62 protein-coding genes (2 of these 62 running past the window's edge) are annotated in these 54,317 nt (G+C 67.3%); 24 read left to right on the top strand and 38 right to left on the bottom strand.

What is annotated here, in order from left to right:
- From cbiB to Q0316_RS19130, 6 genes are all read left to right on the top strand, one after another.
- A protein-coding gene (gene cbiB, locus Q0316_RS19105) for an adenosylcobinamide-phosphate synthase CbiB (RefSeq protein WP_298675499.1) crosses the window boundary here: on the top strand, nt 1-232 show its 3' portion. Its footprint begins 680 nt before the window's first position; only the last 232 of its 912 coding nucleotides appear in the window; its start codon lies beyond the left edge, outside the window; its stop codon occupies nt 230-232.
- A complete protein-coding gene (locus Q0316_RS19110; protein WP_298675501.1) occupies nt 220-1,680 on the top strand; it encodes a cobyric acid synthase in 1,461 nt (486 codons plus the stop codon). Before cbiB ends, Q0316_RS19110 begins: the two co-directional genes overlap by 13 nt.
- Nucleotides 1,677-2,696, top strand: a complete 1,020-nt coding sequence (gene cobT / locus Q0316_RS19115; protein WP_298675503.1) for a nicotinate-nucleotide--dimethylbenzimidazole phosphoribosyltransferase — start codon at nt 1,677-1,679, stop codon at nt 2,694-2,696. The genes Q0316_RS19110 and cobT overlap by 4 nt, the downstream gene beginning before the upstream one ends.
- Nucleotides 2,689-3,480 carry an adenosylcobinamide-GDP ribazoletransferase gene (locus Q0316_RS19120; RefSeq protein ID WP_298675505.1) on the top strand — a complete coding sequence of 264 codons (792 nt, stop codon included), beginning with the start codon at nt 2,689-2,691 and terminating at the stop codon, nt 3,478-3,480. The genes cobT and Q0316_RS19120 overlap by 8 nt, the downstream gene beginning before the upstream one ends.
- The gene (locus tag Q0316_RS19125) at nt 3,477-4,073 is read left to right on the top strand and encodes a histidine phosphatase family protein (protein ID WP_298675507.1); all 597 of its coding nucleotides are present in this window, start codon (nt 3,477-3,479) and stop codon (nt 4,071-4,073) included. The genes Q0316_RS19120 and Q0316_RS19125 overlap by 4 nt, the downstream gene beginning before the upstream one ends.
- Before the next feature lie 132 nt (nt 4,074-4,205).
- On the top strand, nt 4,206-6,014 hold the full coding sequence (locus Q0316_RS19130; RefSeq protein ID WP_298675509.1) for an EAL domain-containing protein: 1,809 nt from the start codon (nt 4,206-4,208) through the stop codon (nt 6,012-6,014).
- 26 nt (nt 6,015-6,040) lie between these two features.
- Here the strand turns inward: Q0316_RS19130 and Q0316_RS19135 are convergent, their stop codons facing one another.
- From Q0316_RS19135 to Q0316_RS19160, 6 genes are all read right to left on the bottom strand, one after another.
- The gene (locus tag Q0316_RS19135) at nt 6,041-6,562 is read right to left on the bottom strand and encodes a hypothetical protein (protein WP_298675511.1); all 522 of its coding nucleotides are present in this window, start codon (nt 6,560-6,562) and stop codon (nt 6,041-6,043) included.
- 41 nt (nt 6,563-6,603) lie between these two features.
- Nucleotides 6,604-7,641 (bottom strand): sigma-70 family RNA polymerase sigma factor, encoded by a 1,038-nt coding sequence (locus Q0316_RS19140; RefSeq protein WP_298675513.1) that lies wholly within the window; start codon nt 7,639-7,641, stop codon nt 6,604-6,606.
- 204 nt (nt 7,642-7,845) lie between these two features.
- A complete protein-coding gene (locus Q0316_RS19145; protein WP_298675515.1) occupies nt 7,846-8,835 on the bottom strand; it encodes a peptidoglycan-binding protein in 990 nt (329 codons plus the stop codon).
- 2 nt (nt 8,836-8,837) lie between these two features.
- On the bottom strand, nt 8,838-9,260 hold the full coding sequence (locus Q0316_RS19150; RefSeq protein WP_298675517.1) for a hypothetical protein: 423 nt from the start codon (nt 9,258-9,260) through the stop codon (nt 8,838-8,840).
- Nucleotides 9,257-10,633, bottom strand: coding sequence for a flagellar protein export ATPase FliI (gene fliI / locus Q0316_RS19155; RefSeq protein ID WP_298675519.1), 1,377 nt, complete (start codon nt 10,631-10,633; stop codon nt 9,257-9,259). The genes Q0316_RS19150 and fliI overlap by 4 nt, the downstream gene beginning before the upstream one ends.
- A gap of 10 nt (nt 10,634-10,643) precedes the next feature.
- Nucleotides 10,644-11,033 (bottom strand): flagellar biosynthesis repressor FlbT, encoded by a 390-nt coding sequence (locus Q0316_RS19160; RefSeq protein ID WP_298675522.1) that lies wholly within the window; start codon nt 11,031-11,033, stop codon nt 10,644-10,646.
- A 166-nt stretch (nt 11,034-11,199) separates the two neighbouring features.
- On the opposite strand from Q0316_RS19160, the gene Q0316_RS19165 reads away from it, so the two are divergent.
- Genes Q0316_RS19165 through Q0316_RS19175 form a run of 3 tightly spaced genes read left to right on the top strand, consistent with a single transcriptional unit; the run spans nt 11,200 to nt 15,535 of the window.
- A complete protein-coding gene (locus tag Q0316_RS19165) occupies nt 11,200-12,501 on the top strand; it encodes a flagellar hook protein FlgE (protein WP_298675525.1) in 1,302 nt (433 codons plus the stop codon).
- A 13-nt stretch (nt 12,502-12,514) separates the two neighbouring features.
- Complete coding sequence (locus Q0316_RS19170) at nt 12,515-14,611, top strand: flagellar basal body rod C-terminal domain-containing protein (RefSeq protein ID WP_298675528.1); 2,097 nt, start codon at nt 12,515-12,517, stop codon at nt 14,609-14,611.
- A gap of 15 nt (nt 14,612-14,626) precedes the next feature.
- Nucleotides 14,627-15,535 (top strand): flagellin, encoded by a 909-nt coding sequence (locus Q0316_RS19175; protein ID WP_298675531.1) that lies wholly within the window; start codon nt 14,627-14,629, stop codon nt 15,533-15,535.
- 89 nt (nt 15,536-15,624) lie between these two features.
- Here Q0316_RS19175 and Q0316_RS19180 read toward each other — a convergent pair whose 3' ends face one another.
- Nucleotides 15,625-17,388: a hypothetical protein gene (locus Q0316_RS19180; RefSeq protein ID WP_298675534.1), complete on the bottom strand. Its 1,764-nt coding sequence runs from the start codon at nt 17,386-17,388 to the stop codon at nt 15,625-15,627.
- Nucleotides 17,385-17,627, bottom strand: coding sequence for a hypothetical protein (locus Q0316_RS19185; RefSeq protein ID WP_298675538.1), 243 nt, complete (start codon nt 17,625-17,627; stop codon nt 17,385-17,387). Before Q0316_RS19185 ends, Q0316_RS19180 begins: the two co-directional genes overlap by 4 nt.
- A gap of 124 nt (nt 17,628-17,751) precedes the next feature.
- On the opposite strand from Q0316_RS19185, the gene Q0316_RS19190 reads away from it, so the two are divergent.
- Nucleotides 17,752-18,168 (top strand): hypothetical protein, encoded by a 417-nt coding sequence (locus Q0316_RS19190; protein WP_298675541.1) that lies wholly within the window; start codon nt 17,752-17,754, stop codon nt 18,166-18,168.
- Between the two features lie 22 nt (nt 18,169-18,190).
- Here the strand turns inward: Q0316_RS19190 and Q0316_RS19195 are convergent, their stop codons facing one another.
- The 4 genes from Q0316_RS19195 to Q0316_RS19210 are packed head-to-tail and all read right to left on the bottom strand — an operon-like array spanning nt 18,191 to nt 20,722.
- Nucleotides 18,191-18,757, bottom strand: a complete 567-nt coding sequence (locus Q0316_RS19195; protein ID WP_298675543.1) for a hypothetical protein — start codon at nt 18,755-18,757, stop codon at nt 18,191-18,193.
- Nucleotides 18,757-19,206 (bottom strand): DUF6468 domain-containing protein, encoded by a 450-nt coding sequence (locus tag Q0316_RS19200; RefSeq protein ID WP_298675546.1) that lies wholly within the window; start codon nt 19,204-19,206, stop codon nt 18,757-18,759. Before Q0316_RS19200 ends, Q0316_RS19195 begins: the two co-directional genes overlap by 1 nt.
- Entirely contained in the window at nt 19,203-20,225 is a 1,023-nt protein-coding gene (gene fliM / locus Q0316_RS19205) for a flagellar motor switch protein FliM (protein WP_298675548.1), read from the bottom strand. Before fliM ends, Q0316_RS19200 begins: the two co-directional genes overlap by 4 nt.
- A complete protein-coding gene (locus Q0316_RS19210; protein ID WP_298675551.1) occupies nt 20,222-20,722 on the bottom strand; it encodes a flagellar basal body-associated FliL family protein in 501 nt (166 codons plus the stop codon). The genes fliM and Q0316_RS19210 overlap by 4 nt, the downstream gene beginning before the upstream one ends.
- Before the next feature lie 115 nt (nt 20,723-20,837).
- Between Q0316_RS19210 and Q0316_RS19215 the strand changes: the two genes are divergently transcribed.
- The 7 genes from Q0316_RS19215 (at nt 20,838) to Q0316_RS19245 (ending at nt 25,591) form a co-directional block, all read left to right on the top strand.
- Nucleotides 20,838-21,575, top strand: coding sequence for a flagellar hook-basal body complex protein (locus tag Q0316_RS19215; RefSeq protein ID WP_298675555.1), 738 nt, complete (start codon nt 20,838-20,840; stop codon nt 21,573-21,575).
- A gap of 22 nt (nt 21,576-21,597) precedes the next feature.
- Nucleotides 21,598-22,380 carry a flagellar basal-body rod protein FlgG gene (flgG, locus tag Q0316_RS19220; RefSeq protein WP_298675558.1) on the top strand — a complete coding sequence of 261 codons (783 nt, stop codon included), beginning with the start codon at nt 21,598-21,600 and terminating at the stop codon, nt 22,378-22,380.
- Nucleotides 22,380-22,814 (top strand): flagellar basal body P-ring formation chaperone FlgA, encoded by a 435-nt coding sequence (gene flgA / locus Q0316_RS19225; RefSeq protein WP_298675561.1) that lies wholly within the window; start codon nt 22,380-22,382, stop codon nt 22,812-22,814. The genes flgG and flgA overlap by 1 nt, the downstream gene beginning before the upstream one ends.
- Before the next feature lie 11 nt (nt 22,815-22,825).
- Nucleotides 22,826-23,575 (top strand): flagellar basal body L-ring protein FlgH, encoded by a 750-nt coding sequence (gene flgH, locus Q0316_RS19230; protein WP_298675564.1) that lies wholly within the window; start codon nt 22,826-22,828, stop codon nt 23,573-23,575.
- A gap of 235 nt (nt 23,576-23,810) precedes the next feature.
- Nucleotides 23,811-24,635: a flagellin gene (locus Q0316_RS19235; protein ID WP_298675567.1), complete on the top strand. Its 825-nt coding sequence runs from the start codon at nt 23,811-23,813 to the stop codon at nt 24,633-24,635.
- Nucleotides 24,636-24,772: 137 nt separating this feature from the next.
- Nucleotides 24,773-25,180 (top strand): hypothetical protein, encoded by a 408-nt coding sequence (locus Q0316_RS19240; RefSeq protein ID WP_298675569.1) that lies wholly within the window; start codon nt 24,773-24,775, stop codon nt 25,178-25,180.
- Between the two features lie 108 nt (nt 25,181-25,288).
- Nucleotides 25,289-25,591: a hypothetical protein gene (locus tag Q0316_RS19245; protein ID WP_298675572.1), complete on the top strand. Its 303-nt coding sequence runs from the start codon at nt 25,289-25,291 to the stop codon at nt 25,589-25,591.
- Nucleotides 25,592-25,810: 219 nt separating this feature from the next.
- On the opposite strand, the gene Q0316_RS19250 is transcribed toward Q0316_RS19245, so the two are convergent.
- The gene (locus Q0316_RS19250) at nt 25,811-26,461 is read right to left on the bottom strand and encodes a flagellar hook assembly protein FlgD (protein WP_298675574.1); all 651 of its coding nucleotides are present in this window, start codon (nt 26,459-26,461) and stop codon (nt 25,811-25,813) included.
- Between the two features lie 12 nt (nt 26,462-26,473).
- Entirely contained in the window at nt 26,474-27,799 is a 1,326-nt protein-coding gene (locus tag Q0316_RS19255; protein WP_298675578.1) for a flagellar hook-length control protein FliK, read from the bottom strand.
- Nucleotides 27,800-27,848: 49 nt separating this feature from the next.
- Between Q0316_RS19255 and Q0316_RS19260 the strand changes: the two genes are divergently transcribed.
- Nucleotides 27,849-28,877, top strand: a complete 1,029-nt coding sequence (locus Q0316_RS19260; protein WP_298675581.1) for an IS110 family transposase — start codon at nt 27,849-27,851, stop codon at nt 28,875-28,877.
- Between the two features lie 369 nt (nt 28,878-29,246).
- Here the strand turns inward: Q0316_RS19260 and flhA are convergent, their stop codons facing one another.
- The 6 genes from flhA to Q0316_RS19290 all read right to left on the bottom strand — a co-directional run bounded on the left by flhA (nt 29,247) and on the right by Q0316_RS19290 (nt 36,593).
- On the bottom strand, nt 29,247-31,340 hold the full coding sequence (flhA, locus tag Q0316_RS19265) for a flagellar biosynthesis protein FlhA (protein WP_298675583.1): 2,094 nt from the start codon (nt 31,338-31,340) through the stop codon (nt 29,247-29,249).
- Between the two features lie 52 nt (nt 31,341-31,392).
- A complete protein-coding gene (locus Q0316_RS19270) occupies nt 31,393-32,715 on the bottom strand; it encodes a sigma 54-interacting transcriptional regulator (protein ID WP_298675585.1) in 1,323 nt (440 codons plus the stop codon).
- Nucleotides 32,715-33,083 carry a flagellar motor switch protein FliN gene (fliN, locus tag Q0316_RS19275; RefSeq protein WP_298675588.1) on the bottom strand — a complete coding sequence of 123 codons (369 nt, stop codon included), beginning with the start codon at nt 33,081-33,083 and terminating at the stop codon, nt 32,715-32,717. Before fliN ends, Q0316_RS19270 begins: the two co-directional genes overlap by 1 nt.
- Nucleotides 33,084-33,108: 25 nt before the next feature.
- Nucleotides 33,109-34,659, bottom strand: coding sequence for a flagellar basal-body MS-ring/collar protein FliF (fliF, locus tag Q0316_RS19280; protein WP_298675796.1), 1,551 nt, complete (start codon nt 34,657-34,659; stop codon nt 33,109-33,111).
- A gap of 238 nt (nt 34,660-34,897) precedes the next feature.
- Entirely contained in the window at nt 34,898-35,548 is a 651-nt protein-coding gene (locus tag Q0316_RS19285) for a FliH/SctL family protein (RefSeq protein WP_298675591.1), read from the bottom strand.
- A gap of 10 nt (nt 35,549-35,558) precedes the next feature.
- Nucleotides 35,559-36,593, bottom strand: coding sequence for a flagellar motor switch protein FliG (locus Q0316_RS19290; protein WP_298675594.1), 1,035 nt, complete (start codon nt 36,591-36,593; stop codon nt 35,559-35,561).
- 132 nt (nt 36,594-36,725) lie between these two features.
- On the opposite strand from Q0316_RS19290, the gene Q0316_RS19295 reads away from it, so the two are divergent.
- Together Q0316_RS19295 and Q0316_RS19300 are read left to right on the top strand one after the other, a co-directional pair.
- Complete coding sequence (locus Q0316_RS19295) at nt 36,726-39,509, top strand: hypothetical protein (protein WP_298675596.1); 2,784 nt, start codon at nt 36,726-36,728, stop codon at nt 39,507-39,509.
- A gap of 12 nt (nt 39,510-39,521) precedes the next feature.
- Entirely contained in the window at nt 39,522-39,938 is a 417-nt protein-coding gene (locus Q0316_RS19300; RefSeq protein WP_298675599.1) for a flagellar basal body protein, read from the top strand.
- 146 nt (nt 39,939-40,084) lie between these two features.
- Here Q0316_RS19300 and Q0316_RS19305 read toward each other — a convergent pair whose 3' ends face one another.
- From Q0316_RS19305 to Q0316_RS19315, 3 genes are read right to left on the bottom strand one after another with little or no spacing between them, the layout of a single operon-like run.
- Nucleotides 40,085-40,510: a flagellar protein FlgN gene (locus Q0316_RS19305; protein WP_298675601.1), complete on the bottom strand. Its 426-nt coding sequence runs from the start codon at nt 40,508-40,510 to the stop codon at nt 40,085-40,087.
- On the bottom strand, nt 40,507-40,800 hold the full coding sequence (locus tag Q0316_RS19310) for a rod-binding protein (RefSeq protein WP_298675603.1): 294 nt from the start codon (nt 40,798-40,800) through the stop codon (nt 40,507-40,509). The genes Q0316_RS19305 and Q0316_RS19310 overlap by 4 nt, the downstream gene beginning before the upstream one ends.
- Nucleotides 40,800-41,903, bottom strand: a complete 1,104-nt coding sequence (locus Q0316_RS19315; RefSeq protein WP_298675605.1) for a flagellar basal body P-ring protein FlgI — start codon at nt 41,901-41,903, stop codon at nt 40,800-40,802. Before Q0316_RS19315 ends, Q0316_RS19310 begins: the two co-directional genes overlap by 1 nt.
- Before the next feature lie 79 nt (nt 41,904-41,982).
- Between Q0316_RS19315 and Q0316_RS19320 the strand changes: the two genes are divergently transcribed.
- Nucleotides 41,983-42,399: a flagellar assembly protein FliX gene (locus Q0316_RS19320; RefSeq protein ID WP_298675606.1), complete on the top strand. Its 417-nt coding sequence runs from the start codon at nt 41,983-41,985 to the stop codon at nt 42,397-42,399.
- Between the two features lie 189 nt (nt 42,400-42,588).
- Here Q0316_RS19320 and flhB read toward each other — a convergent pair whose 3' ends face one another.
- From flhB to flgC, 5 genes are read right to left on the bottom strand one after another with little or no spacing between them, the layout of a single operon-like run.
- Nucleotides 42,589-43,659: a flagellar biosynthesis protein FlhB gene (gene flhB, locus Q0316_RS19325; protein ID WP_298675609.1), complete on the bottom strand. Its 1,071-nt coding sequence runs from the start codon at nt 43,657-43,659 to the stop codon at nt 42,589-42,591.
- Nucleotides 43,659-44,417: a flagellar biosynthetic protein FliR gene (gene fliR / locus Q0316_RS19330; protein ID WP_298675611.1), complete on the bottom strand. Its 759-nt coding sequence runs from the start codon at nt 44,415-44,417 to the stop codon at nt 43,659-43,661. Before fliR ends, flhB begins: the two co-directional genes overlap by 1 nt.
- Entirely contained in the window at nt 44,414-44,680 is a 267-nt protein-coding gene (locus Q0316_RS19335; protein WP_298675614.1) for a flagellar biosynthetic protein FliQ, read from the bottom strand. The genes fliR and Q0316_RS19335 overlap by 4 nt, the downstream gene beginning before the upstream one ends.
- Complete coding sequence (locus tag Q0316_RS19340) at nt 44,680-45,000, bottom strand: flagellar hook-basal body complex protein FliE (protein ID WP_298675616.1); 321 nt, start codon at nt 44,998-45,000, stop codon at nt 44,680-44,682. The genes Q0316_RS19335 and Q0316_RS19340 overlap by 1 nt, the downstream gene beginning before the upstream one ends.
- 21 nt (nt 45,001-45,021) lie before the next feature.
- Entirely contained in the window at nt 45,022-45,429 is a 408-nt protein-coding gene (gene flgC, locus Q0316_RS19345; protein ID WP_298675619.1) for a flagellar basal body rod protein FlgC, read from the bottom strand.
- A 120-nt stretch (nt 45,430-45,549) separates the two neighbouring features.
- On the opposite strand from flgC, the gene Q0316_RS19350 reads away from it, so the two are divergent.
- From Q0316_RS19350 to fliP, 3 genes are read left to right on the top strand one after another with little or no spacing between them, the layout of a single operon-like run.
- The gene (locus Q0316_RS19350; protein ID WP_298675622.1) at nt 45,550-45,786 is read left to right on the top strand and encodes a FliM/FliN family flagellar motor switch protein; all 237 of its coding nucleotides are present in this window, start codon (nt 45,550-45,552) and stop codon (nt 45,784-45,786) included.
- Nucleotides 45,786-46,295: a flagellar biosynthetic protein FliO gene (locus Q0316_RS19355; protein ID WP_298675624.1), complete on the top strand. Its 510-nt coding sequence runs from the start codon at nt 45,786-45,788 to the stop codon at nt 46,293-46,295. Before Q0316_RS19350 ends, Q0316_RS19355 begins: the two co-directional genes overlap by 1 nt.
- Complete coding sequence (fliP, locus tag Q0316_RS19360; RefSeq protein ID WP_298675627.1) at nt 46,288-47,037, top strand: flagellar type III secretion system pore protein FliP; 750 nt, start codon at nt 46,288-46,290, stop codon at nt 47,035-47,037. Before Q0316_RS19355 ends, fliP begins: the two co-directional genes overlap by 8 nt.
- 5 nt (nt 47,038-47,042) lie before the next feature.
- Here fliP and Q0316_RS19365 read toward each other — a convergent pair whose 3' ends face one another.
- The 10 genes from Q0316_RS19365 to Q0316_RS19410 all read right to left on the bottom strand — a co-directional run.
- Complete coding sequence (locus tag Q0316_RS19365; protein WP_298675630.1) at nt 47,043-47,633, bottom strand: PilZ domain-containing protein; 591 nt, start codon at nt 47,631-47,633, stop codon at nt 47,043-47,045.
- Between the two features lie 40 nt (nt 47,634-47,673).
- Complete coding sequence (locus Q0316_RS19370; RefSeq protein WP_298675633.1) at nt 47,674-48,093, bottom strand: hypothetical protein; 420 nt, start codon at nt 48,091-48,093, stop codon at nt 47,674-47,676.
- Between the two features lie 16 nt (nt 48,094-48,109).
- Nucleotides 48,110-48,961 (bottom strand): flagellar motor protein MotB, encoded by an 852-nt coding sequence (locus Q0316_RS19375; protein WP_298675636.1) that lies wholly within the window; start codon nt 48,959-48,961, stop codon nt 48,110-48,112.
- A 1-nt stretch (nt 48,962) separates the two neighbouring features.
- Nucleotides 48,963-49,265 carry a hypothetical protein gene (locus Q0316_RS19380; RefSeq protein ID WP_298675639.1) on the bottom strand — a complete coding sequence of 101 codons (303 nt, stop codon included), beginning with the start codon at nt 49,263-49,265 and terminating at the stop codon, nt 48,963-48,965.
- Complete coding sequence (locus Q0316_RS19385) at nt 49,265-49,795, bottom strand: chemotaxis protein CheD (protein ID WP_298675642.1); 531 nt, start codon at nt 49,793-49,795, stop codon at nt 49,265-49,267. Before Q0316_RS19385 ends, Q0316_RS19380 begins: the two co-directional genes overlap by 1 nt.
- Entirely contained in the window at nt 49,795-50,184 is a 390-nt protein-coding gene (locus Q0316_RS19390) for a response regulator (RefSeq protein WP_298675644.1), read from the bottom strand. The genes Q0316_RS19385 and Q0316_RS19390 overlap by 1 nt, the downstream gene beginning before the upstream one ends.
- Complete coding sequence (locus Q0316_RS19395) at nt 50,184-51,218, bottom strand: chemotaxis response regulator protein-glutamate methylesterase (RefSeq protein ID WP_298675647.1); 1,035 nt, start codon at nt 51,216-51,218, stop codon at nt 50,184-50,186. Before Q0316_RS19395 ends, Q0316_RS19390 begins: the two co-directional genes overlap by 1 nt.
- Nucleotides 51,218-52,039: a protein-glutamate O-methyltransferase CheR gene (locus tag Q0316_RS19400; protein ID WP_298675799.1), complete on the bottom strand. Its 822-nt coding sequence runs from the start codon at nt 52,037-52,039 to the stop codon at nt 51,218-51,220. The genes Q0316_RS19395 and Q0316_RS19400 overlap by 1 nt, the downstream gene beginning before the upstream one ends.
- 71 nt (nt 52,040-52,110) lie before the next feature.
- Nucleotides 52,111-52,608 (bottom strand): chemotaxis protein CheW, encoded by a 498-nt coding sequence (locus Q0316_RS19405; RefSeq protein WP_298675650.1) that lies wholly within the window; start codon nt 52,606-52,608, stop codon nt 52,111-52,113.
- Nucleotides 52,605-54,317, bottom strand: the 3' portion of a protein-coding gene (locus Q0316_RS19410) for a chemotaxis protein CheA (protein ID WP_298675653.1). Its footprint extends 426 nt past the window's final position; the window shows 1,713 of its 2,139 coding nt (coding positions 427-2,139); its start codon lies beyond the right edge, outside the window; its stop codon occupies nt 52,605-52,607. Before Q0316_RS19410 ends, Q0316_RS19405 begins: the two co-directional genes overlap by 4 nt.

The following is a 54,317-nucleotide window of genomic DNA, read 5'->3' on the forward strand; positions in this document are numbered from 1 at the left end:
CGCGCCGCGCCACGCATCGCCGAACGGCGGCTGGCCGGAAGCGGCAATGGCCGGTGCGCTCCATCGCCAGCTCGGCGGCCCGGTGTGCTATGATGGCGAGCCTGCGATGCGCGCCACGCTCGGCGCGGGGCCGGCGCCGACGATGGCGGATCTGGCGCGCGCGATCGCGATCTATCGTGTCGCCTGTGCGCTGTTGTGGTTCGCTGTGGGGGCGCTCGCATGGGCGCTTTGATGTTGCAGGGCACAGGGTCCGACGTGGGCAAATCGGTGCTGGTCGCCGGACTGTGCCGGGCGCTCGCCAATCGCGGGATGATCGTTCGCCCGTTCAAGCCGCAGAATATGTCGAACAACGCCGCCGTCACGGCTGAGGGTGGAGAGATCGGCCGTGCCCAGGCGCTTCAGGCGATCGCCTGCCGCGCCGCGCCCGTCGCCGACATGAATCCGGTATTGCTCAAGCCGCAGAGTGATCGCGATGCGCAACTCGTGGTCAACGGACGGGTACGTGGCACGACCAGCGCAAGCGACTATTGGGGGCGGAACACCAATCTGCTGGGCGAGGTGCTTGCCGCCTATCACCGGCTCGCCGCGACGGCGGATTTCGTCGTCGTGGAAGGCGCCGGTTCGCCAGCGGAAATCAACCTGCGCAGCCGCGACATCGCCAATATGGGCTTTGCCCGCGCGGCGGGCGTGCCGGTGGTGCTGGTGGGCGATATAGACCGCGGCGGGGTGATCGCATCGCTGGTCGGCACGCAAACGGTGATTGACCCCGCCGATGCGGCGATGATCCACGGGTTCATCGTCAACAAGTTCCGCGGAGACCCTAAGCTGTTCGACGATGGCTTGCGCGCGATCGCGGCGGCCACCGGCTGGGCGACGATCGGCGTGGTTCCCTGGCTGCCGGCGGCGGCGCGGCTGCCGGCGGAGGATGCGGTGGCGCTGGGGCGTGATACGGATGCCGGAACCGGCCCGCTGATCGTCGTTCCGATGCTCTCGCGCATCGCCAATTTCGACGATTTCGACGCGCTGGCGCATGAACCCGGCGTCCGACTGGCGCTGATCCCGCCGGGCCGCGCGCTGCCGGGCGACGCCGCGCTGATCGTCCTGCCCGGAACGAAGGCGACGATCGCCGATCTCGCCTTCTGCCGGGCGCAGGGGTGGGATGTGGATATCGCCGCGCATGTGCGTCGCGGCGGGCAGGTGCTGGGTATTTGCGGCGGATATCAGATACTTGGGTGCACGGTGGCCGATCCAGATGGCGTGGAAGGTTTTGCCGGCACGGTGGCAGGCATGGGGTTTTTGCCGATCGACACGATCATCGCCTCCGAAAAGCGGACACGCGGCATCTCCGGCACGTTCGTCGGCACGGACGCCGCCTTTTCCGGCTACGAAATCCATGCCGGGCAAACGCGGGTCGATCCCGGCGCCACGCCGTTCCTGCGCTTCGCCGATGGAACGCATGATGGCGCGATCGCCCGCAACGGGCAGATCGCCGGCTGCTATGTCCACGGCATCTTCGATCGCCCCACCGCGCGCGCGCACCTGCTGCGCCGGTTGGGCGCGGCGTCGGACGGGCTCGATCGCCACGACGTGATAGACGCCGCGCTCGATGAAATCGCCGCTACGCTGGAACGCGTGCTCGACATAGACGCATTGATCGCACTTGGAACGAAGGCCGCATGATCGACGAAGACCGCATCTGGATGCACCTCGACGCGCTCGCCAAGCCCCGACGCAGCCTCGGTCGGCTCGAAACGATCGCGGTGCGGCTGGCGCAGACGCAGGGGCGGATCGCGCCTCGCACGCGGCCGAGGGAGATCGTGCTGTTCGCCGGCGATCATGGCTGCGTGGCCGATGGCGTATCGGCCTGGCCGTCATCAGTCACCGGCCTGATGGTATCGGCCATCCTGAACGGCAGCGCGACCAGCAACGCGCTGGCCGCCACCAATGATTGCGCGCTCCGGCTCGTCGATGTCGGCGTGGCGGCGCCCCGCCCCGCCGAGGCGCCCGCATTCTTTCGCGATGCGCGCATCGCCGATGGTACGGCAAGTCTCGCGCACGGCGCTGCGATGGAGGTCACACAGTTCGACGCGGCGTGGAAGGTCGGCGAGGAGGAGGCAGATCGTGCGGCGGATATGGGCGCGGTGGTGTTGCTCGCGGGTGAAATGGGCATAGGCAACACCACGCCCGCCGCCGCGCTGACCGCGTTGCTGACGGGCATTTCCCCAGTCGACGCGGTGGGGAGCGGCGCGGGCGCCGACGCCAATACCGTCACGATCAAGCAGCGGATCGTCGCCCGTGCCGTGGAGCGCGCGCGCGCGCTGCCGGGCGATGCCCCCCGCGCCGCGATCGCGTCCGTCGCGGGATATGAGATCGCCGCCATGGCGGGTTTCTACGCGCAGGGCGCACGGCGCGGCGCCACCTTGCTGCTCGACGGATATGTCGCAACCGCCGCCGCGCTGATCGCCGAGCGGCTCGCCCCCGGCACCGTTCAGTCGATGATCGCCGGGCATCGCTCCGCCGAGCCGGGCCATGCCGCATCGCTCGCGCATCTCGGGCTGGAAGCCATTCTCGATTGGGGTATGCGGCTGGGTGAAGGAAGCGGTGCGCTCGTCGCGCTACCGTTGCTCGATGCCGCCGCCGCGCTGCTCGGGGATGTCGCGCGGCTCGATGCGATTGGCGCCGTCCGCAATGATTGAGGTGCAACCGCAGGATCGGGCGCCGTTTTGGGCGCCGCCGCTTCTGGCGCTCCAGTTCCTCACGCGGATTCCCGTGCCGATGCTCGCGCGGCTCTCGCCGGAGCAGGCCGGCGCCGGGCTGGCGCGCGCCATGGCGTGGCTGCCACTTGTCGGCACCTTCATCGGGTGCGTTACGGCGAGCACATTCGTGATCGCGAGCCATCTGTGGCCGCCGGTGATCGCGGCGCTGCTCGCGCTGGCGGTCGAGGCGCTGCTCACCGGCTTCTTTCACGAGGATGCCGTTGCCGATTTCTTCGATGCGTTCGGCGGCACCGCGCAAGGCGAGGCCGCGCTTCGGATCATGCGCGATAGCCGCATCGGCAGCTACGGCACCGTCGGCCTCAGCCTCTCGATGGCGCTCAGGCTGGCGGCGATGGTCGCCCTGCCGGTGGAGATCGCGCCCGCCGCTATCATCGCCGCCGCGACGACGGGCCGGCTATGGGCGGTTCTGCTCGCCACTTTGTTGCCACCCCCCGCCGAAGGTGTCGGCATCGCGAAGCGCATGGGGAGCGGTATGCCATTGACCCGGACGGGAGGGGCCGTGCTTTCGAGCTTGGCGGGCGTGATGCCGCTGGCGTTGCTCCAGCCGTCCGCGCTTGTCGCCAGCGCCCTGCTGGCGGTGCCGTTCCTGTGGTGGCTCGCGCGTTTTCTCCGCGCGCGGATCGGGGGGAGCACCGGGGATTGCCTCGGCTTTGCGGCCTATATGGGCCAGTTGTCGCTATTGCTCGCGGCGGCGGCGGCGTGAGCGCCCGCGTGCTCCTCGTCCGTCATCCGCCCGTTGCCAGGGCATGGGCGGGAAGATGCTATGGCCGGTCGGACATGGGGTGGAGCCGCGAAGGCGCGACAATGGCGCGCCTGCTCGCCCCGCAACTGGCGGCCAATGATCTTGCCGGCATCGTCCATTCGGGCGTGGTCCGAACCCGGCGGCTCGCGGAAATGGTCGCGGAAATCGCGGGGCTGACGGCGCGATGCGACCCGCGCTGGCTGGAGCGGGACTTCGGAAGCTGGGAAGGCCGGCGCTGGAACGCGATCTGGCGCGAGAGCGGCGATCTGATGAACCGGATGATGACCGATCCGGAAAGCTTTCGCCCCGGCGGCGGCGAAACCGGGCGCGAACTGGCCGATCGGGTGGAGGCCGCGTGGCGCGATCTGCCCCCCGGCGGCGACATTCTTGTCGTGGCGCATGGCGGGCCGATCGCCGCGATACGCACCGCGATGGAGCGCCAGCCGATCGACCGCACGGTGAGCTATATTCCCCCGCACGGCGCGGTGATCGCGATGACGAGATTCCGATCCTTTGCGTGCCCAGCGGCGCCCTGCGCGCAAATTCGTCTATGATAGACTGTAACATGGTGCGGCTACACACGGATTGAGATGCGACATCCCACAGCGCGAATATCAGCGCGCGGCAACATGAATATCCTCGACGATGCCGGTTCCGGCAGCCGGTCGATCGCGCGCTGAAACAATATGTCCGGGCCGCAGCATCTGGCGCCACAACGCGACCCGCACGACGATTTCATCAGCCGTGCGCTGGATAGCGCCGCGATCGTCATCGTGACCGACGCCAGCGGGACGATCACCGAGATCAATCGCAAATTCTGCGAATTGACCGGCCATGCCGCGACGGACCTGATCGGCAAGAGCCATCGCAAGCTCGGCACCGGCGCGCACGACGCGGCCTTCCTTCGCACCATATATCGGGATATCCGCCGCGGGCGCACCTGGCACGGCGAAATCTGCAACCACCGCGCCGATGGCTCGCCCTATTGGGTCGATGCGACGATCGTTCCGCATATGTCGGCGCGCCACACGGTCGATCGCTGCATCGCGATCTGTTTCGACATCACCGAGCGCAAGCGGCTTGAAAAGGAATTGCGCGAGAGCAGGCATCAGCAGCGGCGCATCGCCAATCTCGATCCGCTCACCAATCTGCCGAACCGCTGCGGGCTGCAGGAATATATCGAATCGTGCATCGCGGCGTGTCGACAACCCGAGCAGGAATTCTCGCTGGCGCTCCTCGATGTGGATGCGTTCAAGGAGATCAACGATTCCTTCGGCCATCCGGCGGGAGACGCATTCCTGCGCGAACTGGCGCTGCGCCTCCATTCCGCCGGGGAAGACCGGCTGTTCCTCGCGCGTCTCGGCGGGGACGAATTCGGCTTGATCCACGTCGGCCCGGCGAGCGAGGTCAAGGCGCTGTTCGAGCGGGTTCTCGAACGCGTCCGCTCACCGATCCGCATCGGCGGCACGTTGCGGCGCTGTTCGGCGAGCCTGGGGATCGCTGTTTTCCGGCGTGACGGCACCGATTGGGAAAGCCTGTTCAAGGCGGCCGATCTCGCGCTTTATCAGGCAAAGGCGCTTGGCCGCGATCGCGCCGAAATGTTCGAGCCGCGGCTGAAGGAGCTTGCCGATCGCAAGGCGGAAATGCTGGCGGAGATCGAGAAAGGGCTGCAACTCGATGCGTTCGAGATGCACTATCAGCCGATCGTGCCGCTCGATCCGAACCGGCCGATCGCGCTGGAGGCGCTGCTCAGATGGCAGCATCCGCAACGCGGCATCCTCTCCCCCTCGAAATTTCAGGCCGCCTTCACCGATTCCTCGATGCTCGCCGCGCTCGGGCTGTTCATGCTCGATCGCGTGTTCCGCGATCTGACCCGTTTTCGCGAGATGGGGATTCCGCTCGGGCGCGTCGGCATCAACCTGACCAATTCGGATTTCCGCTCGGACGTGTTCGTCGATCGCTTCTTCGATCTGGTCGACGAAACCGGGACGGGGCCGGAACATTTCTGCATCGAGGTTACCGAAGGGAGCTTCCTCGGCACCGATCAGAAGCGCGTAGAACATGGGCTGCGCCGCCTGCACGCCGCCGGGGCGGAGGTCGCGCTGGATGATTTCGGGACGGGATATGCCTCGCTCACCCATTTGCAGCGCCTGCCGATAGACCGTTTGAAGATCGACCGCAGCTTCGTTGCGAATATCACCACCTCGGCGGAGGATCAGGCGATCGTTCGCGGCATCATCGAAATCGCGCACAGCCTGGGCAAGACGGTGACGGCGGAGGGCGTGGAAACCGCCGAACAGGCGCGCACGCTTTCGCACATGGGATGCGACATGCTGCAAGGCTGGCATTTCGGCAAGGCGTGCGCGGCGGACAGGTTTGTCGATCTGGTCGCTTCCCTGCGCGATATGTGGCGGCCGATGCGCCCGGTCGCGACGCCGGCGGCGGTGATCCGCCGGCTCCCGCTCCCGGTATTGCGAGGGATCGCGGCTTCCTGATCGGTGCCCTCGCCCGCCGCCTGCGTTCAGTGAAGCGCGCGTTGCGCCGCCGATTCCGCGATGAACAGGGCGCACGGCCCCACCGCCGAAAAGGGCACGATCATCGTCGGCACGGCCACGCCCGCGGCGACCCGATCGAGCCAACCCGGCGCCGACGGGGCCGGGTGATCGGGCACAAAGGCGACGCCGGCGCCATCGGTTATCACCCCAAGCGCCGCCGGTGGCGCCGGCCAGCGCCCGGCAAGATAATCGAGCAGCGCCGCCCCCGCGTCATGCAGCGCGCTTTCCGCGCAATCCTCGGGCCATGAGCCGCCGGGCGGCATGGTGATCTCCGCCACTGGCCGCAGATCGCGACCACGCCACCACAACAGGCGAAACCCGCGCTGCGCGCATTGCTCGATCCCCATGAACAGCCCGGCGCCTTCGGGCAGCAATGGCCGCGCCGCCTCAGCGAGTTGCATGGCAAGCGCGGTCAGCGTGCGATTGGGGCGCGGCAGCGTCCCGCGCCCGCGCTCCGCGCCGGCAAGGTCAGCAAATCGGCCGGGCATGGCGATTTCTCCGTAAGACAGGATTGGATGAGCGCGGGCGATCAGTGCCGGGAATCATTTGCCGGATCGGCCAGTTGCGCCGCCAGCAATTGCAATTCCCGCCCAGCGCGCGCGACCTGTTCGGCGCGGAGCGCATCCTCATCCGCCGCGACGGCGCGGATGCTGGAAAGCTGGTTATGCAGGCTGTTCGGATCGGGCAGCAGCGATGGCGGCGTCACTGGCGCCGGCTGCGCCTTCACGCCGCGCGCACCCATCACCGCGAAACGCGGATCGCTGGCGGCGATTTCCGCGATCGCCTTTGCCGCGCGTTTGGTGATCTGGCGGACGCGCTCCTTGGTCACGCCGGGTTCGAGCGCCATGTCGTCCAGCCGCGTGGTCTGAAACAGGCGCTGTTCGACGATTTCGCGATCCCGCGCGAGCTTCGCCTCAAGCCGGTCGAACTCAACCGGGTCGATCCCGCCGGTCGCGTTGTACAGCGGCAGGCCCTGCCGGCGCAGCGCGGCTTCCTGCCGCTTCGGGCGCGGGCGGCGGCGCAGCGCCTCGATGCCCACGGTGCGCAATTGCTCGATATAGGCGTCGATCAGCGTCCCCATCGCCCGCTGCGCCAGATAATCGGATGCCCCGCATTCGACGCGGGATAGCGCGCCGTCATCCTCCACCAGCAGCTCGGGCGACATTTCCTCGCCGTCCTGCGACGCGGTCAGCGCGTGCAGCGAAACCGTGGTCGCCGCGACCTTCTTCGCCGATGGCCGCTGATCGGTCATCAGGCGGAAGCGCAGGCTCTGCAATTCGCCACGGATCTGCCAGTTCACGAATGTCGTGAACTGCGCCTTCTCCGGCTCATAGGCCTCGATCGCGCGGTGAACCGCGATCGCGCAGCATTGTTCGGCATCGTCCCAATGCGCGGTAAGACCATATTGGCGAATGAAGTGCCGGATGCGCGGCGCGATCAGCTTCAGGATCTGGACGAATGCGCGGTCCACCGCGGCGCGCTGGCGCGCGGTCTGGCATCCGTCAGCCGGTTTGTTGCTCAACACGACAGCGACCGCGCTTTCCAGCGCGCGCGTGGTCTTTGACATGATTACCCCCCAATTGCCGGGCGGCGACGTGCCTCACGCCGCTCGTCCTGAACGGGACATCAACCATATCCTTTAAAAATTTCTTTATATGGGATTGCGCTTAAGGTCGCACACCGGAGGTGAGCAGCACCATATTGCTGTTTTATAGCAATTATATTGGGCAACGTCGCAAACGGATCGAAAAAATATCCGTAAATTTTTCCGCTATCCGAGCAGCCGGCGATCTATGAAGCCGAGCAGCCAGCGGCGATGCGCCTGCACCGCGTCGCCAGCCTCCGCGATTCGCTGCCCCGCCGCGCGCGCGCCGACCTGCGCGATCAGCAGCGAACGGGCGCGATCCTCGCCCAGCCCGCCGGAAAGAAACCGTTTCGCATCGGCCAGCCCCAGATGGTGCCCGAGATAGGCGACCTTCATCTGGCTCTCCGCATCGCCGTCGACGCGGAACCCCGCCGATCGCAACTGCCCCAGATTGTGGCTTACCAGATCGGCCACGCCGCTGATCGAGGCTTCCGGCTCATAGCGCAGCGCGAGCAGCACCGGGCGCGCCTCCGGGCGTATGCCGCCGCTATTGTCCAGCCAGCCGCGCTCCGCCGCCTGTTCGTTGAGCCATGTCCCCGGCATGGTCGCGAGCCGCTGCCATGTGCCCGCCAGGAACTGCCCCAGCCCCGCCGCGCTGGAGCGCGGATTGCGTGAATAGGGATTCCAGGTGCCGTCCGCGCCCTTTGCCGCCTCGGCATCGACGATCGCGGCGACCACGCGCGCCGGCACGCCCGATCGCGCCGCCGCCGCGCTGAAATAGGCGGCATATTGCGTATTGCCCGCCAGCGGCGGCGTTTCCGGATTCGCCGTCCCCAGTCCGGGCGTGTAACTCGTGCCCCGGCGGCCACTGCCGACGCTGGTGTCGATCGCGGCGACATATCCCTTGCCCTGGTCCCCGCGCCCGTGCCCGTGTGGCGCGACGGGAATGTCCTGTCGGAGCATTTTGCCCGGCGAAGGCGGCGTGCCGGTCCCCAGCAATTCCAGCAGCGCGTCGCCGGAAAGCCCGCCCCGCCCGGTCCACGATGCCCTGTCGCTTTTCGTGTCCGCATCGCCCAGCGCGGCGCGCCACAGCCGCGTCGAAAGCTCCGATCTCGCCTCGGCGTAGATCAGCGCTGCGCGTTGTGCCGGGGCGAGTGCTGCAAGTTCCGCCCGCATCGTCACGCCAGCCTGCCGCGCGGTTCGTAGCGCGCGGCGCGCGCAGCGGAAAGATCGTCGATCCCCGCCTGTTCGGCCAGCGCCGCCGTCCGCGTCGCGTCATCCTGCCAGCGTTCGGCGGCGGTCTCGATCGAGCGCATCGTGCCATAAGCGGCGGATGCGTCGCGGCGCAGTTGCTCCAGCCGGGTCTGCGCCTCGCTCCGCGCCGCGTCGATCCGGCTGCGCTCCTGCCGCATCCGCGCCGCCCATGCGTCGGAAGCAAACGGCAGCGCGCGCGCGGCGGCTTGTTCTTCGCGCCAAACCACCTCATGCGCCTCTGTGCGGGCGGTGAGGGTGGAAATCCGCTCCATCTCCACGGTTATCGACACCTTGATCGCGTCGATCTGGCGCCGATAGAGCCGCAGCGCGGTATCAAAAGGTGTCATTCGCTCGCTCCGGCCTCAACCGCGCCGGCCTCGATTCCGTCAGACTCGGGCGGACCGTCGGCAAGAATTTCCGCCAGCGCGGCGAACGCGCCATCGGCATGGGCACGATCGCTTTTGCCCTGCCCGAGCAATGTTTCGATGCGCGGCGAAAGCGCGATCGCGCGATCCACGTCGGGCGAGGCGCCTGCACGATACGCGCCGAGCCGCACCATTTCCTCCATGTCGGCATAGGTCGACAGCACGGCACGCGCGGCGAGGCGCACCTCGTTCTGCCCCTGATCCAGACAATGCGGCAGGGTGCGCGATACCGATTTGAGCACGTCGATCGCCGGATAACGCCCGCGTTCGGCGATCGCGCGCCGCATCACCACGTGCCCGTCCAGGATACCGCGCACCGCATCCGCCACCGGCTCGTTATGATCGTCGCCATCGACCAGCACGGTGAAGACGCCGGTTATCATCCCCGCTCCCGCAGTGCCCGGCCCGGCGCGCTCCAGCAGGCGCGGCAGCTCGGCGAAGACGGTGGGGGTATAGCCCTTGGTCGCCGGCGGCTCGCCGCTCGCCAGCCCGATCTCGCGCTGGGCCATGGCGAAGCGCGTCACCGAATCCATGAGACACAACACGTTGAGCCCCTGATCGCGGAAATGCTCCGCCACCGCGAGCGTGGTCCACGCCGCCTGCCGCCGCATCAGCGCCGGTTCGTCGGAGGTGGCGACCACCACCACGGAACGCGCCAGCCCCTCCGGCCCGAGATCATCCTCGACGAACTCCTGCACCTCGCGGCCACGCTCGCCGATCAATCCGATCACCGCCACGTCGCAATTGGTCCAGCGCGCCAGCATCGACAGCAGCACCGATTTGCCGACCCCCGACCCCGCGAACAGCCCCAGGCGCTGCCCGCGACACAAAGGCGCGAACAGATCGAGCGCGCGAACCCCGGTAACGAGCCGTTCGGCGACACGCCCGCGATGCGCCGCCGCTGGCGCCTGCGCCTTGATCGCGCGCGGCTCCCCGCCAAGCGGCAATGCGCCCAGCCCGTCCACCGGGCGCCCGAGCCCGTCGATCATCCGCCCGAGCCAGCCGTCGGACGGGCGAATGCTGAACTGCCCCGCCGCAAGCTCGACGCGCGTGCCAAGCCCCACCCCCTGCGGATCGGTGAACGGCAGGCACAAGGCGACATCGCGATCGAGCGCCGTCACCTCCGCCTGAACCATCCCGCCGGGCGAGGTGATCGAAAGCCGGCTGCCGATCTGCGCCGCGCCGGCCAGCCCCTCCACCTCGATCAGCGCGCCGCGCACCGCGACGACCCTGCCGAAGCGGCGATCCGGCGCCATATCGCGGATCGCGCGCGCCGCGCTGGCTAGCGTCTGCACGATATGTTCCTCAGGCCGCCTCGGCGCACGCGCCGTCTTCGAGCGCGATCAGCTCACGCGCGGCGCTTAGCGCGCGATAGAAATCCCCTCGACCGATATCATTGGCGTAACGAACGCACGCGGCATGGGCCTGTGCGCCGGAAAGCGTGGCGACAAGGTATGAAATCAGGTCGATCACGACATTCTGATGCGCCTCGCGACCGTCCGGATCTATGTATGCGAGCATCGTCGCGAAATAGAGTTTCCTCGCCGGTGTCACCGCGTCTTCGGGCTTCATGATCTCGCGCCCGCGTAGCACCGTCACGCGGTTCTCGATCGCGAGCTGGACACGCCCGGACGCACAGATAACCGCACCGTTGACGATCGCCTTTTCGCCGTCGCGAAGCGTGATGCGCAGCATGTTCCGAACCCCCAGCCAGATTTCATCATAATTATAGGATCAACATGGCGGCTTGCGTGCGGCACCCGGCAATTTTTGCCCATTATTGGGCCTGCCCCGCGCTCATCCTACAATTAGGACTATCGCCCGCCCGCTGTGACCGCCGGGCCTAACCGGAGTATTCCCCTTGAGCCTCTATTCTGCCCTTTACGCCGGCGTTTCCGGCCTCGGCGCACATGCCAATGCGATGGCGGCGGTCGCGGACAACATCTCGAACATCAACACCGTCGGCTACAAGGGTGTCGACACGCAGTTCAGCACGATGGTGACGGACGGAAGCGGCAAATCGAGCTACAGTGCCGGTGGCGTCTCCTCGGTATCGGTTTCCACCATTTCCAAACAGGGGATGATCCAGGCATCCGGCAACGCCACCGATCTGGCGATCGACGGCGACGGCTTCTTCGTCACCCGCACCAGCCCCAATGCGGGCGGCGAGGTCGCCTTCACCCGCGCCGGCTCGTTCCGCTCCGACGAGGGCGGCTATCTGCGCAACGCTTCGGGGCTGTATCTCTATGGCTGGCGGCTCGACGCGACGGGCAATTTCGTCAACTCCGGCAACGTCAACGGGCTGGAGCCGATACGGCTCAACGATCTGATCGGCACCGCCGCGCCCACCACCCATATCGACGCGCGGATGAACCTTCAGTCCACCACGCCTGATTACACCGGCCCCTATGCCGCGGGCGATCTGGCATCGGGCGCGGTCGACCCCGCGTTCACCCGCTCGTTCGACGTGTATGATTCGCAGGGCGGCGCGCACCGCGTCACGATGGGCTTTCTGAAGACCGGCCCGAACGCATGGCAGGGCGAGATCTATTCCGATCCGGCAAACGCCGTGACCGCGCCCGGCGGGCTGCTCGCCAGCGGGGCGATCCGCTTCAACCCGGACGGCAGCCTTGACCTCGCCGGATCGGACGCGTCCTTCTTCTCGCCGCTCACCGTCAACTGGACGAACAACGCCGGCTCGGAGCCGATCCGCCTCAAGCTCGGCAGCAACGGCGGGCTGGACGGCATCACCCAGTTCGGCGGGGTAAGCTCGCTCATCTCCTCGAACGTCGATGGCGGGATGCTCGGCAACATCTCCTCGATCGAGATCAGCAAGACCGGCGTGGTCAGCGCGATCTTCGACGACGGGACGACGCGTGCGGTGTTCCAGCTTCCGATCGCCACGTTCGAGAATGTCAACGGCCTCACCCGCCAGTCCGGCAACACTTATGCCGCCAGCCGCGCCTCGGGCGGCTATACGCTCAACACGCCCGGCACGCTCGGTGCGGGGCGGCTCTCGGCCAACTCGCTCGAAGCCTCGACCGTCGATCTCGCGACCGAGTTCACCAACATGATCCGCTTTCAACGCGCCTATAGCGCCTCGTCCAAGATCATCACGACGGTGGACGACATGCTGCGCGAAGTCAGTGATCTGAAGCGCTAAGCGGAATCGGATCATGTCGCTGAACGACATTCTCGGCTCCGCCGTTTCCGGGCTTGCCGCCGCGCAGGCCGGCCTTCGGACGGTTTCGAACAACATCGCCAATGTCGGCGTCTCGGGCTATGCGCGCGAGCGGGTCAATCTATCGACCGGCGTTGTCACCGGGCAGGTGTCCGGTGTGGTCGTCGGCGAGCCGACGCGGGTGGCGGATCGTTTCCTGGAGGGGACGGTCTATCGCCGCGCGGGCGATTATGGCCGTACCGACGTTGCCGCCGCCTATCTCGATCGGCTTCAGGCGCTGCTCGGCCGGCCCGGCAGCAATGTCGGCCTGTCATCGCGGCTGGATGCGATAAGCGCCTCCGCCGTCGCGATGACCGGCGCGCTCGGCACACAGCAGACCGCCGCGCAATTCACCGCGAACGTCGCCGACGCGATCGATTCGATGCGCCAGCTCGAAAGCGATGTCGCCAGCTTGCGTACCGATGTCGAATCCGAGGTCGGCTACACCGTCGCCAAGGTCAACACGCTGCTCCAGCGCATCAACGAACTGAACGCCACCGTAGCGCAGCAGACCGGCCTCGGGCGCAGCGCGAGCGGCGCGGCGGACCAGCGGATGAACGCGATCGAGGAACTGAGCGGGCTGATCGGCATCAACGTGCGCGATCAGCCCGATGGCCGCGTCTCGATCGAAACCACCTCGGGCGCGGTATTGCTCGACAAGCGGCTGAGGCAGCTATCCTATCCCACCGCCGGGCAAGGCAGCGCGCAGCCGGTTTACCCCACGATCGAAATCCGTTTCGCAGAGGCGAATGGCGCGATGGGGCCGTCCACGGGCGAGAAACTCGATACCGCGGCTGTCGGCGGGAAGCTTGGCGGGCTGCTCGATCTGCGCGATCGCGCGCTGCCCGATTTCGATGACAAGCTGGGCATATTGTTCGGCGGGCTGGCGGAGGCGCTGAACAGCGTGTCCAACGCCGGCTCGTCCGTGCCGCCACCCGATATGCTCACCGGGCGGCAGACCGGGATGAGCGGCGGCGACCGGCTCGGCTTCACCGGCGCCGCGACCTTCGCGGTGGTGAAGAAGGACGGCACCATGCTCGCCTCCACCCGTGTTGATTTCGACGCGCTCGGCGCAGGCGCAACGATCGACGACATGGTCGCCGCGATCAACGCCGGGCTGGGCGGCGCCGGCACCGCCACCTTCGCCGGGGGCAAGCTTTCGATCACCGCGAGCACGCCGGGCACGGGCGTCGCCATCGGGCAGGATGCCGCGAAGCCCAGCGCGCGCGCCGGAATCGGCGTGTCGCAATTCTTCGGGCTGAACGATCTCGTCCGCAGCGACAGCGGCTCGCTCGTTCCATCGGGCTTCACCACCAGCGATCCGCATGGCTTCGCCGCCGGGCAGACCACGCAATTCGTGCTGCGCGATGCAAGCGGACGGACGATCGCCAATTACACGCTTTCGCCCGCGCCCGGCGGCACGATCGGCGATCTCGTCGATGATCTAAACGCCGGTGCGGTCGGCGATTTCGGCACCTTCTCGCTCGACGATCGCGGTCGGCTGCGTTTCGATCCGCACGCCAATCTGATCGGCGCGAGCCTCTCGGCGCCGTCCGATTCCACCGATCGCAACGGTCTGGGCCGGTCCTTCTCCTCGATGATGGGGGTTTCCGGCGGGGCGAGCGGGCTGGCCACGGCGGAGGTTTCCCCGGCGATGCTTGCGGAATCGTCGCGATTGCCGCTCGCCATCCTCAACCAGGTCGCGCCCGGCGAAAAGGCGCTCGGCGCGGGTGATACGCGCGGCGCGACCGCGTTCGTTTCCCGGTTGGCAGGCGTGGTCGATCTCGGCCGCGAGGGCGTCTCGACGATGGAAAACTATGCGGCCAAGGTGCTTGGCCGCGCCGGTCTCGAGGCCAGCCAGGCGCGCGGGCGGCTGGAAGATGCCACCGCCCGGCGCGATGACGCGATCAACCGTCGCGACAGCTTCTCCGGCGTCAACATCGACGAGGAACTGTCGCAGATGGTGGTGCTTCAGAACAGCTATTCCGCCGCAGCGCGCGTGCTGACCTCGGCGCAGGACATGTACGACGCCCTGCTCGGCATGGTGCGATAAGAAAGGGAATTAACGATGCCGCGTGTTGCCACTCTCCCCCTGCAACGGGTCATGTCCGGCGCGATGCAACGCGCGCAGGCCGATCTTGCCGCCACCCAATCCCGGCTTGATACCGGCAAGAGCGCCACGACCTACGCCGATCTCGGCACCGAGACCGTCCGCAATCTTTCCGTGCACAGCATGTTGGCGCGGCAGGATGCGCAATCGACGGTCGCCAAGCGCGTCGGCACCACGCTGTCGCTCTATCAGGGCAATCTCGAATCGATCGACACCACGATCGGCGGCCTTCAGACTGATCTGTTGACCGCGATCGGCACCGGCGACAGCAGCGCGCTTTCCGCCGCCATCTCAACCGCCTTCGATCTGTTCAGCCATGCCCTCAACGCATCGGACGGCGGCGCTCCGCTGTTCGGCGGTGGTCAGGTGGACAAACCGCCCTTCGCGGTCGGCTCGCTGGCGGATGCGCTGACGATCGACGCCGACAGCGCCTTTCTGGACGATGGCGTGCGCGTCAGCGCGCGCGTCGCCGATGGCGTGGACATGAAATACGGCATCGGCGCATCCGAGATGGGCAAGGGCATCTACGAGGCGTTTCGCACGCTCGCCCAGCTCGGCACGCTCGGCGAAAAGCCGACCGACGCTCAGGTCGACATCATGAAGCAGGCGCTCGGCCAGATCGGCACCGGCCTGTCCGACCTGCGCACCGTCAATGCCGCGAACGGGCGGCGCCAGGGCCAGCTCGAAACGCTCATCGAGCGTGGCGAGCAGCGCGAATTGCTGTTCCAGGGCGTGATCCAGCATCACGAGGATGCCGATCTCGGGCAGGTGGCGATCGACCTCGCCAATCAGATGACCGTGCTGCAGGCGAGCTATTCCGCCTTTTCCAAGCTTGGCGGCCTCAGCCTGGTTTCATTCCTGCGCTGACGCTTCAGCCGGTAGCCGGCTTCCCCCCGCGCCCCGCTTCCCTTGTGGATGCGGGGCGTTTCCTTTTTGCGCGGATTTGAACGAGCGGCTCAGTCGCCCGCGTCGAGCAGATCGGCGATCGGCCCCGCCGGGCTGGCGCCGGGGATCGCGCTCATCGCCGCCGCCAGCCGCTCCGGCGCGACAGCGGACGCGCTGGCCGTAAGCGCGTCAAAGGCGTGCTCGGTCTTCAGCCCCCTGAACGCGGCGGCATAACGCGTTCGCAGCGCCTGCAACCGATCCTCCCGCCCGAGCATCGCCAGCGCGACCGCGAGACGCAGCACCTGCGCCTGTTGCGGCGCATCGAGCGCATCGGCGCGCGGCAGGCCGCTCCCCGCATCGGCGACGAACGCGTCCCATTTGCGCGCGCGCCAGTTCATCTCCGCACGGATCATCATCGCATCGGGCACCCCGTCGAGCGCCGCGAGCGCCGCCGAACCGCGCCCCAGCCGATAGAGCGCCACCGCCTCGATGCGCTTGCGGTTCGCGCGCATCTCGTCGGTGTAATCGCGCTGATCGGTGGTTCGCAGCGCGGTCAACGCCAGATCGGGTCGGCCCGCCAGGATGTGGAGCGATGCGACGCGGACTGAAAGCGGCCCCTGCGCCACGTCGCGCGCGCGCCGGGTGAGCTGATATTGCAGCAATTCCGCCGCGCGCGCGTATAGCCCCGCCCCCTGCAGGCGATCGGCGAAGCGCAGCGCCAGCAGATCACCCTCCGCGCCGATCGGCGCCAGTTCGCGATAATCCCAATACAGGCCGGCGGCCTGGGGCAGCGGCACGCGGCTATCCGGCGCGAGCAGCCCGGCGAGCCGGTCCTGAAGCTCGATCAGCATCGGCCCCGCCGCCGCGCCGGGCCGGAAATAACGCAGCAACGCCGCGCCCGCCCGAAGCTGCGCGGGCACATCGCCCGCCTCGGCGCCCAGCGCCAGCGAAACGCGCAGCGCGCGCGCCTCGACCGGGCCGCCGCGCCAGCCATAGCGCATCGCCTCGATCCGCCGCAGCGCTTCCGCCGCGCCGATCGTTCGGGCGGCAAGGTCCGTCTCGATCGCCGCCAGCAGCGCATCGGCGCGAATTGCGGGGTCCGCGCTCAACGCGGAGCGCCCAAGCCGCAAGCGGCCCGGCGCGAGATACCCCTCCGCCAGCAACGCCCGGCCGCGCAGCACATTGGCGGCCTCGTCGCGGTCCGGCAGTGCCCGCAGCCACGACCGCGCGAGCGCGGGGCGCTGCATCTCCAGCGCGGCGGCGGCGGCTGGGAGCAGGAATGGCGCGCGCTCCCCCTGCGACCGGACATTGACCGCGCGGCTGGCGCAGCGCGCCTGCGCCAATGCCCCCGCCGCGTCGCCGGATTGCGCCAGTGCGCGCATCCGCCAGGCACATGCCTCGATATTGCCGCCCAGCTCCGGCAAGGCGAGCGCGGCCACCGCCTCGCGGTCATGCCCCGCCAGCGTCTGCGCCGCCCCGCACGCCAGCCGGAACGCGGGCACGAGATCAAGATCGCCGTCGTCACGGCGCATCATATCCAGCACGCCGATCGCTTCCGCGCCCAGCCCTTCACCGATCATCCGGCGGGCATAGGCCCAGCGCGCCGCCTGCCGATCCCCCTCGCCCGTCCGCGCGATCGCGGCCCAGCCGGTAGCGCCAGTATCGCGCCACGCACCGGGGCCGGCAATCGGCGGCATCTGCGCGAGTTGCGCGGCGAAACCGGGCAGCGCCCCCGAAACCGCCGCGTTCTGCGCCGCGCCGGGTGCGAAGGGGGCGGGTCGCGCCGCGCCAAGCGCGGTGCCGGCGGCGAGCAGCGCCAGTGCGATCCGCATCATCCGGCGCTCCGCAGCGTGAAATATGCCGCACACGCGCCACCGGCTACGCAGGCGAGCAGGAACAATATTATTGCCAGCATCGGCAAAGCACCCGCGCTGGCCGGGGCCGCGCCGGACGTGGCCGTCTGCGCCACTACGCGCGCGTCACCCTCGATCGTAACCGGGGTGGCGCGCCGCCTGGCATTGCCGCTGCCATCGGAGACGAGACGCATCCTTGCCGGGCGCTGGTCGTGGCTCACTTGTTCACCTGCTTGGTTATTTGATTCTATTATAGGAGAGGAGGCCGCCGGAGCGGTGCGCCATCGCCTGTTCGGGAGATATGAGTTGCAGGGCAGATCGCCGCGATCAAAGCGGGCATCGGGATTGAGGCCGACGACGGCGGCACTTGCGCTGGCGGCGGCGGTTTGCCCCCTGCCCGCCGGGGTCGCGCTCGCCGCCGAGGGCGGCAGCGAGGATGCCGCGCAGCAGGGCCTGTATCTGGTGCCGATGGAAGAAATCACGGTGCCGATCATCGAATCCGATCGCGTCAACGGCGCGCTGCGGTTCAAGCTGGTGCTGGCGGCGCGCGACAGCGACGGATCGGTCGTGTTGCGCCGCCAGATGCCCGAGCTGCGCGCCGCCGGGATCGCCGCGGGGCTGGAGTTCGCCCGCCTCGACGTATCGGGGCTGCGCCCGGTCGACGCGATCAGCTTCAGCGAGCGGCTCTCGACGGCATTATCCGCCGTGGACCCGTCGCTGGCACGCGTGCTGATCGTGGAACTGGCCGCCGAGCCGGCCTGAGCGAGCGAGCGGGCGCCCGGCCTTAAAGCCCGGCGCGCCGCCGCTCCGGGCGCGCGGGGGGATTCGCCGGCGAAGGCGAAGCGGCTGCCGCCTGTTCCACCGGCGGCCTCGCCGCATTGCGCCGCGCCAGCGCCATGGTCAGCGCCGCCGCGCCGCGCGGGGTCATCGCCCCCATAATCAGCGCGGTGGAGCGTTCGCGCATCCGCTGCGCGACCTTCATCTGCACCTCCAGATCGAGTTGCTCGAACACCGCCGCCGCGCGCGCCGGCTTCATCGCCTGATAGATGCGCGCCAGTTCGTCGAACGGCGCGTCGGCGGGGGTCGGGCCAGTGCCGGGGCGACGCTGATCCATCTCCGCCTGAAGCCGCGCTTCCGCAGCGCGCGCCGCCTGTTCGCGCAGATCCAGCCCGCGCGAGCGGCTGGCCTGCGCGGCATCGCGATCGCTCATGTCGCGCTCGATCGCCGATCCCAGCCGGCTCTTGCCCGCATCCGCTGAACTTCCGGCGGCGAAAGAGACGGTGTTCGCCACCACCCCCATGGCGGCGGCAGCCGCCGTCAGCGACAGCAGGGTAAGACGCGGCAGCGCCATCACGCCGCCTCCGCCCGAACGACGGGCGCGTCATCCGCCGCCGCGTCGTCGGTCCCGGTATCGCCAACCGCCGCGAGGATCGCCGCCACGCCGCCGCCATCAACGGCGTCGGCACCACCCTCATCCCGATCCGCATTGGCGAGCTTCACCGCGCCAAGGATGCGTTCGGCGGCGGCATTGCCGATCCCGGTGATGAGTTCCAGCTCGTCACGCAATTCGCGCGCGCGCTCCACCTGCCGCGCATGTTGCGCGCAATCGGCGCCCAGCGTGCGCTTCATCTCGGACAACACACCGCGCGCTTCCCCGGTCGCCTTGTCCAGCGCGGCGACCATCAGCGGCAGATCGCCATCCTTCACCTGGTTCAGGCTGCGCGCCATCCGCACGCTCTGCACCAGCACGGCAGCGCACAGGATGCTCGTCAGCAAATTCGCCACCAGCGCGATCGTCATGCCTTACCCCTTTTTTCCCCGGAAACATTGTTGACCAGCCGCACCGCGATGCGCCCGCTGCGCTGGCCGATCTGCGCCTGCGCCAGCACCACGCCGCCGCACGCGATATCGAGCGGATCATCGGGATCGCGATTGAGCGCGATCGTCTGCCCCACCGCCAGCGCGTTCAAATCGGCGATCGGCATCGCACGCTCGCCGAGCAGCACGCCGACCGCCACGCTGGTCTTGCGGATTTCGGACGCCATATGCGCCTCCCAGATGCTGTCGCGCCCGCTCTTTTCGCCCATGAAACGCTGGAGCAGCTTGTCGCGCACCGGCTCCAGCGTCGCATAGGGAAAGACGAGCGAGAAATGGCCGCCGCGCCCGTCCATATCCACGCGGAAGGTGGAGGTGGCGCAGATGTTCGACGATCCGGCGATCGCGGCGAAACGCGGGTTGGTCTCCACCCGCTCCAGCTCGATCGTGATCGGCTCGATCGGGGCGAAGGCGTCAGCGAAATCGTTGAGCGCCAGTTCCAGCATCCGCGACACCAGTCGCGTTTCGATCGTGGTGAAGGCGCGCCCGTCGATCATCGTCGGCGGCCCGCCGCCGCGCCCGCCGAGCAGCGCATCCACCACGGCGTAGATCAGCCCGGATTCGACCGTGACGATGCCGTAGCTTTCCCATTCCCGCACCTTGAACACGCCGACCATCGCCGGCAGCGCGACACGATTCATGAATTCGCCGAAGCGCGCGGAGGTCACTTCCTCCAGGCTCACCTCGATCGCGTCGGAGGTAAGGTTGCGCATCGAACTGGCGAAGGCGCGGACGACGCGATCGCACACCACCTCCAGCATCGGCATCCGTTCGTGGCTGATGACGCGCGATTCCACCACCGCGCGCATCCCCGCCTTGCGGACGAGCGGGCCGACATCCCCGAACAAGGCGTCGATATCCGCCTGATCGAACTTCGCGTCGCCCATCTCGCCCAGCGGCGCCACGGGCGGTTCGGGAAGGTCGAAATCCTCAAGCTCGATCATTGCTGCACCAGATCCTGAACGAGAACATCCTTCACCGCGCCATCGCCCAGCACGGCGGCGCTGCGGCGCAGCAACTCCTCCTTGATGCGGAACACCGCCGCCGATCCGGCCAAATCCTCCGGGCGCAATTCGCGCAGGAACGGCTGATAGGCATCAAGCAGCGCCGGAATGTGGCTGGTGAGCGTATCCGTAGAGCCGCTCGCGCCGGGGACGAGCATCAGATGGACCTTCAGGAAATGCGCCGCGCCATCCGGCGAGCGCAGGTTCACGATCATCTCCGGCACGTCGACATATTCGGCCTTGCCCGCCGCCGCCTTCGCGCCTCCCTCGCCGCCGTCCGATCGGGTCATCAGGAACGTCGTCACGCCGGCAACGAGCAACAGCGCCGCCGCCACCGCCCCGGCGATCAGCATCCATTTGCGCCGCGCGTTTGGCCGCGTTGCCCCGATCGGCTCCGCCCCTTCCGCATCCATCTCGACGATTTCGGCATCCGCCATCCGCACTCGACCTTTCGAATTGCACGCCCCGCGACCGCACCGGCGCATTTCATCCTATTATAGGAACGTCGCCCGGCAATTTTTGCCTGGCCGGTTTTTTTTGAGGAACGACCCGGTGGACATCGCCTCTTATGTTCTGCTGAGCCAGGAACAGGCGCTCCGCCGCCGCATGGACGTGGCGGCGAACAATCTCGCCAACATGAGCACGGTGGGCTTCAAGCGCGAGCGCCCGGTGTTCCACGAATATGTCGAACAGACCGATTCCGCGGTCACGCCCGCGCGGCAAACCTCGTTCGTGCTCGATTACGGCGCGGTGCATGACAGCGCGGCGGGCGCGTTCCAGCCCACCGGCAACCCGCTCGACGTGATGATCGAGGGCGACGGTTATCTGTCGGTGGAGGCCGGGGACGGTACGATCGCCTATACGCGCGCGGGCTTCGTCAAGGTGCTGGAGAACGGCGAACTGGCGGCGAGCGGCGGGCAGCGCATCCTCGGCGAAGGCGGTCGCCCGATCGTCATCCCGGCGGAAGACGCAGCGCATCTATCGGTCTCGGCGGATGGCACGGTTTCGGGCGTGAACGGGCCGCTGGGGCGGCTTGCCGTGACGGTGTTCGACGAAGCCAATGTCGATCCGCGCGGCGACGGGCTGATGAGCGGCGCGGGCGGGCGCGAACTGGCGGCGGGCGAGACACGGCTTCGCAGCGGCGGGGTCGAGGGATCGAACGTCAACGCGATCGTCGAGACGACCGACATGATCGCGATCCTGCGCGCCTATCAGACCAGCCAGAACATCACCCAGACCATGTCCGACATGCGCAAGCAGGCGATCGACCGCCTGGGCCGCGTCGGCTGAATTTCACGAAAGGACGATCTCAATGCGCTCCCTGTCGATCGCCAGCACCGGAATGCTGGCGCAGCAAACCAACGTCGATGTCATTTCGAACAACATCGCCAACATGAACACCACCGCGTTCAAGCGGCAGCGCGCCGAATTTCAGGATCTGCTCTATCAGCAGGTCACGCGCCCCGGCTCGTCCACCAGCGACCAGACCGCCTCCCCCGCCGGCATCCAGCTCGGCGCGGGCGTGCGCACCGGCGGCGTCTATCGCATCAACGAACAGGGCGCGTTGCAGCAGACCGGCAATCCCTATGACGTGGCGATCGAAGGGCGCGGCTATTTCCAGGTCACGCTGCCCGGCGGCGAAACCGCCTATACCCGCGACGGCGCTTTCCAGCTTTCCGATCAGGGCGAACTGGTGACGCAGGACGGCTATCCGCTGCAACCGGGCATCACCATTCCGCAGGGCGCAACCTCCGTCGCCATCTCCAAGACCGGGCTGGTGCAGGCGGTGATGGCGGGCGATCCGCAGCCGCAGACGCTGGGCCAGCTCCAACTCGCCACGTTCATGAACGAATCCGGGCTGGAGGCGAAGGGCGGCAACCTGTTCCTCGAAACCTCCGCCTCGGGCCAGCCGGTGACGGCGCAGCCCGGCGAGCCGGGGTTCGGGCTGCTCACCCAGAATTTCATCGAGGGCGCGAACGTCAATCCGGTATCCGAGATCACCGCGCTCATCACCGCGCAGCGCGCCTATGAGATGAACAGCCGGGTGGTGAAGACCGCCGACGAAATGCTGGCGACGACCAGCCAGTTGCGCTGATGCAATCGCTCATCGCGCTGCTGCTCGCCGCCGCGCCCGCGGGCACGGGCGCGATGGTCGATGCCGCCGTGCTCGATCACGCGGTGCGCAAGGGCGACCGGCTCGATGCGCAGGATTTTCGCATCGAGCAAAAACCCGCGATCGCGGCGCGCGGCGCGGTGACGCGGGAGGCCGCCTCCGGCATGGAGGCCACTCGTGCCATCCCCGCCGGCGCGATCGTGCGGGCAAGCGATCTCGCCCCGGCGCAGCTCGTGCGGCGCGGAGAGGCGGTTGTCATCCGCATTCTTAACGGGCCGCTGGCGATCACGACGGCGGGCCGCGCGCTGGGCGGCGGCGCGAAGGGCGACACCGTGCGCGTCGTCACCAACGCCACCAGCCGCACGCTCGACGGCCAGATCGAATCCGCCGGCACCGTTCGCATCCTCAATCCGTGAAAGGCCGCGCCATGCGTCAGTTGTTAATGTGCGCCACGATCGCGCTCACCTTGTCAGGCTGCGGCGCGGTCGGGCGGCTGCAACAGGTCGGCAAGGCGCCGAAGCTCTCGCAGATGGAGCCGGTGGCGGTTCCCGAGATCGAGCCGTCGCTCGCCACCCCGCCCGACCGCGCGACGCGTGACGCGGCGACCGGCGAAGCCACCCCCGCCGCCACCGCATCGCTGTTCCGCAACGGCGCGGGCGCGCTGTTTCGCGGGCAGCGCGCGGCGCGGATGGGCGACATCCTCACCATCCGCATCAACATCGCCGACAAGGCCGATATCGGCAACAACACCTCCCGCACGCGCGGCGGCAGCGAGGCCGGCGGCGTCGGCCAGTTGCTCGATATCGCCCCGGTGAAGAAGCTGCTCGGCGCGGATGCGGCGCGGGTGGCCGAAACCAGCTCCAGCTCGAAATATGGCGGCGGCGGCACCACGGCGCGATCGGAGACGATCAACATGACGATGGCCGCGATCGTCACCCAGGTGCTGCCCAACGGCAATCTGATGATCCGCGGGCGGCAGGAAGTGCGCGTCAATTTCGAGATGCGCGAACTCATCATCACCGGGCTGATCCGGCCCGAGGATATCGGCCGCGACAATTCGATCCAGCATTCGCAGATCGCCGAGGCGCGCGTGATCTACGGTGGGCGCGGCCAGCTTACCGATGCGCAACAGGCGCGCTGGGGGCAGCAGATCTACGACGCGCTTTTCCCGTTCTGAGTCCTTCGCCCGCATGAGCGCATGAAGACGGCTCCGCCAATGCGGGGCCGTTTCTTGTTATGGCCGCCCGGTATCGCCGCAAATTCGCGCGTTAACCATGAAAATGCGCCGGGAACTTTGGCCGCCCAATAAATATTCCCAGAATGAATTATGGACACAGCAACGTGACCATCGTGGGCCGGCGCTCTCCGGTCCGGGCCGCAGAAGCGGCTCCATTCCACGAAGGACAAGAACAATGGCATTTTCGGTCAACACCAATGTCGGTGCGATGGCGGCTCTCCAGAGCCTCAACGAAACCTCGAAGAACATGGCGACCACGCAGAGCCGGATCAACACCGGCCTCAACGTGAACTCGACCAAGGACGACTCGGCGGCCTATACGATCGCCCAGACGCTCCGTGGCGATGTCGGCGGCCTGAAGGCGGTCACCTCCTCGCTCAACCGCGCCAAGAGCACGGTCGACGTGGCGGTTGCCGGCGCGGAGCAGATCTCCGATCTGCTCAACCAGATGAAGTCGAAGGCCACCGAGGCTTCCGATGAAGGTCTGGACACGGGCAGCCGCGACCAGATCAAGCAGGATCTGACCTCGCTGAAGGAAACGGTCGACTCGGTCATCAAGTCGAGCAGCTTCAACGGCAGCAACCTGCTGTCCGCAACCGGGGCGAGCCAGGTGAAGGCGCTGACCTCGGCCAAGGATCTGACCGCGACGCTCGATGTCGCGAACCAGAACTTCGAAGCCATCGCGACCCCGCTCGACACGAGCACGGTCACCGACGCCGCCACGGCGGCGACGTTCAAGGGCCTGGTCGACACGGCGGCTGACGCGGTCAAGAAGTCGCTCAGCACGCTTGGTTCGGCTTCGCGCAAGATCGACGGCCAGCTCGCTTTCAACAGCAAGCTGTCCGACGTGATCGAGGGCGGCATCGGCAACCTCGTCGATGCCGATCTGGCGAAGGAATCGGCGCGTCTGCAGGCGTTGCAGGTCAAGCAGCAGCTTGGCGTGCAGGCTCTGTCGATCGCCAACCAGGCGCCGCAGGCGATCATGTCGCTGTTCCGTTAATCCGGAACGGTCCTTGGGCGTCCGCCCAGGGGCACGCGGCCGGGACGGGCAACCGTCCCGGCCGTTTTTTTTCGCGAGTACCGCGCCCGCCCGGCGCCCGACACGCTACAATGAAACCAGATAGAACAAGGCCCGACATGCGATCATTCCCCCGGATCAGAGAGATAGCCGATGCTTTCGGAGCGCGGCTTCAGGTCCGCGTCGAGGAGACGCCGACGGGGGCGCTGCTCGTGATCGAGCGACCGGATATGGCGGGCCGCCCGCGCGCGACGCTGGATGGCTATGCCGCGGAGGTACTGGCCGGCTACATCATGTCCGCCCGCCTCGCCGTTCCCCATCCATTGCCGGAGGAAATAGCCGATGGCGCCTATCCGACGCGCTTCGAAATGGAGATGGAGCCTTGCGCCGCGCTGCGGCTGACGCAGCAACGCGCGATCGCGCTGGAGATTCCGACACCCTTCTGGGACCGGCTCTACGCCGAATTATGCCTCGCCACCGCGCATATGCGCGAACTCGATCGCCGCGCGAACAACCGGCCACACTGAAATGCGCATTTTGGGGAAGGATGGCCTTTAAAGATTCATCGTCTAAGCATATGATGGATTAACAATTCGTAATCTTACACCTGAACAGAGGGGGGGCGGGAAAAGGGAATGACGGCGTTGGGGGGCGTGGGGACGGTCTGCACGATCAATATCGAATTGAATGTGAGCAATGCGGAGGCGCTGTGGCAAGCCGCCGCGCGGCGCGCGCTGTCTTCCGCGATCGGACTGACACCCGCCGATGTGGAGGACACGATCGGCCCGCGCGAAGCCCCGTCGATCGCTGATTGCATCGCGATGCTCATCCCGCCGAGCGATCTGGCCGGGTGCACCATCACGCACCTGAACCTGGCTGTCGAGCCGGCGCCTGCGCATCAGGTGGCGAGCGATCGGGTGCTCGCCGGCACGATCTGAAGCGGATTTGCGATCCGACCGCATCGGATCGCCGCCTAGTTTTCATTTGATGCCGCGATTTCCGAGCCGGCAGGTGATTCCACCTGCCTTGAAATCGCTCTGATTTCCTTTGTTTGCCGCGATTTCCGAGCCGGCAGGTGATTCCACCTGCCTTGAAATCGCTCTGAGCCGATCGCGTCGCCCGCCAACAAGGGCGCGCGACGCGATCGTGCGGCGGGGCTATTCGCCGATCCGCGTCAACTCGTCGATGCCGAAGCGCGCGCCGTTCACCGTGACCAGCACGCTGCCCTTGCTGAGCTGCACGTCGCTCACGCGCCCGGCGCCGTTCACCGTGAGCGGCACCTCGTTTCCGGATGAATCGAGCCCCTTGATCGTCAGACCATAGCCGCCGCCCGGAAGCTTCACGCCCCCGGCGGTAACCCCATCCCAGGTGACCGTGCCGCGCGCCGCGCCCCCGTTGAGCGGGAACGTATCGACCACCTTGCCTTTGGCGTCGACGACGCTGGCGGTGAGCGAGGCGACATCGCGCGATGCGCTCCACGTCCATTGCGCGGGCGCGTCGCCAAGCCCGGTCATGGCCGAATTCGTCTCCACCTGCCGCCCGATCAGCGACGAGGCCTGCGTCAGGTTTTGCGTGCCCAGGCTGCCGAGGATTGATTTCAGCGTCTGCGTCTGTTCGATCGACTGCTCGACCTGCGAGAACTGGACGAGCTGCTGCGTATATTGCGACGTGTCCATCGGGCTGAGCGGATCCTGATGCTGCATCTGTGTGGTGAGCAGCTTCAGGAACATGTTGAAATCGGCGTTGATCTTCGTCGGAGACGTTGCCGTAGCCGATTGCGCCGCGTCGGCGGAGGTGATGACGGTCATGGTTGAAAGCTCCTAGGCGAGAAGATCTACTTGCCCGTCGCCGCGCACCATGCGCCACGCGGGCGAACCGGGGACGGCATCGTCCTCGGCTGCGAAATCGGGATGATTTGCGTTGCGGTGCTGCTGCGGCTGATCGTGCCCGCCGCTGGCCCCACCGCCGCGATTTTCGAAGCGCAGGCTCTGCGCATCGGCGCGGACGCCGGCCTGTTCCAGCGTGCGCGCCAGATCGGGCGCATCCTGCCGCAGCAATTCCAGCGCATGGGCGCTTTCGGTGCGCACCGTCGCGCGGAGGCTGCCGCGATCGTCGAACGCCAATGTCACCTCGACATGCCCCAGTTCGGCGGGCTTGAGCCGGACGCGAAAGGATTCGCCGCCCGTCTCCACCCGCCGCGCGATCTCCACGCCCAGCGCCTCACCGAAATGCCCGGCGCGCGCGACGATCGCGCCGTCATGCGCGGGGGGCGAAGCTTCGGCATGACGCGGGGTGGCATGGGGCGCGACAGCCGCCGGTGCCGGCTGGGGGAGCGCGCCCGCGCCTGTATCCGGGCGCTGCCCCTGCCCCGGTCCCGCCGCCGCGCTATCGACGGCGGCTTCGGTGATTGCACCCGGTTTCGGCGAGGTGAGCGCGGTGGATGCCGCGTCGCCACCGAGCGCATCGGGGCCAGCCGCCGCGTCCGCCGTGACGGCGGTGGCCGCGCCCCGCGCGCCGGTGGGCTGGACGACCGCGCCAATCGTGAACATCGCCGCCGGCTTCAGCCCGCCCGGCGCCCGCGGAGCCGGGTTCTGCGCCACCGCAGCAGCAGCCGGCATACCGGCCATCGCGGCGAGCAGCACATGCGCCGCCGGAAGCGGCGTGGCCGGATCACTTGCAAGCTGCCCGGCCAGCATCGCGTTCGGCTTGCGGACGCGCAGGGTCACGGGCAGCCGGGTGCGCTCGACTGCGTGTTCGATGTCTGGCGAGGGACGCGCGCCCGCTTCCTCGCCGCCTGCCGGATCGACGAGAAGCGGCGGCTGCGCGGCGGGCTTGCCCACGCCCGCCGCGCCGTCCGACGCTGTGCCGGCCCCCGGCGCCAGCGACTTGTCCGCGCCCGGCGTGGGCACAGGCACGGCCTGCGCGTCTGGCGCCCCCTGCGCCATCAGCAACTGGGCGAGCGTCCCCGGCTGCGCGCCGTTGAAATGCGCCGCGCCATCCTTTTCGCCCGCCGCATCCGGCAGCGATGCGCCGGCACGCGCGAGATCGAAATCCGGGATAAAGCCCGCGACCGGCGGCGGAGAGGAAGCAAGTGCGGAAGCGATCGGAAGGACGAAAGGTGTTGGTGTGGACGACCCTCCGATCAAGGTTCAACCTGCGGCGTAGTAATGCCGGAGGATTTGATAGGAGGAAGCGATGAAAACCATCACGCGGATTGGCATGGATACCGCCAAGAACGTTTTTCAGTTGCATGGCGTCGATGAGAATGAAGCTGTCGTCTTGCGAAGGCAGTTCCGTCGCTGCGAAATGGTCACCTTCTTCGAGAAGCTTCCGCCGGTTCTTATTGCGATTGAGGCCTGTGGCAGTTCTCACCACTGGGCGCGACTGTTGCAGTCCTTTGGTCACGAAGTCCGCCTGATCCCACCTCAGTACGTCAAGGCCTATGTGAAGCGGGGCAAGAACGATGCCGCTGATGCCGAAGCACTGTGCGAGGCGGTGACGCGGCCGTCCATGCGTTTCGTTCCTGTCAAATCTCGGGAACAACAGGCTGCTTGCATGCTGATGACGGTACGTGAGCGATTGGTCGGTGTTAAGTCTCAGCTCTCGAATGCCATTCGCAGTTATGCGGCAGAGTTTGGAATTGTTGGACCCGCCGGGCGTCAAAACGTCAATTCTCTGATCGAGCGCATTCTTGACGATGAAACCCTGCCAGATCTGGCCCGCGATCTTTTTCGCTTTCAGGCCAAGGAATATGCCGCCGTCGAAGCCCGACTCGAGGAGATCGAGGACAAGCTGATGGCATGGCATCGCGCTGACGATGTGAGCAGGCGCATCGCCACGATCCCCGGAGTAGGTCCAATCGGATCAACCTTGCTCAGTATGAAGGCGCCACCCGCCCAGAGCTTCAGGTCAGGCAGACAGTTTGCAGCCTGGCTGGGATTAACGCCGAAAGACCACTCGACCGGCGGTCGCGTCCGTTTGGGCGGGATCACCAAGGCCGGTGATCCCAGTATCCGCTCAACGCTGATCGTCGGCGCGACCGCCTTGCTGCGGCACATCAGAAAAGGGCGAACCAAAGCTTCTCCCTGGCTTGAGGCTATGCTCAATCGGAAGCCGCCCAAGCTCGTAGCGGTGGCGTTGGCAAACAAATTTGCGCGAATTGCCTGGCGCTTGATGATGTCAGGCGGTGTGTACAATCGGCCCGCGGCAAAGGTGGCCGTATGACGATTACCCCCAACTGGCGAGAAGACGTATAGCTGCCACGGCGGGGTGATGACCGAACTTGCAGGAACGAGTAGATGGATTGATCGATCGGATCGAGACGCGTGAAACTCCGAAGATTACACTGGCACTTCAAACTGCCGCTTATGTGTTTGGACCACGCGTAGCGAACACCATCTCGGCCAGCGGATTTATCCGCGCAAACAGGCCGGACATCTGATAGCAAGCGATCGACTCAACTGCTGCTCGGAGCCCAGCAAGGGAGGGTCGTCCACATCTGTAATCTGCATCTGGCAGCCCTGTTCTTGCCCCGCGTGCGGGACGATCGTTTACATTATAGGATGAAGCGCGGTCGCACTGGCCGCGCACGCCTCATCCGATCGTGCCGAGCGCGCGGATGCGCGCGCGAGCATGAATTTCATTCTGCGACAAGACCACGGTGTTCGGGCGGATACGCTCGATGATCGAGCGCACGAACGGGCGGATCGACGGGCTGGTGAGCAGGCACGGAATCTCGCCGCTCTGCGCCAGCCGGTCATAGGTTTCGCGCACCGCGGCGATGAACTGCTGCAACGCGGACGGCGCCATGGCGAGCTGGCGATCGTCGCCCTGCCCGGTGATGCTGTCGGCGAAAGCCTGATCCCAATCGGGCGACAGCGTGACCACGGGGATCGCATCGCCGCGCACCTGCGCCGCGCTGATCTGCCGCGCCAGCCGCGCGCGCACATGCTCTGTCATCTGCGTCAGATTGGCGGTGAGCGGCGCTGCTTCCGCGATCCCTTCGAGGATCGAGGGAATGTCGCGGATCGACACGCCTTCGGCCAGCAGGTTTTGCAGGATGCGCTGCACGCTGGAGATAGAGACCTTCGCCGGCACCAGATCGGCCACCAGCTTCTCCGCGTCGCGATGCACTTCGGTCAGCAGCTTCTGCGTTTCGGTATAGGAAAGCAGCTCGGCGACATTTTCCTTCACCAGCTCGGTCAAATGCGTGGTGATGATCGTGCCGCATTCCACCACCGTCAGCCCGCGGAACCCCGCCTCGTCGCGCAGTTCGCGGTCGATCCACAGCGCTGGCAGGCCGAACACCGGCTCACGCGTCGGCTCGCCCGGCAGCCCCGCCGGGCCACCGCCGGGATTGATGAGCAGCAACCGATCGAGCCGGATTTCGCCGCGCGCGGCCTCCGTCTCCTTGATCGAGATGACATATTCGTTGGCCTTCAGCGCCATATTGTCGACGATGCGGACGGACGGGAGGACGAAGCCGAACTCGGTGGCCATCTGGCGGCGCAGCGCGCGCACCTGATCGTCGAGACGCGGCTCGCGCTCGGAATCGTTAATCATCGGCAGCAGCGCATAACCGATCTCGATCCGCACCGCGTCGATCGCCAGCGTCTGCGCGATCGGCTGTTCGGCGACCGCGGCCTGCGCTTCCCTGATCGCGGCGCTGGCGCGTTCCTGCGCGGACTGTGTCTGTGCGCGGCGATGCATCCGCCACCCCGCGAAACCGGCGAGCGCGGCGAAAGCGGCGAACGGCACGAACGGCAGCCCCGGCAGCAGCGCCAGCGCCCCCATCAGGAAAGCCGCCATGCCGAACGCCTTGGGATAGCGGCCAAGCTGAGCGCCGAGCGCCGATCCGGTATTGCCCTTCACCCCGCCCTTCGACACGAGCAGGCCCGCCGCGGTGGAGACGATCAGCGCCGGAATCTGGCTGACCAGCCCGTCGCCCGCCGTCAGCACGGTATAGGTATGGAAGCCGTCGGCCAGCGACACGCCGTGCGAAAAGACGCCGATCGCCAGCCCCACCACGATGTTGATCGCGGTGATGAGCAGCCCGGCGACGGCATCGCCCTTCACGAATTTCGATGCACCGTCCATCGCGCCGTAAAAGCCGCTTTCGGCCTCGATCTCCGCGCGGCGCTCACGCGCCTGTTCCTCGGTAATCATCCCGGCGTTGAGATCGGCGTCGATCGCCATCTGCTTGCCGGGCATCGCATCGAGGCTGAAGCGCGCCGCCACCTCCGCGATGCGCCCCGCACCCTTGGTGATGACGACGAAATTGATGACGATGAGGATCAGGAAAATGGTGAGGCCGATCGCCGTCTCCCCGCCCATCAGGAATTCGCCGAACGCGCCGATCACCCCGCCCGCGGCGTGCGTTCCTTCATGCCCGTGCCCCAGGATCAGCCGCGTGCTGGCCAGGTTCAGCCCAAGCCGCAGCATCGTCGCGATCAGCAGGATCGTGGGAAAGGCGCTGAGATCGAGCGGCTTTTCGATGAACAGCGCGGTCATCAGGATCATCACCGACAGCGTGATCGACAGCGCCAGCCCCAGATCGAGCAACCAGCCGGGCAGCGGCAGGATCAGCATCGCGATGATCGCGACGATGCCCATGCCGAGCGCCAGATCGCGGTTCGCGCCCAGCCGCTCAAGGAAATGGGTCAATGCGGGAGGAAGATTGGCTGGCATCCGTTCTTTCGATCTTGCTCGGGCAGATGACGGTAAAAGGCGTGGGCGCGCGTCAGAGCGCCGGAGAAACCGGAATCCCCGCCTCGATGAAGCTGCGCAGCTTGTTGCGCATCGTGCGAACCGAAATGCCCAGGATGTGCGACGCGGAGGTGCGATTGCCCTGACACCGCTCCAGCGTGCGCAGGATCAGTTCGCGTTCGACATCCTCGACGGTGTGGCCGACGAGCCAGTCGAGCCGGATCGGCTCGCCCTGTGTCGGGCGCGGCGTGGCGAGCGGGCCGCCGTCCGCGCCGGTCAGATCATCAGCGCCGATCGCCCGGCCATTGGCCAGCAACGCGGCGCGCTCGATACTGTCCTTCAACTCGCGGACATTGCCGAGCCAGCGACAGGCGGCGATCGCCTCAAGCGCGCCATCGTCCAGTTCCACGCCGCCCGACGCCGCCGTCCGCGCGAAATGGCGGGCGAGCGCGATCCTGTCGTCGCCGCGCTCGCGCAGTGGCGGAAGGTCGATCAGCGCGCGCCGCAGCGCCAGCAGCAGATCGGCGCGAAACCGATCCGCCGTCACCTCATGGTGCAGGTTGATGCTGGTGGTGGCGATCAGCCGCGCCTCGACCGGCACCGGCTGATCGCCGCCGATCCGCGCGAAGCGCCGCTCGGCAAGCAGCCGCATCAGCCGCGCCTGCGTCACCGGCGCCAGCGCGCCGATTTCGCGCAACACCACGGTGCCGCCCGCCGCGCCCTCGATCCTGCCGATGCGCCGCGCCGCCGCGCCGGGGAATGCCCCCGCCTCATGCCCGAACATTTCGGATTCGAGCACCTCTGCGGGCACGCCCGCGCATTCGATGACCAAAAGCGGCGCGCGGCGCGCCGATTGCCGGTGGATCTCGCGCGCCAGCGCTTCCTTGCCCGCGCCCGGCTCCCCGGCGATCAGCAGCGGGGCGTCGCCCGCCGCGATCGCCGTGGCGAACGCCTGTGCGCGGCGGATCGCGGGATGATCGCCGATGAACAGGCTGGCATCGCGCCCGCTGATCGAGGCGATCGCGGCAACGATCAGATCGCGCTCCGCCGGCAGCGGCAGATAATCGCGCGCGCCCGCGCGGATCGCGGCGACCGCGCGTTCGGCGGGCGCGTCCACCCCGCATCCGAACACGGGCAGGACGAACCGTTCCGCACGCAGCGCGCGCATCATGCCCGCGATATCCATGCCGACATCAATCATCATCATGTCGGCATCGCGCCGGCGCAGCATATCGAGCGCGGCATCCGTTCCCGCCGCGGTCACCACGTCAGCACCCGCCTCACGCGCCAGATTGGCCGCGATCGACAGTTCGCCATGCTCAACGCCGACGAGCAAGATGCGCACCGCGCCCGGCATCAGCGATCGGTCCGCACGATCTCGGTCAGCGTCACGCCCAGCGCATTGTCGATCAACACCACCTCGCCACGCGCGATCAGCCGATCGTTCACGAAAATGTCCACCGGCTCGCCGACGCGGCGATCCAGCTCGACGACGGCGCCCGCCTTCAGCCGCAGCAGATCGCCCACCGGCATCCGCGCGCGACCGAGCACCGCCTGCACCTTCACGGGCACATCGTGCACCGCATCAAGCCCGCCGATCTCGTCACCGGCATCCGCGCCCGCTGCGGGCCGATCGAAATCCTCAAGCACCGGGCCGCTCGGCCCGTCGTCGGCGAACGCGTCCGCCGTGGTGGAAAGCATCATGTCGCCGGGGTTCTTATCCATGGCAAATTTCCCAGACTGGTTGAGATCAGGAGTTCATCCACTGACGGATGACGGAAGCCGCCTCGGGCGGGCTGTCGCGGATCGAGTCACCGATGCGGCGCAGCGCGGAAAGCTTGATGCGCCCGTCAACCTGCGCCAGCGCGATCTCCTGATCGAGCAGCGGGCCTTCGTTCATCGCCTCAAGCTGGCGCTGGGCCTCCTCGTCGCCGTCCGCCGCGCGCTCCGCGAGCGCCAGCACCTCGGGGGACTGATCCTCAAGCAGCGGCTGCCCGGCAGGCTCCGGCGCGGCGGCCATGAATTTCGGCTTCAGCATCCTGAGCGCCAGGAGGCCAATGCCGCCGATCACCCCAAGCTGGAGCAGCCCCCACAGCCGATCGAGCGGCAGGCCAGACCACCAATGATCCTCAGCACCGGCGATGGCATCGGCGCTGAAGCGCATATTCTCCACCACCACGCTGTCGCCGCGCTGCGCATCTATGCCGACCGCATTTTCGACGATCCGCTGGATGCGATCCATCTGCGGGCGGGGCAGCGGCTTTTCCCCGCCATCGACCATCACCGCGACCGACAGCCGCGTGATCCGGCCCGGCGCGCGCGTCGTCACCGTATGCGTCGCGCTGTTGGCGTAGGTGGTATCTTCCGAATTCTGGTTGCTGGCCGACTGGCGCGAGGCGCCCGGCGCGGTGGCCGCGATGCCCTGCGCTTCGGGAAGCTGGTTGCCCACCGACGCGGTGCGCGGGGCGGCTTCATTCTCGCGGTTCTGATCGCCGGTTTCGACGGTCACCTGATGGGCGACCACCTGTTTATCGGGATCATAGACATTGGCTTCCTCCCGCGTCTGATCGCGATCGACCTGGGCGGAAACCTCGGCGCGCACCTTTCCCTCGCCGACGATCGGCACCAGCAGGGATTCGATCTGGGCGCGCAATTTCGCCTCCACCGCGGCCTGCCGCTCGTCGGCATCGCCCGCGCCGCTCGCGCCCGGATCGCCCGCGCGCGCCAGCAGCGTGCCCGCCTGATCGACCACCGACACCGCCTCTGGCGAAAGCTCCGGCACCGACGAGGCGACAAGGCTGCGGATCGAGGCCACCGCCTCGGACGAAAGCCGCCCGCGCGTCCGCACCGTCACCGCCGCGGTCGCCTTGCGCACCTCGGTCGCGAACATCGCGCGCTCGGGCATCACGATATGCACCCGCGCCGCGGTGACCGACTGGATCGTCTGGATTGATTTGGCGAGTTCGCCCTCGATCGCGCGCGTTTCGTTGAGCTTGGCGCGGCTGGCGGAGACGCCGAACGGCTGCTCGCCATCCAGCACCTCATAACCGATCTTGCCGCCCAACCGATCGCCCGCCAGCTCCATGCGAAGCGCCGGCAACTTGTCCTGCGGCGCCATGATCGAGGTGCCGTCCGCCGAAAGCTGGAACGGCACCTGCTGGGCCTTCAGCTTGTCCGCGATCGCCGCCGCGGCGGACGGATCGAGATCGGTATAGAGGAAACCCATATCCTGATTGCCGCCGCGCGTGGCGACGAAGGCCAGCACGGCAAGCAGCGCCGCCGCCACCCCGGCCATCAGCATCAGCCGGTTCGGGCCGAGCTGCGCCACAAACTTCTTTATCGCTTCCAAGGTCGCCCCGTAAGTGAACTGCGCGGGGCTTCCCCCGGTCGGGTTCATTATAGAGGGCGTGAAGGGCGGCAGTTTCTGCCGGGCGGAATTTCTTGCCTAGGGCCAATTCATGGCGGGGAAAAACACCCGCCGGCGCGAAAAACGCGCGACACAAGGGGGATCGAGCGACCGCCGTTCCCGGCCCCGCCGCTTATCGCGGCAGCAGCGATTCCAGTTCGGACAGGACCGCGCTGCGGCGGGATTCCGCATCGAGCGCCAGCGTCCCCTCCTCCCACACGATCCGCGCGTCGCCCGGCGCGACCGTGGGATCGGAAAGCACGGTGAGGTTCAGGCGGCGGCGATCCTGCGCCTGCCGCTGTGCGATCTTCGCCTCGATCGCCTCGACCAGCTCGGGATGGACGCGCACGCGCAATTCGGTGCCACGCGCCACCTGCGCGAGCGCCCGGCCGATCGCCGCGTCGATCGCGGCATCCGGCGCATGTTCCAGCGCGCGCCCCGCGATCATATCCGCCGCCGCCAGCGCGACCTCCGCCGCCTCGCCGGTGATCCGCGCCGAAACCTCGTCGAACCGCGCGTCGATCGCCTCGATCCCGGCCTGGAGCGAATCGACGGCGGAGAGCAGCGCAACATCATATTCCGCGCGCGCCTGCGCCAGCCCGGCCTCCACCCCTTCGGCCCGCGCGGCGGCAAGTTGCTCCGCGCGCGACGCCTGCAATATGCGAAGCTCGACGCGAAGCGTGTCCAGATCGGCCTGAACGCTCCGCGCGATGCTGCTTTCTTTCTTCAGCGACGTGGAAAAGACGCGATCGAACGCGAAACGCTCTACCCTCTGAAACGCCATCGGCTGCTCCTCAAACGATCATCGCATCGTTGCTCTTGGGATCGACAAGCATGATATCGCCGCGATCGGCGAGTTCCTTGGCAAGCCGCACCAGCCCGCCCTGCGCCTCCTCGCAATCGCGCGCGCGCACCGGCCCCATACTGGCCATCTCCTCGCGCAGCAGCTTGGAGGCGCGCGCGGTCATCGCGCCGAAGAACAATTCCTTGATGTCGCTCGGCGCGCCCTTGAGCGCCAGCGCCATCTGCCGCTTGTCGGCATTGCGCACAATCACCCCGATCGCCGCCGGCAACAGCCCGGCGAGATCCTCGAAGGTGAACATCAGCGCGCGGATGCGCTCGGCGCTTTCGGGCACGCGCGCATCGAGCGCGGAGAGCAACGTCTCCTCCGTCGAGCGATCGAGCGCGTTGAACAATTCCGCCATCGCCTCGTGCGGATCGCGCTTCTGCGAGCGCGACAGGTTGGTCATGAACTCGGTCTTGAGCGTCGCCTCGACCTGGCTGATGACATCCTTCTGCACGGTTTCCATCCGCAGCATCCGCACGATGACATCGACCGCGAAATCGCGCGGCAGTTCGGCGGCAACGCGCGCGGCATGATCGGGGCGCAGCTTGGAGAGGATGACGGCGACGGTCTGCGGATATTCCTGCCGCAACGCGCCCGCCAGCAGCGTCTCGCTGACATTGGAGAGCTTGTCCCACATCGTGCGGCCGGACGGACCACGGATATCCTCCATGATCTCCTTCACCCGATCGTTGGGCAGCATCCCGGCGAGCAGCCGCTCGGTCGTCTCGTAGCTGCCGTGGAGCGACGCCATCGAGGCGACCTCGCCGCTGAACACCACCAGCAGATGCTCGACCACCGCCGCCGGAACACGGCCAAGCCCCGCGATCGTGGAGGAAAGCTCCTTGATCTCGTCGTTGGTCAACTGATCCCAGATCGGCGCGCCGTGATCCTTGCCCAGCGCCAGCATCAGCGCGGCCGCGCGCTGCGGCCCGCTGAAACGCTTGAGTTCGGGCGGCTCGGCGATCGTCGCCATCAGGTTCATGCAGCAATTCCCAGGCTGAAAACACGGTACGAAAAGGGAGGTGGCAGGGAAATTCGGGCGAAAACGCCGCCCCGCCGCCGCCTTCGGACGCACTTCGCTCTATTATAGGATCAAGGAACCTGCGGAGGCATCGTGGCGATCAATTTATCGAACAGCCTGGTCGGGCTGAGCATCCTGAGCGGATCGAACAGCTTCACAAGCGGACTTTCCGCGATGCCCACGTTCGAAAGCAAGGCGGTGCGCGCGGCGAAGACGCTGTTCACGCTGAAAGAAACCACGCCGCCATGGCGCGATACGGCAAGCACGGTGCCACTCTCGGTACAGGCGAAGCAAATCGCCGCGATGAAGACGATCATCGATCGGCCGGACGGGCTCGCCACGCTCAACAACGCCGATATCGGCAGTTGCTTTACCACCTACAAGGCGCTGGACCGGCTGCGCACGCTGGCCGAGCTGGCAAGCCAGTCCGGCACGTCCGATGCGCAGCGCGCCGCGCTTCAGAAAACCTTCGCGAAGGGGATGGCGGAGCTGCAATCCTTCCTCGTCTCCGCGCCATCCGATCTGGTGCATATCGCCTTCGCACAGGTTTCGTCGGCGGTGAAAAGTCAGTCGCTCGCCACCGGGAACGTCTATGCGATGACCGGCAAGGCGCTGGTGACCAACCGCGCCGACGCGATCCCCGGCCTCACCGGACAGGAGAAATTCTCCATCGCGCTCTCGCGCAACAACAGCAGCGAGACGATCACGGTGGATCTTTCCGCCGGGCCGCAGCCGCCAACGCTCGATTCTGTCGCCGATGCGTTCAACGCCGCGATCGGCAACACCAAGCTGACCAACACGGACGGCTCGCCGCTGCTCGACAAGAACGGCAATCCGCTGGCGAAATGGAGCGCCCGTTTCGTGCCGACGAAGATCGGCGACAAATGGGGCTTCAAGCTCGATCTGCCGGTCAGCAGCGATCGGATTTCGATCAACCAGATCGACGCGAAGGACGCGCTGGTCGTCGCCACAGGGCGGGGCGCGAGCGACAGCGGCACGACATCGCAGGTGTTTCGCATCAACGATCCGGCGGGCGCGGCGAACCGGACCGTCACCAAGAGCATCACCGCGCGCGACAGCCTCGCCAGCGAGCAGCTCAAACTCGCCGGCACGCCGAGCAGCAGCACCACCACGGTGACCACGCAGGCCGGCAGCAAGCCGAAGATCGAGACGAAGAAGAATTACGACGCCTTCGCCGACACCACCACCGCGGCGGCGATCACCGATGCGCAGGGCAGCACCTATATCGTCGGCACAACCCGCGGCGACGTGGGCACCAATCTGTCGAACGGCAGCGACAATCTGTTCCTCACCAAGATGGACGGGGACGGCAATATCCTGTGGCAGCGCAGCCTTGGCGCGGCGGGCGCATCTAGTGGCGCGGCGATCAGCCTCGCGCCCGATGGCGGGATCGTGGTGGCTGGCACCATCACCGGCCGGCTCGACGAGCATGTGAGCGACGGCGACATGGTCGTCGCGCGCTATAATGCGATGGGCGACGAACTGTTTTCCACCGTCATCCCCTCCGCCGGCGCGGATGCCGCGCGCGCGGTGGCGGTCGGCGCGGACGGCTCGATCTTCGTCGGCGGCAAGGTCGCGGGGGCGGGCGGCGGCGACGCCTTTGTCGCCCGGATCGACGCCACCGGGCATGTCGCCGATCGCTACACCTTCCCCGATGCCGGGCGGGATTCGCTCACCGCGCTGGCGATCGCACCGGACGGCAATCTGCTCGCGTTGGTATCAAGCGGTGGCGAGGCGCAGGTTCACAAGCTTCAGGCCGGGGCGCTCGGCACCGATCTCGGCACCATCTCGCTTGGCACGGCGGACGCGCGCGCGATCGCGGTGGCAGCGGACGGCACCATCGCCGTCGGCGGCGCGACCAGCGGCGCGCTCCCCGGCGGGCAGGTCAATGCGCCGGGCGGCGGGCGTGACGGCTTCGTCGCGCGGATCGACGCTGGCCTGTCGCAGGCGAGCATCACCTATCTGGCGACCGGGCAGGACGATCAGGTCGACAGCGTCACCTTTCTGGGCGGCGCGATCTATGCCGGCGGGCGCACGACCGGCACGCTAGGCGCATCGCGCAGCGGCACCACCGACGGCTTTGTCGCGCGGATCGACGCGGCGAGCGGCGCGATCGCGCGCGTCGACCAGTTCGGCCAATCCGGCACGCGGACCGAGGCGGTGATGGTATCGGCGGATGCCGGCGGCAACAGCGCGGTTTCCGCCCTGGGCTTCGCACGGGGCACGATCAATCCGCCGGTATCGGGCCGCGTGACGACGCTTACCGGCGCGAATGTCGGCGACAGCTTCGCGATCCGGCTCGACAGCGGCACGCTGCAACGGATCGAGATCACCGCCAACGACACGCTCTCCACGCTCGCGGACCGGATCGGGCGCCTGCTCGGATCGAAAGCGACCGTCAATGCGATGACGCTCAATGGCCGCCAGTCGCTGTCGATCACGATGAAGCCGGGGCATTCGCTGCAACTCGTCGCCGGCCCCGCGGAGAGCGACGCGCTCGCCAGACTCGGCATCGCGCCGCAGCAGATCGTCGCCGCGCCCGCCACGCCCAAAGGGATGAATACGCCAAAGGTGTCGCCCGGCGGCAATTTCAGCCTCGACCTGACGAACGCGCTGACCCTGAGCACGCTTGGCGGCGCGAAGGCGGCGCTCGCCGCGCTAACCAGCGCGGTTTCGATGAGCCAGACGGCGTATCGCTCGCTCTACTGGGACGACAGCAAGGCGCTGCTGGTCGATGGCGCGCGCAAGTCCTCCGCTGCCGGGGGCTCCACCGCGATCGAGGAAGCGCAACTCGCCAATTACACCGCCGCGCTGAAACGGCTCTCGTCGAGCGGCTCCAGCCCCTTCTTCCTGTAAGGATCGTTTATCATGGACCTTCCCCCCCTGCTCAACGGCATCCGCCGCCAGATGCAGACGCTGTCGGAACGCCAGCGCGCCATCTCCCAGAATATCGCGAACAGCGAGACGCCCGGTTACAAATCCCGCGCGGTGGCCGATGCGGATTTCTCCGATCTGGTGCGCAGCAACGGATCGGTGACGGTGGCGAAGCCGCGCGTCGAGCTGACGACGGCGATGAAGGGGCTGGGCGCGCGCCAGCCGATCGGCAATTCGCTGATGCTCGATCGCGACATCAGCGAAACCAAGCCCGACGGCAACAATGTCACGCTTGAGGATCAGTTGCTCCGCATGAGCGAGACGCAGGCGGATTTCACCGCGATGACCAATCTCTATCGCAAACAGATCCAGTTGCTGAAAACCGCGCTGGGCAAGGGCGGCAACGGATAGCGCCGGGCCGACGGCATTCAGAAAAAAAGGGGCGCCGCGCGGGGGGATCGCGGCGCCCCTTCTGCCGTCGCAGCCGGTAAATCGGGGCGCGCCGGCTGCCGGAAAACAATTTCTATGGGGTGCGCCGCGCGGCGCGTGCGCGATCGCTACAGCCGCGCGTTGATCGAGATCGGCGCCGAAACGTCCATGCCGCCAAGCCCGCCGGATGCCTCATATACCGTGCTGCGCCGGCCCGAGAGGCGCTGCGCCTCGGCGGCGATCGCTGCCATCATCTCCGCCGAAAGATCAATCTGCCGCGCGAGGATATCCGCGTTGACGGTGGAGATATCGCGCAGCGAAAGGCTAGCCTCCGCAAGCTGGTCACGCATTTCGGGCGCGATACGGTCTAGCCAGTCATCGGGGGCCTCGCGCTTCATGCGCGCGATCTCCGTCTCGATCTGGCCGGTCAGCCGCAGCTTGGCCGCCGCGATTTCGGATAGCCCCGGATGATAAGGCGCGCGGGAGACCTGATCGGTTTCCTCCTGCATCAGCGCCGCCAGCGAGGTCATCGCATCGAGAAGCCTGGTGGTCATTTTCTGGAGCCCTGAAGCTTGAGGATCTGATCGAGCACCGCCGGCGCGATGCCGATGCCGCCCGCGCGCGCGATTTCGCCGCCGATCTTTTCGGCCAGGATGCCGCGAAACACCTGCTCGCCATTGCCGCCCGAAAAATCGCCCTGATCGACGCTGTCGAGCATCAGCCGCGCCATCTGGCCGACGAACACCGCCTCGAACTCGCGCGCGGTGGCGATGTCCTTCGGCGTTGGCGCCGGGCGCTGCGGCACGGCTGCGCCGCTGGTGAGCGGCGCTGAGATATCATTCATCACTGCACCTCGATTTCGGCCTGAAGCGCGCCCGCGCTCTTTATCGCCTGCAGGATCGTAATCAGGTCACGCGGGCTGACGCCCAGCGTATTCAAGCCCGAGACGAGCGATTTAAGCGTCGCGCCGTTGACCATCGCAAGGCTCGCGCCATTGCCGTCGTTCACCTGCACGCTGGTGCGCGGCACCACGGTGGTCTGCCCGCTGGAAAAAGGCGCGGGCTGGGAAACCTGCGGGGTTTCCGACACGCTGATCGTCAGCCCGCCCTGCGCGATCGCAACCGGGGTGATCCGCACATCGGCATTCATCACCACGGTGCCGGACGCCTCGTTGATGACCACCCGCGCCGGCTGATCGACATGAACCTCCAGATCGCCGACGCGCGTGACGAGATCAATCACATTGCCGGCGAAGCCGCCCGCCGGCGCCACCTCCACCGTCGCTGGATCGAGCACCTGCGCGCTGCCCGGATAGCGGCTGTTCACCGCGTTCGCGATACGATCGGCGGTGACGAAATCGGGGTTTTTCAACGCCAGTTTCAGGCTGCTCGCCGAGCGGAGCTTGTAAGGCACCTCACGCTCGATGATCGCGCCCGCCGCGATCCGCGCGGATGTGGTCACGCCGCGCGTGACGCTCGCCGCCTGCCCCCGCCCCTTGAAGCCGGAAACCGCGACATTGCCCTGCGCCACGGCATAAATCTCCCCGTCGAGCGCGCGCAGCGACGATGCGATCAGCGTGCCGCCCTGCAGGCTGGTCGCATCGCCCATCGCGGCGACCTGCACGTCGATCCGCGATCCCGCGCGCGCGAACGGCGGCATGACGGCGGTGATCGACACCGCCGCGACATTCTGCGTGCGCATCTGCGTGCCGCGGATGTTCACCCCCATCCGTTCCAGCATCGCCTGCAACGATTCCTCGGTGAAGGGGGTGTTGCGGATGCGATCCCCCGTCCCCGCCAGCCCGACGACCAGGCCATAGCCGACGAGCTGGTTCTCGCGGACATTCTCCACGTCGACGATATCCTTGATCCGCGTCTGCGCGAGCGCGGCGGGCGCGATCGCCATCGCGGCTAGAAGGCTGACAAGGGGCAAAACGCGGCGCGGCATGATCCTCAGGCAATGGATGTTTCGCAATGACTTCATTATAGGATGAATCCGGTCATCACCGCCTGAGGGACGGCAATTCATGCGTATCGACAACCTGCCCGCCGCGCTGTTGCGCAGCATGGCCGGCGCCGCGCCAAGGCAACACGCGGCCTTTCTGCCGGGCGAGGAATTGCCTCCCGCGCCGCCCGCTCCGCTCGCGGGGCAACCGGCTGGCCCGGTGGTGCCATCGGTCGCGATGCTGGTGACGCTCGCCGCGACGCAGGACGATGTGGAGCGCCGCCGCCGCCGCGCGGAGGAGGCGGAACGCGGGCTCGACGCGCTCGAGGGGCTGCACCGCGAACTGCTCGCGGGCGCGGTCAGCCCGGCGCGGCTCGCGGAAATCGCGGCGTGGTCACGCGATCACGAAGCATCGGAAGAACCCGCGATCGCAGCGCTCCTCGCGCAGATCGACCTGCGCGTGCGCGTCGAGCTGGCGAAATTCGATATCGAGGCCTGATCGCTGCGCGCCCGATCCGTGCGTGCTCAGCTCAATCGCGCGATCCGCTGCATCGGATCACCGCGCCATTTTCCTTTGTTCGCCGTGATTTCCGGGCCGGCAGGTGATTCCACCTGTCCTGAAATCGCGCTAGTGGTTTGGTGGATCGGACCTCCGGCAAAAGCGGATGCTTTTGTCGGATACGATCCACTAGCGCCGGCGGCCCGCGATCCGCAGCACGTAACTGATAACCTCCGCCACGGCGGCATAATGCTCCACCGGGATCGGCCGGTCGATCTCGCCGCTGGCGTAGAGCGCGCGCGCCAGCGCCCTGTTCTCGACCAGCGGCACCCCATTTTCCTCAGCGATCTCGCGAATCCTGAGCGCCAGCGCGTCCACGCCCTTGGCAACCACCACCGGCGCGGCCATTTCGCCATGATTGTAATGCAGCGCGACGGCATAATGCGTGGGATTGGTAATCACCACGCTTGCCTTGGGCACGTTCGCCATCATCCGGCCGCGCGCGCGTTGCGCCTGAATGCTGCGGATCTTCGCCTTGATCTTGGGATCGCCCTCGTTCTGCTTGAACTCGTCCCGCACCTCCTTGAGGCTCATCCGCATCCGCTGGAGGAAGGCGCGGCGCTGCCACACCAGATCGAACAGCGCCAGCGCCACGACCAGCGCCGCCACCGGGCGCAACATGGCGAGCACGATGCCATGGATCGCGGAAGCGCCCTCGCTCGGGTCCGCGCCGACGAGCCGCTCGATCCCGGACGCATAGGGCCAGGCGAGCGCCGCCGCGATCCCGCCGACGAGGCAGAGCTTGGCGAGCGTTTTCAGGAATTCGACCAGCGCGCGCTTGCCGAACAGGCGCTTCGCGCCGCTCGCCGGATTGAGCTTCGACCAGCGCGGCTTGACGCGTGACCAGGCGATCATCGGGCGGCCCTGCAACAGGCCGCCGACCAGCGCGAGCACGAACAACACCGCCAGCACCGGCAGCAATGCCTTCGCCACCGCGCCCATCATGCCGGCGGCAAACTCCTGCCCGCCCTCCGGCGTGATGCGGAAATCGTCGGCGCTGCCCCACAGGCGGACGAACAGCGCGCCCATCGCGTGCATCATCTGCGCACCGGCGCCACCGATCACCACCAGCATCGCCGCGAACATCGCCGCGTGGCGCACCTCCGGCGCGATCGGCACATCGCCCTTGCGCCGGGCATCCTCCAACTTCTTGTCGGTTGGTTCCTGGGTCTTGTCGTCGTCAGACGCGCCGTCCGCCATCACCAGCTCCCGAGCATCGCATCGCCCGCGGTCCGCGCGAAGACGCTGAGCATCGTGCCAATCGTCGCGGCGGCAAGGCTCAGCCCCAGCAGCAGATTGAGCGGCTGGGCGACGAAGAAAATCTGGATCGCTGGCGCCACCCGCGCGGCCAGCCCGAGCACGACGTTGAACACCACGCCATAGATAAGCAGCGGCAACGCGAGGCTTACGCCCAGCATCATCGACCCGCCGACCGCCGCCACCGCGAGTTGCGCGAAATCATCGACCGGGGGCAGGCCGCCGATCGGAAAGCTGGTGTAGCTGTGCACGATCGCGCCGAGCCACAGATGATGCACCTGCATCCCCAGACACGCCAGCGCCGCCGCCATGCCGACGAAGCGCGACAGCATCGGCGTCTGCCCGCTTTGCGACGGATCGAACATCACCGCCGCCGAAAGGCCGACCTGCATCGAAACGATCGCCCCGGCGGTGGTCACCGCGAAGAACAGGATGCGCACGATCATGCCCATCGCCAGCCCGGTCATCAATTCCGCCACGAGCAGCACCGGCAGCACGCCGCCCGCATCCACCGCCGCGCGCGCCGGCGCGCCCACCAAATTGTAAAGCGCCGCCGACATCGCGAAGCCGATCATCAGCCTGAGCCGCGCCGGCACCGCATCCTCCCCGAACACCGGCAGCAGCATCAGCACCGCGCCGACACGGGCGAAGACGATGAAGAAAGCGGCGACGATCGACGCCAGGTCGACCGGGACGATCATCCGCCCGCCACGATGAGATCGCTGATACGCGCCATGAAATCGCCAAGCGCACGCCCGATCGTGGGCAACATCAGCAACAGCACGAAACCAACGGCGAGGATCTTGGGAACGAAGGTCAACGTCGCTTCCTGCACCTGCGTCAACGCCTGAAACAGACCGATCGTGGTGCCGACGACGAGCGATGTGACCAGAAGCGGCCCCGCGATCGTCAGCACCAGAATCAATGCCGATTGCGCCAGCGCGAAGACCTGTTCCGGCGCCATCAGATCTGCATACGCATGATGTCGCTATAGGCGCCGACGACGCGATCGCGCACCGCCACCATCGTATCGAGCGCGGTTTCCGCCGCGCCGATCGCGGTGACCACGTCGATCAGATCGCCCTTGCCGGCGACCTGCATCGCCGATGCCTTTTCGGCGGTGCGAAGCTGATCCGCGGTGCTGGAAACCAGCGTCTGCACCATTTGCCCGAAACCGCCTTCGCCATTGTCATCGGCGAGCGCGGCCGCCGGGCGCTTGGCGCCGCCAGCGATCGCGCTGCTGCGGCCATAAGCCGAAACAGCGTCCAGTGCTTCGATCGACATCAACCTTGTCCTTTTTTTCGGTTACTTCAGAAGATCAATGGTGCGCATCGTCATGGCCTTCGCGGCCTCGATCGCATTGAGATTGGCTTCATAGCTGTGCTGCGCGGCCTTCATGTCCGCCGTCTCGACCAGTGCGTTGACATTGGGCTTGAGCACATAGCCCTTGCCGTCCGCCGCCGGGTGGCCCGGCTGATAGACCCGAATGAAATCGCTGCGATCCGCCTCGATCGAACGCACCTTCACCCCGGCCCCGCCGTTCGCGCGGTCAACGGCGGCGGCGAAGCTCGCCACGCGGCGGCGATAAGGCGTGCCGCCCGGCGCCTCGGCGACCGAATCCTGATTGGCGAGATTCTCGGCGATCACCCGCATCCTGAGCGATTGCGCGCGCAACCCGGATGCCGAAATGCCGAGCGAGGTCTTAAGGTCCATCAATGATGCTCCAGCGGCGGCCCGCGCGGGGCCATTTCGACCATCATAGGCAATTTTTGCCGCCTCCCCGCCGAACCCCCAAAAAATATTCCTAAAAAGTCCTCCAGAAAGGACATGCGAATGTCAGTGCTTGAAGGCGTGATGGTCGACCTCTCGGTCGTCCTTGGTTCGGCGGAAGTGCCGATCCGTCAGATTCTCCAGATGAGCCGCGGCGCGATGATCCCGCTCGATCGCGGGCAGGACGATCCGACGCTGGTTTATGCCAATGACGAGCTGATCGCCGAAGGGCGCGTGCTGGTCGACGAAGAGGTGATGTCGCTCGAAATCGTCAAGATCGTCAGGAAGCCGAACCCGTGATGGACCTGCTGTCGCTGCTGCGCACGCTGGGGGCGCTGGGGCTGGTGCTCGGCATGTTATGGGGCGCGCTATGGGCGGTCCGGCGGTATGATCTGCAACTGCCCAACCGTGTTTCCACCACCGGCGGGCGGCGCATCGAAATGGTCGAACGCCTGTCGGTGGACGGCAGGCGCAGCGTGGCGCTGATCCGGCGCGACGATGTGGAGCATCTGATCCTGATCGGCCCGGAGGGCCATGCGATCGTCGAAACCGGCATTGCCGCCCCCGCCCGACCCGAGCGCGCCGCCCCGGAAAAGCCGGCGACGCTTCGCGACGACCTGTCCATGCTGCGAACGGGCTTCGCCGCGCTGGTCGAACGCTATCGCCCGGTGCCGGGAGGGCAATCGTCCACCCCCGCGCTGCGGCGCAAGCGCGTCGCCAAACGCGGATCGTCCGCCCGCAAGTCGCGTGTGCAGAAAACGCCGCGCTCGCCCGGCGGCGCCCCGATGGCGGAGTCCGCCAATGCGTAAGCTCATTCCCGCGATCGCTCTCGCCGCGCTGTTGCTGTTCCCCGCCATCGCGCACGCCCAGGCAAATGCCGCCGCCGCCGGCGCGACGATCACCATCGGCGGCGATGGCGCCATGTCCGCACGCGCGATCCAGCTTGTGCTGATGCTGACGGTGCTGAGCCTCGCGCCCGGCCTGTTGATGACGATCACCAGCTTCACCCGCATGGTGGTGGCGCTGTCGCTGCTGCGCACCGGGATCGGTGCGCCCGGCGTGCCGCCCAATCCGGTGATGATAAGCCTCGCGCTGTTCCTGTCGTTCGCGGTGATGGCCCCGACGTTCGAGAAATCGTGGAAAGACGGTATCGACCCTTATACCAAGGGCCGGATCACCGAACAGGCCGCGTTCGATCGCACGATCGGCCCGTTCCGCCATTTCATGCTGGGCCAGGTGCGCGATGCCGATCTGAAGCTGTTCGCCGATCTCGGCGGCAAGAAGATCGCGAACCGCGCGGAAACCCCGCTGGCGACGCTCGCGCCCGCATTCATGATTTCGGAGCTGCGCCGCGCGTTCGAAATCGGCTTCCTGCTGCTCTTGCCGTTCCTGGTGATTGATCTGGCGGTATCGGCGGTGCTGATGGCGATGGGCATGATGATGCTGCCGCCGCCCACGATCGCGCTACCGATCAAGATCATCTTCTTCGTGCTGGTGGACGGCTGGGCGCTGGTCGCCGGATCGCTGGTGAAAAGCTTCGGACCGGGCTGACGCGCTCAGCCCTCCAGCCAGGCGGCGAGGCTGTCATACGGCAGGATTCCGTGGAAGATCGCGCCGCAGAAATCCTCGTCGCTCCAGCGCGCGCTGCACGCCATCGTCGGCAATCCGGCGATCGTCAGCACGAATTCGCTGCCCGGCGCCAGCGGGTTTTCCATCCTGAGCCGCACGCCGCTCTGCGACAGATCGTCCACCGTCGCCTCGATCGTTCGGCCATAGAGGCTCACCTGCGCGGGGCATTCCACGCGGAAGCGCGGCGCGCGCGGGCGATCCTGCCGCGCGATGGCGAGGCGCGCGTCGCCCAGCACCGAGGCGACGTCGATCGGGGCGGCGAAATGAACCCCCGCCTGCCCCTCGCTGGTCCACATCACGCGCCCCGCGAACCGCTCGTCGCGCAGTTCGATCACGATATCCTCGCCGTTGCGCACTGGCGCGGGCGTCTCGATCATCATCCCGCTCGGTGACAGATTGCGGATGCGGCAGAGCGTCTCATGCCCCTCCGCGCGAACCAGCCGCGCGACGAGCAAGGTCCGCAGCGCATCGCGGTGTTCGGATCGCTCGCCGGGATTTAATGATCTGTCCGCACCCATATTATCCTCCGTTTGTATTCGCTCAATCTGGCCGCCGCAATCAGGCCGGCACCGCCTGCGTGATGGTCACGCGGCGCACCACGCCACGCCCGAATGCCTCCGGCGCGGCGCTCGCGACGACACGCCGGATCATGTCGATATTGGGAAGTTGCCCGTCGCGCCCGGACGCGAGCGGGGTACGAAACGTGCGCAGGTTCACGGCATGGAGCAGCAGCGGCAGGCGCGCGCGAACGAACGCCTCGCGCGCCTGTGGCACCTCAAGCGCGATCTCGAACCGCGTATAGCCCGTCAGCCGCCCTTCGCGATCGACCAGCGGCGCGAGCAGCCGCTCGACCGGCACGAACACCGGATTTTCCGCCTCCCGCGCGGGCGAAAGCAGCAATTGCGTGGCATAGCCCGCCCCGCCGCCAAGCCCGAGCCCGGCGACGGTGAGGAGCAGCGCAAGAAGTGGCTTCTTCATCGGATCCTTCCGTCTTTCAGAATTTGAAACTGGCGTCGCTCGGCAAGGCGGAAGGCTCGGCCTTGATGACGATCGTGATACGCCGGTTCTCGGCGCGATCCGGCTGATCCGGGAAAACCGGGCGGGTCGCCGCCATCGCCACGACCTCGGCGAAGCGATCGGGCGTGAGACCACCGGCGATCAGCGCGCTCCGCGCGGCGAGCGCGCGCGCGCCGGATAGCGCCCAATTGGCATCGCTCTGCCCGCCGCTGCCATCGGTATGCCCCTCGATCGCGAGCTGCCCGCCGCCCTGCGCCAGCCGCGCCGCGACCTTCGCCAGCATCGCGCGCGCATAGGGATTGAGATCGGCCGTGCCGGTGCGGAACATCGCCTGGCGATCGCTGTCCATCAGCGTGATGCGCAATCCTTCGCGATCCTGCTGGATATCGACCGCGCGACGCCCGCGCTGATCCTGCGGCACCGCATCCAGCGCGACCTGCAACTCGGCGGCCATCACGCGAAGCGACGTGTCCGCGACATTGGCGGTGCCGCCGCGCGCCACGCCAGCAGTGGCGGCATTGGCGCTCGGCACGCCGCTGACCGGGCTCCGATCGGGTGCGGAGCGCCGCGATTGCCCGCCCGCGCCGTTCGACACCCCTTCGACCGGCGTGGAGGGGGGAACGACCGCCGCCGTCGCGGAGAAATATTGCGCCAGCCCGTGCAACCGGGCCTTGTCCGGGTTGGCGACCAGCCAGAGCAGCATGAAGAACGCCATCATCGCGGTCACGAAATCGGCATAGGCGACCTTCCACGCGCCGCCATGGCTGGCCTTGGCGACACGCCGGATGCGGCGAACGATGATCGGGCGCTCACCGGATGAAGCGGCCATCTCATTCCTCTCCCAGCGCCGCGCGGATACGGACCTGCACCGCGTCCAGCCGGATCGCGCAGACCGCCGCGCGCGCATCCTCGCCATCCGCCACGCGTTCCAGCAACATCGCGCATTCATCCGCGTGCTGGATCACGTAATCGAAATCCTGAAACTCAAGCAGATAGCGCGATGCCAGCGCCGGATCGCCGGCCAGCACCTCGGCCAGTTTCTCCAGCCGCGCGCGGATCTCGCGCAATTCCGTCGCCACGACACGCGGCAGCGCCGCGGCGGATGCGACATCGAACACAGGCACCACGCTCATCAGAACAACTCCAGTTCGCCGACGCGCGCGGCCACCGGCACCGATATGCGCGGCGCGATCGGCTCCGGCGGCATGGCCGTCGCGAGCGTGCAGCGGCTGCGGCCATCATGCGCGAGGAATTCCACCTTGCGCGCGCGATTGCCGCCAAGATCGGCGTGCGAGACCTGGATTCCCTCCGCCGCCATGAAGCGGCGCGCGAAAGCCGCGTTCGATGTGCCGATCTCCGCCAGCCCGGCGACCATATTCGCGCCGCCATAAAGATGCGCCTGCAAATTCGCGCGTTGCGCGCCCAGCGCCATCATCGCGTTAATCAGCAATTCCATCGCATGAACCCCGTAGCGCGCCATCTCCGGCATCGAGAGCCGCTGATTTGCCGCCGGCTCGCCCAGCAGGAAGTGGTTCATCCCGCCGACGCGCGCGACCGGATCGTGCAGGCACGCCGCGACACAACTGCCCAGCAGTGTGCTGAGCATCACCCCCGGTTCGGCGACGGCACGATGCTCGCCCTGCACGATCGTGATCCGGCGCATCAGGTCAGCTCGCCGAACACGCGCTCGATCTTTTCCTTGAGAGCGGCGGGCGCGAACGGCTTGACGACATAATTGTTCACGCCGAGCGCCGCCGCCTTCTGCACGATTTCCTTGTCGGCGGAGCCGGTCAGCATGATGAACACGGTCTTGCCGATCGTCGCATCGGCGCGCACCGCCTGGAGGAATTCCAGGCCGTCCATTTCCGGCATGTTGAAATCGGAAATAATCAGATGGACGCGATCGGCGCGGATCGCCTCCAGCGCCTCGGGCGCGGTCGGCTTGTCGCGCACGTCGCGGAAGCCGAGATCCTGGAGCGCGCGGCGGATCATCGCACGCATACTCGCCTGATCGTCGACCACCATCACCTTGATCTGAGCAGCAGCGGGCATCAATGACTCCTGGAATTTTCACGACATGCGCGGAGGATCGCCTCCGGCATCGCCGACAAAGCGATTTCCTTTTCCACCGCGCCGCGTTCCATCGCGACGCGCGGCATTCCCCAGATGACGCAGGTTTCGCGGCTCTGGCCGAACGTGCGCGCGCCGGCACGGCGCATCGCGAGCAGCCCTTCAGCGCCATCCGCGCCCATCCCCGTGAGGATCGCGCCGACCGCCGCCGGGCCGATCGCCGTGACCGACGAGAACAGGCGATCCACCGACGGGCGATGGCCGCTCACCGGATCGCCCGCGCGCAGGCGGATCGCGCCGCGCACGCCGCCGGTCAGCTCCATATGCGTCTCGCCGCCGGGCGCGATATAGACGGTTCCCGGTCGCACCGGCTCACCATCGCGCGCTTCGACGACATGCGCCCGGCATTCGGCGTCGAGCCTTTGCGCGAAGCTGCCGGTGAACGCGGCGGGCATATGCTGCACCACCAGCACCGGCGGGCAATCCGCCGGCAGCGCGGGCAACAGCGAGAACAGCGCCTCGACGCCCCCCGTTGACGAGCCGATCGCGATCAACCGTTCCCCGCACGTCGCGCCCATATCCGCCTGCGCGGGAGGGGCGGCGGCGCGCGGGCGCGTGCCGGAACGCGCGGCGGCCTTCACCTTGTCGCGCAACTGGCGCGCGTGGCGCTCGAACTCGTCATGGCCGCCGGCGGGCTTGGTGACATAATCGACCGCGCCCAGCCTGAGCGCCTCGATCGTCACCTCCGCGCCGCGCGCGGTAAGCGTCGAGCACATGACCACCGGCATCGGCCGCAGCCGCATGATCCGTTCGAGGAAGGACAGCCCGTCCATCCCCGGCATCTCGATATCGAGCGTCAGCACATCGGGATTGAGCTGCTTTATCATCTCGCGCGCGGCGAAGGGATCGGGCGCCATGCCCACCACCTCGATTTCGGGATCGGCGACAAGAATGCGGTGCAACGTGGCGCGCATCGCCGCGCTGTCATCCACGATCAGCGTTCGGATCGGCTGCATCACGCGCGCTCGGGCTTGCGATAGATGGTGTGCCCGCACGATTCCATCGCGCGCGCCGCCGCGCCGAGCAGGCGTTCGGAGTGGCCGATATAGAGCAGGCCGCCCGGCACGAGCTGGTCGATGAGCCGCAGTTGCAACTCCTCCTTCGCCTGATCGTCGAAATAGATCATCACGTTGCGGCAGAAGATCGCGTCATAGGCGGCCTTCAGCGGCCAGGGATCGAACAGGTTGAGCACATTGGCCGTCACCAGCGCGCGGGCGCGCTCGTCCATCACCATCGCGCCACCGTCCGCGGTGGGCTGCATCCACAGGCTGCGCCACGGCTCGGGCACGCCTTTGGTCGCATGATCGGCGTAACAGGCGTTGCGCACCGCCTCTACCACGGGCGGCGCGATATCGGTGGCGAGCAGCCGCACGTCGCGATCGCGCAGCCAGCCCGCCGCCGCGCGATCCCGCCCCAGCAGACACATCGCGATCGTATATACTTCCTCACCCGACGAGCAGCCGGCGGACCAGATGCGGACCGGCCCCTGCTTCTGCCGCAGCCGGGGCAGGAGAACCTCCTCGAAATGGGTGAAGTGATGCGGCTCGCGAAAGAACAGGGTGTGATTGGTGGTGAGCGCGACCACCATCGCGTGCCGCTCATCGGCATCGCGTTCGACGAGCGCGACATAATCGCTGAAGCGCGTCAGCCCGAAGGTGCGGAGCCGCCGCGCGAGGCGGGATTCGACCAACGTGGTCTTGGCCTCGCTCAGCGCGATGCGCGCGTCTCTCTGCATGATCGCGGCGATGGCGGCGAAATCGCGCGGCGAGATCGCCATGCCCGCACCGCCCCCGCCGCCATCGGCGGGATCGGCCGGGGCCGCGAGCGTCGCCACGCCCGGCGCGATGCTCATGCCGCGATATCCAGATGCCGGGTGAGGCTGAGCGCATCGAGATCGAGCAGCAGCACCATTTCGCCCTTTTCGTCGCGCGACCCATCGCGCTGGCGGATCGCGATCCGCACCAGCCCGGCGATCATGCTCGGCTCAAGCGTTTCCGTCTCGGGCGCGGGCTGCACGTCGGCGGCGGCGATCGCGACGATCTCGTTGACCTCATCAACCAGGAAACCCGCCTGGCGCCCGGCGATGCTCACCACCAGGATGCACGAGCGCGGATGTATCTCGCTCGCCGCCCAGCCCAGCCGCTCGGCCAGCCCGACAACGGGCACGACATTGCCGCGCAGATTGGTGACGCCCTTGATATAGCCCGGCACGTTGGGCAGCGGGGTTGGCGCCTCCCATTCGCGGATTTCGATCACCGCGCCCATGTCGATGCCGAATGTCCGCTCGCCGAGCGAAAAGGTGACGATCTTGCGATCGGCGGCGGCGGAATCATTGGGGGCGGTCATGCGGCCATTCCTTTCGGCAGATATCGGTTGGGCGAGGCGACAAGCGCGTCGATGTCGAGAATGAGGGCGATCGAGCCGTCACCAAGGATGGTGGCGCCGCCCAGCCCGCGCACGGGGTGAAGATTCTGTTCGAGGCTCTTGATGACTACCTCGCGGCGATCGTCGATCAGGTCGACAACCAGCCCGACCTTGCCCGAGCTTTCGCTCTCCACGATGACGACGATCGGGTCAGCGACGGCGCGGGCGTCGTCAATCCCGAAGATATCACTGACGCGGCGCACCGGCACATAATCGCCGCGCATGTCGATCACCTCGTTGGTGGGCGAGAGCCGCTTCATCTGCCCCGGCTCGGGCTGGACGGTTTCGAGCACGTGCGCCAGCGGCAGCACGAAACGCTGGCCAGCGAGCCGGACGATCATCCCGTCGAGGATCGCAAGCGTCAGCGGCAACGCCATGGTGAAGGTCGTCCCGCGCCCAGGCACCGAAAGGATTTCGACCCGCCCGCCAAGCGCCTCGACGTTCGAACGGACCACATCCATCCCCACGCCGCGCCCGGAGATGTTCGACACTTTCTCCGCCGTCGAGAATCCCGGCGCGCAGATAAGCTGGTCGATCTCCTCATTGGAAAGCTGCGCATCGGCGGTGATGATCCCGCGTTCGATCGCCTTGGCGCGGACGCGTTCGCGATCAATGCCGCGCCCGTCATCCTCCACCCGCACGAAGATGCGCGCGCCACGCTGTTCGGCGGAAAGGCGGATCATGCCTTCCGCCGGCTTGCCCGCCGCGACACGCTCCTCCGCGCTTTCCAGCCCGTGATCGGCGGCGTTGCGGATCAGATGCGTCAGGGGATCGCCGATCTTCTCGATCACCCCCTTGTCCACCTCGGTCGTCTCGCCATGGGTTTCCAGCCTGATCGCCTTGCCCGTCCCCGCCGAAAGATCGCGCAGCAGGCGCGGCACGCGGCTGAACGCCTGGCGGATCGGCTGCGCGCGCAACGACATCACATTATCCTGAATCTGCCGGGTCAGCCGCGCCAGCTCGGGCAGTTCCACCCGCTGGCGATCAGCCGGTGACAGCCGATCGGCGAGAATGGAATTGCGGATCACCAGTTCGCCGACGAGGTTTAGCAGCATATCGAGCTTGCCCAGATCGACGCGGATCGTCTGCGCGCCGTCCGCCGCCGGCTTGGGCGCGGAAGCGACGGGCGCGACCGGCGCGCTCTCCGGAACGACAGGCGGCGGCGGCGCCACCTCCGCGACGAGATCATCGAGCGCCACCGCGACCGGCGTGAACCCCATATCGTCAGCGCCCGCTTCCGCGCCCGGATCGTCCGCGATCGGCGCATCCGCCGCCGGCGCGGCACGCGCCACATCGACGAACGAATCCGGGTCGATGAAATCGAAGCAATCGAGGATATCGACCTCGGCCACCTCGCCCGGCACGCGGAGCGTCCATGCAAGGCACGCGTCCTCCGGATCGAGATCGGCAAGGCCCGGCACCGCCGACGAATCGACCGACACCATTTCGCCGCCCAGCCGCTCCAGCTCGCGCACGATCAGCAGCGGTTCGCCCGCATTGGCGAGCGCCGCGCGCGACGGACGGAACGTAACCACCCATGCCGTGTCCGGCGCGGGCGGCGCATCGAAATCATCGAGCGACACCGCGACCGGGGTAAAGCCGAAATCATCGACGGCCACGACCGGCGGCTC

It is taken from the genome of uncultured Sphingomonas sp., from assembly GCF_937871615.1.
Lineage (GTDB): Bacteria > Pseudomonadota > Alphaproteobacteria > Sphingomonadales > Sphingomonadaceae > Sphingomonas.

Excerpts from the sequence above, each read along its gene's own strand:
- Q0316_RS19110 (WP_298675501.1), top strand. The coding sequence starts at position 220 with ATGGGCGCTTTGATGTTGCAGGGCACAGGGTCCGACGTGGGCAAATCG.
- cobT (WP_298675503.1), top strand. The coding sequence starts at position 1,677 with ATGATCGACGAAGACCGCATCTGGATGCACCTCGACGCGCTCGCCAAG.
- Q0316_RS19120 (WP_298675505.1), top strand. The coding sequence starts at position 2,689 with ATGATTGAGGTGCAACCGCAGGATCGGGCGCCGTTTTGGGCGCCGCCG.
- Q0316_RS19130 (WP_298675509.1), top strand. The coding sequence starts at position 4,206 with ATGTCCGGGCCGCAGCATCTGGCGCCACAACGCGACCCGCACGACGAT.
- Q0316_RS19135 (WP_298675511.1), bottom strand. The coding sequence starts at position 6,562 with ATGCCCGGCCGATTTGCTGACCTTGCCGGCGCGGAGCGCGGGCGCGGG.
- Q0316_RS19140 (WP_298675513.1), bottom strand. The coding sequence starts at position 7,641 with ATGTCAAAGACCACGCGCGCGCTGGAAAGCGCGGTCGCTGTCGTGTTG.
- Q0316_RS19145 (WP_298675515.1), bottom strand. The coding sequence starts at position 8,835 with ATGCGGGCGGAACTTGCAGCACTCGCCCCGGCACAACGCGCAGCGCTG.
- Q0316_RS19150 (WP_298675517.1), bottom strand. The coding sequence starts at position 9,260 with ATGACACCTTTTGATACCGCGCTGCGGCTCTATCGGCGCCAGATCGAC.
- Q0316_RS19160 (WP_298675522.1), bottom strand. The coding sequence starts at position 11,033 with ATGCTGCGCATCACGCTTCGCGACGGCGAAAAGGCGATCGTCAACGGT.
- Q0316_RS19170 (WP_298675528.1), top strand. The coding sequence starts at position 12,515 with ATGTCGCTGAACGACATTCTCGGCTCCGCCGTTTCCGGGCTTGCCGCC.
- Q0316_RS19175 (WP_298675531.1), top strand. The coding sequence starts at position 14,627 with ATGCCGCGTGTTGCCACTCTCCCCCTGCAACGGGTCATGTCCGGCGCG.
- Q0316_RS19180 (WP_298675534.1), bottom strand. The coding sequence starts at position 17,388 with ATGATGCGGATCGCACTGGCGCTGCTCGCCGCCGGCACCGCGCTTGGC.
- Q0316_RS19195 (WP_298675543.1), bottom strand. The coding sequence starts at position 18,757 with ATGGCGCTGCCGCGTCTTACCCTGCTGTCGCTGACGGCGGCTGCCGCC.
- Q0316_RS19200 (WP_298675546.1), bottom strand. The coding sequence starts at position 19,206 with ATGACGATCGCGCTGGTGGCGAATTTGCTGACGAGCATCCTGTGCGCT.
- fliM (WP_298675548.1), bottom strand. The coding sequence starts at position 20,225 with ATGATCGAGCTTGAGGATTTCGACCTTCCCGAACCGCCCGTGGCGCCG.
- Q0316_RS19210 (WP_298675551.1), bottom strand. The coding sequence starts at position 20,722 with ATGGCGGATGCCGAAATCGTCGAGATGGATGCGGAAGGGGCGGAGCCG.
- flgG (WP_298675558.1), top strand. The coding sequence starts at position 21,598 with ATGCGCTCCCTGTCGATCGCCAGCACCGGAATGCTGGCGCAGCAAACC.
- flgA (WP_298675561.1), top strand. The coding sequence starts at position 22,380 with ATGCAATCGCTCATCGCGCTGCTGCTCGCCGCCGCGCCCGCGGGCACG.
- flgH (WP_298675564.1), top strand. The coding sequence starts at position 22,826 with ATGCGTCAGTTGTTAATGTGCGCCACGATCGCGCTCACCTTGTCAGGC.
- Q0316_RS19235 (WP_298675567.1), top strand. The coding sequence starts at position 23,811 with ATGGCATTTTCGGTCAACACCAATGTCGGTGCGATGGCGGCTCTCCAG.
- Q0316_RS19240 (WP_298675569.1), top strand. The coding sequence starts at position 24,773 with ATGCGATCATTCCCCCGGATCAGAGAGATAGCCGATGCTTTCGGAGCG.
- Q0316_RS19245 (WP_298675572.1), top strand. The coding sequence starts at position 25,289 with ATGACGGCGTTGGGGGGCGTGGGGACGGTCTGCACGATCAATATCGAA.
- Q0316_RS19250 (WP_298675574.1), bottom strand. The coding sequence starts at position 26,461 with ATGACCGTCATCACCTCCGCCGACGCGGCGCAATCGGCTACGGCAACG.
- Q0316_RS19260 (WP_298675581.1), top strand. The coding sequence starts at position 27,849 with ATGAAAACCATCACGCGGATTGGCATGGATACCGCCAAGAACGTTTTT.
- flhA (WP_298675583.1), bottom strand. The coding sequence starts at position 31,340 with ATGCCAGCCAATCTTCCTCCCGCATTGACCCATTTCCTTGAGCGGCTG.
- Q0316_RS19270 (WP_298675585.1), bottom strand. The coding sequence starts at position 32,715 with ATGCCGGGCGCGGTGCGCATCTTGCTCGTCGGCGTTGAGCATGGCGAA.
- fliN (WP_298675588.1), bottom strand. The coding sequence starts at position 33,083 with ATGGATAAGAACCCCGGCGACATGATGCTTTCCACCACGGCGGACGCG.
- fliF (WP_298675796.1), bottom strand. The coding sequence starts at position 34,659 with ATGCTGATGGCCGGGGTGGCGGCGGCGCTGCTTGCCGTGCTGGCCTTC.
- Q0316_RS19285 (WP_298675591.1), bottom strand. The coding sequence starts at position 35,548 with ATGGCGTTTCAGAGGGTAGAGCGTTTCGCGTTCGATCGCGTCTTTTCC.
- Q0316_RS19290 (WP_298675594.1), bottom strand. The coding sequence starts at position 36,593 with ATGAACCTGATGGCGACGATCGCCGAGCCGCCCGAACTCAAGCGTTTC.
- Q0316_RS19300 (WP_298675599.1), top strand. The coding sequence starts at position 39,522 with ATGGACCTTCCCCCCCTGCTCAACGGCATCCGCCGCCAGATGCAGACG.
- Q0316_RS19305 (WP_298675601.1), bottom strand. The coding sequence starts at position 40,510 with ATGACCACCAGGCTTCTCGATGCGATGACCTCGCTGGCGGCGCTGATG.
- Q0316_RS19310 (WP_298675603.1), bottom strand. The coding sequence starts at position 40,800 with ATGAATGATATCTCAGCGCCGCTCACCAGCGGCGCAGCCGTGCCGCAG.
- Q0316_RS19315 (WP_298675605.1), bottom strand. The coding sequence starts at position 41,903 with ATGCCGCGCCGCGTTTTGCCCCTTGTCAGCCTTCTAGCCGCGATGGCG.
- Q0316_RS19320 (WP_298675606.1), top strand. The coding sequence starts at position 41,983 with ATGCGTATCGACAACCTGCCCGCCGCGCTGTTGCGCAGCATGGCCGGC.
- flhB (WP_298675609.1), bottom strand. The coding sequence starts at position 43,659 with ATGGCGGACGGCGCGTCTGACGACGACAAGACCCAGGAACCAACCGAC.
- fliR (WP_298675611.1), bottom strand. The coding sequence starts at position 44,417 with ATGATCGTCCCGGTCGACCTGGCGTCGATCGTCGCCGCTTTCTTCATC.
- Q0316_RS19335 (WP_298675614.1), bottom strand. The coding sequence starts at position 44,680 with ATGGCGCCGGAACAGGTCTTCGCGCTGGCGCAATCGGCATTGATTCTG.
- Q0316_RS19340 (WP_298675616.1), bottom strand. The coding sequence starts at position 45,000 with ATGTCGATCGAAGCACTGGACGCTGTTTCGGCTTATGGCCGCAGCAGC.
- flgC (WP_298675619.1), bottom strand. The coding sequence starts at position 45,429 with ATGGACCTTAAGACCTCGCTCGGCATTTCGGCATCCGGGTTGCGCGCG.
- Q0316_RS19350 (WP_298675622.1), top strand. The coding sequence starts at position 45,550 with ATGTCAGTGCTTGAAGGCGTGATGGTCGACCTCTCGGTCGTCCTTGGT.
- Q0316_RS19355 (WP_298675624.1), top strand. The coding sequence starts at position 45,786 with ATGGACCTGCTGTCGCTGCTGCGCACGCTGGGGGCGCTGGGGCTGGTG.
- fliP (WP_298675627.1), top strand. The coding sequence starts at position 46,288 with ATGCGTAAGCTCATTCCCGCGATCGCTCTCGCCGCGCTGTTGCTGTTC.
- Q0316_RS19365 (WP_298675630.1), bottom strand. The coding sequence starts at position 47,633 with ATGGGTGCGGACAGATCATTAAATCCCGGCGAGCGATCCGAACACCGC.
- Q0316_RS19370 (WP_298675633.1), bottom strand. The coding sequence starts at position 48,093 with ATGAAGAAGCCACTTCTTGCGCTGCTCCTCACCGTCGCCGGGCTCGGG.
- Q0316_RS19375 (WP_298675636.1), bottom strand. The coding sequence starts at position 48,961 with ATGGCCGCTTCATCCGGTGAGCGCCCGATCATCGTTCGCCGCATCCGG.
- Q0316_RS19380 (WP_298675639.1), bottom strand. The coding sequence starts at position 49,265 with ATGAGCGTGGTGCCTGTGTTCGATGTCGCATCCGCCGCGGCGCTGCCG.
- Q0316_RS19385 (WP_298675642.1), bottom strand. The coding sequence starts at position 49,795 with ATGCGCCGGATCACGATCGTGCAGGGCGAGCATCGTGCCGTCGCCGAA.
- Q0316_RS19390 (WP_298675644.1), bottom strand. The coding sequence starts at position 50,184 with ATGCCCGCTGCTGCTCAGATCAAGGTGATGGTGGTCGACGATCAGGCG.
- Q0316_RS19395 (WP_298675647.1), bottom strand. The coding sequence starts at position 51,218 with ATGCAGCCGATCCGAACGCTGATCGTGGATGACAGCGCGGCGATGCGC.
- Q0316_RS19400 (WP_298675799.1), bottom strand. The coding sequence starts at position 52,039 with ATGGCGATCTCGCCGCGCGATTTCGCCGCCATCGCCGCGATCATGCAG.
- Q0316_RS19405 (WP_298675650.1), bottom strand. The coding sequence starts at position 52,608 with ATGACCGCCCCCAATGATTCCGCCGCCGCCGATCGCAAGATCGTCACC.